The sequence below is a fragment of the Nonomuraea sp. NPDC003804 genome (assembly GCF_040610675.1).
In the GTDB taxonomy this organism is placed as follows: domain Bacteria; phylum Actinomycetota; class Actinomycetes; order Streptosporangiales; family Streptosporangiaceae; genus Nonomuraea.
On record NZ_JBEXMT010000016.1, the window covers coordinates 56,635 to 111,607 of the forward strand.

The 54,973-nt window shown below is 71.3% G+C and carries 57 protein-coding genes and 1 tRNA gene (2 of these 58 running past the window's edge); 22 read left to right on the forward strand and 36 right to left on the reverse strand.

The features are described from left to right. The 13 genes from ruvB to pgsA form a co-directional block, all read right to left on the reverse strand. Positions 1–627, reverse strand: the 5' portion of a protein-coding gene (gene ruvB, locus ABZX22_RS22395; RefSeq protein WP_354912142.1) for a Holliday junction branch migration DNA helicase RuvB. Its footprint begins 390 nt before the window's first position; the window shows 627 of its 1,017 coding nt (coding positions 1–627); it begins with the start codon at positions 625–627; its stop codon lies off the left edge, out of view. A gap of 46 nt (positions 628–673) precedes the next feature. Continuing rightward, positions 674–1,294, reverse strand: a complete 621-nt coding sequence (gene ruvA / locus ABZX22_RS22400) for a Holliday junction branch migration protein RuvA (RefSeq protein ID WP_354912145.1) — start codon at positions 1,292–1,294, stop codon at positions 674–676. After that, positions 1,291–1,818 carry a crossover junction endodeoxyribonuclease RuvC gene (gene ruvC, locus ABZX22_RS22405; RefSeq protein ID WP_354912148.1) on the reverse strand — a complete coding sequence of 176 codons (528 nt, stop codon included), beginning with the start codon at positions 1,816–1,818 and terminating at the stop codon, positions 1,291–1,293. Before ruvC ends, ruvA begins: the two co-directional genes overlap by 4 nt. Positions 1,819–1,948: 130 nt before the next feature. Beyond that, complete coding sequence (locus ABZX22_RS22410; protein ID WP_354912151.1) at positions 1,949–3,097, reverse strand: GNAT family N-acetyltransferase; 1,149 nt, start codon at positions 3,095–3,097, stop codon at positions 1,949–1,951. Between the two features lie 45 nt (positions 3,098–3,142). Beyond that, on the reverse strand, positions 3,143–3,895 hold the full coding sequence (locus ABZX22_RS22415) for a YebC/PmpR family DNA-binding transcriptional regulator (RefSeq protein ID WP_354912154.1): 753 nt from the start codon (positions 3,893–3,895) through the stop codon (positions 3,143–3,145). A 3-nt stretch (positions 3,896–3,898) separates the two neighbouring features. Next, positions 3,899–4,477, reverse strand: a complete 579-nt coding sequence (gene pdxT, locus ABZX22_RS22420; protein WP_354912157.1) for a pyridoxal 5'-phosphate synthase glutaminase subunit PdxT — start codon at positions 4,475–4,477, stop codon at positions 3,899–3,901. Positions 4,478–4,681: 204 nt separating this feature from the next. Next, a complete protein-coding gene (locus ABZX22_RS22425; RefSeq protein ID WP_354912159.1) occupies positions 4,682–6,388 on the reverse strand; it encodes an alkaline phosphatase D family protein in 1,707 nt (568 codons plus the stop codon). Positions 6,389–7,234: 846 nt separating this feature from the next. Further along, positions 7,235–8,128, reverse strand: a complete 894-nt coding sequence (gene pdxS / locus ABZX22_RS22430) for a pyridoxal 5'-phosphate synthase lyase subunit PdxS (protein WP_354912162.1) — start codon at positions 8,126–8,128, stop codon at positions 7,235–7,237. A gap of 108 nt (positions 8,129–8,236) precedes the next feature. Next, positions 8,237–9,244 (reverse strand): DUF3048 domain-containing protein, encoded by a 1,008-nt coding sequence (locus ABZX22_RS22435; protein ID WP_354912165.1) that lies wholly within the window; start codon positions 9,242–9,244, stop codon positions 8,237–8,239. Between the two features lie 64 nt (positions 9,245–9,308). Then, a complete protein-coding gene (locus tag ABZX22_RS22440; RefSeq protein WP_354912168.1) occupies positions 9,309–9,851 on the reverse strand; it encodes a hypothetical protein in 543 nt (180 codons plus the stop codon). Continuing rightward, entirely contained in the window at positions 9,848–10,954 is a 1,107-nt protein-coding gene (locus ABZX22_RS22445; protein WP_354912171.1) for a glycosyltransferase family 4 protein, read from the reverse strand. The genes ABZX22_RS22440 and ABZX22_RS22445 overlap by 4 nt, the downstream gene beginning before the upstream one ends. After that, a complete protein-coding gene (locus tag ABZX22_RS22450) occupies positions 10,951–11,847 on the reverse strand; it encodes a phosphatidylinositol mannoside acyltransferase (protein WP_354912174.1) in 897 nt (298 codons plus the stop codon). Before ABZX22_RS22450 ends, ABZX22_RS22445 begins: the two co-directional genes overlap by 4 nt. Further along, positions 11,844–12,467: a phosphatidylinositol phosphate synthase gene (pgsA, locus tag ABZX22_RS22455; RefSeq protein WP_354912176.1), complete on the reverse strand. Its 624-nt coding sequence runs from the start codon at positions 12,465–12,467 to the stop codon at positions 11,844–11,846. The genes ABZX22_RS22450 and pgsA overlap by 4 nt, the downstream gene beginning before the upstream one ends. Positions 12,468–12,670: 203 nt before the next feature. Between pgsA and ABZX22_RS22460 the strand changes: the two genes are divergently transcribed. From ABZX22_RS22460 to ABZX22_RS22470, 3 genes are all read left to right on the forward strand, one after another. Further along, a complete protein-coding gene (locus ABZX22_RS22460; RefSeq protein WP_354912502.1) occupies positions 12,671–14,782 on the forward strand; it encodes an elongation factor G-like protein EF-G2 in 2,112 nt (703 codons plus the stop codon). A 111-nt stretch (positions 14,783–14,893) separates the two neighbouring features. Next, positions 14,894–16,447, forward strand: coding sequence for a family 10 glycosylhydrolase (locus ABZX22_RS22465; RefSeq protein WP_354912179.1), 1,554 nt, complete (start codon positions 14,894–14,896; stop codon positions 16,445–16,447). Positions 16,448–16,699: 252 nt separating this feature from the next. After that, positions 16,700–18,766 (forward strand): hypothetical protein, encoded by a 2,067-nt coding sequence (locus ABZX22_RS22470; protein WP_354912181.1) that lies wholly within the window; start codon positions 16,700–16,702, stop codon positions 18,764–18,766. Positions 18,767–18,817: 51 nt separating this feature from the next. Here the strand turns inward: ABZX22_RS22470 and ABZX22_RS22475 are convergent, their stop codons facing one another. After that, the gene (locus ABZX22_RS22475; protein WP_354912184.1) at positions 18,818–19,372 is read right to left on the reverse strand and encodes an HIT domain-containing protein; all 555 of its coding nucleotides are present in this window, start codon (positions 19,370–19,372) and stop codon (positions 18,818–18,820) included. A gap of 121 nt (positions 19,373–19,493) precedes the next feature. On the opposite strand from ABZX22_RS22475, the gene ABZX22_RS22480 reads away from it, so the two are divergent. Then, positions 19,494–20,216, forward strand: a complete 723-nt coding sequence (locus ABZX22_RS22480; RefSeq protein ID WP_354912186.1) for a PIG-L deacetylase family protein — start codon at positions 19,494–19,496, stop codon at positions 20,214–20,216. A gap of 60 nt (positions 20,217–20,276) precedes the next feature. Here the strand turns inward: ABZX22_RS22480 and ABZX22_RS22485 are convergent, their stop codons facing one another. The 3 genes from ABZX22_RS22485 to ABZX22_RS22495 form a co-directional block, all read right to left on the reverse strand. Next, entirely contained in the window at positions 20,277–20,666 is a 390-nt protein-coding gene (locus ABZX22_RS22485) for a peptidase inhibitor family I36 protein (protein WP_354912189.1), read from the reverse strand. Between the two features lie 91 nt (positions 20,667–20,757). Further along, entirely contained in the window at positions 20,758–22,728 is a 1,971-nt protein-coding gene (gene thrS / locus ABZX22_RS22490; protein WP_354912192.1) for a threonine--tRNA ligase, read from the reverse strand. A gap of 43 nt (positions 22,729–22,771) precedes the next feature. Beyond that, on the reverse strand, positions 22,772–23,368 hold the full coding sequence (locus tag ABZX22_RS22495) for a glycoside hydrolase family 25 protein (protein WP_354912195.1): 597 nt from the start codon (positions 23,366–23,368) through the stop codon (positions 22,772–22,774). Between the two features lie 267 nt (positions 23,369–23,635). Here ABZX22_RS22495 and ABZX22_RS22500 point away from each other — a divergent pair, with 267 nt between their 5' ends. The 6 genes from ABZX22_RS22500 (at position 23,636) to ABZX22_RS22525 (ending at position 27,878) form a co-directional block, all read left to right on the forward strand. Further along, complete coding sequence (locus tag ABZX22_RS22500) at positions 23,636–24,388, forward strand: CoA transferase subunit A (protein ID WP_354912198.1); 753 nt, start codon at positions 23,636–23,638, stop codon at positions 24,386–24,388. Continuing rightward, positions 24,388–25,023 (forward strand): 3-oxoacid CoA-transferase subunit B, encoded by a 636-nt coding sequence (locus ABZX22_RS22505; RefSeq protein WP_354912201.1) that lies wholly within the window; start codon positions 24,388–24,390, stop codon positions 25,021–25,023. Before ABZX22_RS22500 ends, ABZX22_RS22505 begins: the two co-directional genes overlap by 1 nt. Positions 25,024–25,032: 9 nt before the next feature. Next, on the forward strand, positions 25,033–25,773 hold the full coding sequence (locus tag ABZX22_RS22510; RefSeq protein WP_354912204.1) for an IclR family transcriptional regulator: 741 nt from the start codon (positions 25,033–25,035) through the stop codon (positions 25,771–25,773). 79 nt (positions 25,774–25,852) lie between these two features. Next, positions 25,853–27,004 carry a 4-hydroxybenzoate 3-monooxygenase gene (locus tag ABZX22_RS22515; RefSeq protein ID WP_354912207.1) on the forward strand — a complete coding sequence of 384 codons (1,152 nt, stop codon included), beginning with the start codon at positions 25,853–25,855 and terminating at the stop codon, positions 27,002–27,004. Continuing rightward, positions 27,001–27,474, forward strand: coding sequence for a helix-turn-helix transcriptional regulator (locus ABZX22_RS22520; protein WP_354912210.1), 474 nt, complete (start codon positions 27,001–27,003; stop codon positions 27,472–27,474). Before ABZX22_RS22515 ends, ABZX22_RS22520 begins: the two co-directional genes overlap by 4 nt. Next, positions 27,471–27,878: a VOC family protein gene (locus ABZX22_RS22525; RefSeq protein WP_354912213.1), complete on the forward strand. Its 408-nt coding sequence runs from the start codon at positions 27,471–27,473 to the stop codon at positions 27,876–27,878. The genes ABZX22_RS22520 and ABZX22_RS22525 overlap by 4 nt, the downstream gene beginning before the upstream one ends. Positions 27,879–27,981: 103 nt before the next feature. Here the strand turns inward: ABZX22_RS22525 and ABZX22_RS22530 are convergent, their stop codons facing one another. Genes ABZX22_RS22530 through ABZX22_RS22565 form a run of 8 tightly spaced genes read right to left on the reverse strand, consistent with a single transcriptional unit; the run spans position 27,982 to position 35,102 of the window. Further along, the gene (locus ABZX22_RS22530; protein ID WP_354912215.1) at positions 27,982–28,875 is read right to left on the reverse strand and encodes a TIGR03564 family F420-dependent LLM class oxidoreductase; all 894 of its coding nucleotides are present in this window, start codon (positions 28,873–28,875) and stop codon (positions 27,982–27,984) included. Between the two features lie 45 nt (positions 28,876–28,920). Then, positions 28,921–29,799 (reverse strand): ABC transporter substrate-binding protein, encoded by an 879-nt coding sequence (locus tag ABZX22_RS22535; protein WP_354912218.1) that lies wholly within the window; start codon positions 29,797–29,799, stop codon positions 28,921–28,923. Continuing rightward, the gene (locus ABZX22_RS22540) at positions 29,799–30,899 is read right to left on the reverse strand and encodes an LLM class flavin-dependent oxidoreductase (RefSeq protein ID WP_354912221.1); all 1,101 of its coding nucleotides are present in this window, start codon (positions 30,897–30,899) and stop codon (positions 29,799–29,801) included. Before ABZX22_RS22540 ends, ABZX22_RS22535 begins: the two co-directional genes overlap by 1 nt. Then, positions 30,889–31,719 (reverse strand): LLM class flavin-dependent oxidoreductase, encoded by an 831-nt coding sequence (locus ABZX22_RS22545; protein ID WP_354912224.1) that lies wholly within the window; start codon positions 31,717–31,719, stop codon positions 30,889–30,891. The genes ABZX22_RS22540 and ABZX22_RS22545 overlap by 11 nt, the downstream gene beginning before the upstream one ends. Beyond that, complete coding sequence (locus tag ABZX22_RS22550; protein ID WP_354912227.1) at positions 31,719–32,708, reverse strand: ABC transporter substrate-binding protein; 990 nt, start codon at positions 32,706–32,708, stop codon at positions 31,719–31,721. Before ABZX22_RS22550 ends, ABZX22_RS22545 begins: the two co-directional genes overlap by 1 nt. Continuing rightward, complete coding sequence (locus tag ABZX22_RS22555; RefSeq protein ID WP_354912230.1) at positions 32,705–33,394, reverse strand: ABC transporter ATP-binding protein; 690 nt, start codon at positions 33,392–33,394, stop codon at positions 32,705–32,707. The genes ABZX22_RS22550 and ABZX22_RS22555 overlap by 4 nt, the downstream gene beginning before the upstream one ends. Next, a complete protein-coding gene (locus tag ABZX22_RS22560; RefSeq protein WP_354912233.1) occupies positions 33,382–34,206 on the reverse strand; it encodes an ABC transporter permease in 825 nt (274 codons plus the stop codon). Before ABZX22_RS22560 ends, ABZX22_RS22555 begins: the two co-directional genes overlap by 13 nt. Continuing rightward, a complete protein-coding gene (locus ABZX22_RS22565; protein ID WP_354912236.1) occupies positions 34,203–35,102 on the reverse strand; it encodes an NrtA/SsuA/CpmA family ABC transporter substrate-binding protein in 900 nt (299 codons plus the stop codon). Before ABZX22_RS22565 ends, ABZX22_RS22560 begins: the two co-directional genes overlap by 4 nt. 149 nt (positions 35,103–35,251) lie before the next feature. Between ABZX22_RS22565 and pgm the strand changes: the two genes are divergently transcribed. Continuing rightward, a complete protein-coding gene (gene pgm / locus ABZX22_RS22570; protein ID WP_354912239.1) occupies positions 35,252–36,859 on the forward strand; it encodes a phosphoglucomutase (alpha-D-glucose-1,6-bisphosphate-dependent) in 1,608 nt (535 codons plus the stop codon). Positions 36,860–36,963: 104 nt separating this feature from the next. On the opposite strand, the gene ABZX22_RS22575 is transcribed toward pgm, so the two are convergent. Together ABZX22_RS22575 and ABZX22_RS22580 are read right to left on the reverse strand one after the other, a co-directional pair. Continuing rightward, positions 36,964–37,668: a DUF2786 domain-containing protein gene (locus tag ABZX22_RS22575; protein WP_354912241.1), complete on the reverse strand. Its 705-nt coding sequence runs from the start codon at positions 37,666–37,668 to the stop codon at positions 36,964–36,966. Further along, positions 37,665–38,900, reverse strand: a complete 1,236-nt coding sequence (locus tag ABZX22_RS22580; protein WP_354912244.1) for a hypothetical protein — start codon at positions 38,898–38,900, stop codon at positions 37,665–37,667. The genes ABZX22_RS22575 and ABZX22_RS22580 overlap by 4 nt, the downstream gene beginning before the upstream one ends. A 158-nt stretch (positions 38,901–39,058) precedes the next feature. On the opposite strand from ABZX22_RS22580, the gene ABZX22_RS22585 reads away from it, so the two are divergent. Continuing rightward, complete coding sequence (locus ABZX22_RS22585) at positions 39,059–39,217, forward strand: hypothetical protein (RefSeq protein ID WP_354912246.1); 159 nt, start codon at positions 39,059–39,061, stop codon at positions 39,215–39,217. Between the two features lie 59 nt (positions 39,218–39,276). Further along, the gene (locus ABZX22_RS22590; protein WP_354912249.1) at positions 39,277–40,452 is read left to right on the forward strand and encodes a cytochrome P450; all 1,176 of its coding nucleotides are present in this window, start codon (positions 39,277–39,279) and stop codon (positions 40,450–40,452) included. A 205-nt stretch (positions 40,453–40,657) separates the two neighbouring features. Here the strand turns inward: ABZX22_RS22590 and ABZX22_RS22595 are convergent, their stop codons facing one another. After that, complete coding sequence (locus ABZX22_RS22595; RefSeq protein ID WP_354912251.1) at positions 40,658–40,783, reverse strand: hypothetical protein; 126 nt, start codon at positions 40,781–40,783, stop codon at positions 40,658–40,660. Between the two features lie 52 nt (positions 40,784–40,835). Here ABZX22_RS22595 and ABZX22_RS22600 point away from each other — a divergent pair, with 52 nt between their 5' ends. The 3 genes from ABZX22_RS22600 to ABZX22_RS22610 all read left to right on the forward strand — a co-directional run bounded on the left by ABZX22_RS22600 (position 40,836) and on the right by ABZX22_RS22610 (position 42,035). Next, positions 40,836–41,522, forward strand: coding sequence for an HAD-IA family hydrolase (locus ABZX22_RS22600; RefSeq protein ID WP_354912254.1), 687 nt, complete (start codon positions 40,836–40,838; stop codon positions 41,520–41,522). A gap of 9 nt (positions 41,523–41,531) precedes the next feature. Continuing rightward, positions 41,532–41,762, forward strand: a complete 231-nt coding sequence (locus ABZX22_RS22605; RefSeq protein WP_354912257.1) for a hypothetical protein — start codon at positions 41,532–41,534, stop codon at positions 41,760–41,762. Positions 41,763–41,879: 117 nt separating this feature from the next. Beyond that, positions 41,880–42,035: a hypothetical protein gene (locus tag ABZX22_RS22610; protein ID WP_354912260.1), complete on the forward strand. Its 156-nt coding sequence runs from the start codon at positions 41,880–41,882 to the stop codon at positions 42,033–42,035. Positions 42,036–42,284: 249 nt separating this feature from the next. Here the strand turns inward: ABZX22_RS22610 and ABZX22_RS22615 are convergent, their stop codons facing one another. Further along, positions 42,285–42,650 (reverse strand): hypothetical protein, encoded by a 366-nt coding sequence (locus tag ABZX22_RS22615; RefSeq protein WP_354912263.1) that lies wholly within the window; start codon positions 42,648–42,650, stop codon positions 42,285–42,287. Between the two features lie 321 nt (positions 42,651–42,971). Next, a complete protein-coding gene (locus ABZX22_RS22620) occupies positions 42,972–43,358 on the reverse strand; it encodes a RidA family protein (protein ID WP_354912266.1) in 387 nt (128 codons plus the stop codon). Positions 43,359–43,585: 227 nt separating this feature from the next. Between ABZX22_RS22620 and ABZX22_RS22625 the strand changes: the two genes are divergently transcribed. Both ABZX22_RS22625 and ABZX22_RS22630 read left to right on the forward strand, forming a co-directional pair. Then, positions 43,586–45,067, forward strand: a complete 1,482-nt coding sequence (locus tag ABZX22_RS22625; protein ID WP_354912268.1) for an AMP-binding protein — start codon at positions 43,586–43,588, stop codon at positions 45,065–45,067. A 19-nt stretch (positions 45,068–45,086) separates the two neighbouring features. Beyond that, the gene (locus ABZX22_RS22630; RefSeq protein WP_354912271.1) at positions 45,087–46,097 is read left to right on the forward strand and encodes an FkbO/Hyg5 family chorismatase; all 1,011 of its coding nucleotides are present in this window, start codon (positions 45,087–45,089) and stop codon (positions 46,095–46,097) included. 283 nt (positions 46,098–46,380) lie between these two features. On the opposite strand, the gene ABZX22_RS22635 is transcribed toward ABZX22_RS22630, so the two are convergent. Beyond that, a complete protein-coding gene (locus ABZX22_RS22635) occupies positions 46,381–46,932 on the reverse strand; it encodes a helix-turn-helix domain-containing protein (protein WP_354912274.1) in 552 nt (183 codons plus the stop codon). A gap of 136 nt (positions 46,933–47,068) precedes the next feature. Between ABZX22_RS22635 and ABZX22_RS22640 the strand changes: the two genes are divergently transcribed. Further along, on the forward strand, positions 47,069–48,292 hold the full coding sequence (locus ABZX22_RS22640) for an MFS transporter (RefSeq protein ID WP_354912276.1): 1,224 nt from the start codon (positions 47,069–47,071) through the stop codon (positions 48,290–48,292). A 274-nt stretch (positions 48,293–48,566) separates the two neighbouring features. Here ABZX22_RS22640 and ABZX22_RS22645 read toward each other — a convergent pair. Beyond that, positions 48,567–48,638 (reverse strand) — tRNA-Val (locus ABZX22_RS22645). A 416-nt stretch (positions 48,639–49,054) separates the two neighbouring features. Here ABZX22_RS22645 and ABZX22_RS22650 point away from each other — a divergent pair. Continuing rightward, positions 49,055–49,471: an SsgA family sporulation/cell division regulator gene (locus tag ABZX22_RS22650; protein WP_354912278.1), complete on the forward strand. Its 417-nt coding sequence runs from the start codon at positions 49,055–49,057 to the stop codon at positions 49,469–49,471. Positions 49,472–49,575: 104 nt separating this feature from the next. Here the strand turns inward: ABZX22_RS22650 and ABZX22_RS22655 are convergent, their stop codons facing one another. After that, positions 49,576–50,178, reverse strand: coding sequence for a DUF305 domain-containing protein (locus ABZX22_RS22655; RefSeq protein WP_354912283.1), 603 nt, complete (start codon positions 50,176–50,178; stop codon positions 49,576–49,578). Positions 50,179–50,261: 83 nt separating this feature from the next. Here ABZX22_RS22655 and ABZX22_RS22660 point away from each other — a divergent pair, with 83 nt between their 5' ends. Continuing rightward, entirely contained in the window at positions 50,262–51,677 is a 1,416-nt protein-coding gene (locus tag ABZX22_RS22660; protein ID WP_354912286.1) for a hypothetical protein, read from the forward strand. 72 nt (positions 51,678–51,749) lie between these two features. Here ABZX22_RS22660 and ABZX22_RS22665 read toward each other — a convergent pair whose 3' ends face one another. From ABZX22_RS22665 to ABZX22_RS22675, 3 genes are read right to left on the reverse strand one after another with little or no spacing between them, the layout of a single operon-like run. Beyond that, on the reverse strand, positions 51,750–52,583 hold the full coding sequence (locus ABZX22_RS22665) for an aminotransferase class IV (RefSeq protein ID WP_354912289.1): 834 nt from the start codon (positions 52,581–52,583) through the stop codon (positions 51,750–51,752). After that, on the reverse strand, positions 52,580–53,581 hold the full coding sequence (locus ABZX22_RS22670; protein ID WP_354912291.1) for a chorismate-binding protein: 1,002 nt from the start codon (positions 53,579–53,581) through the stop codon (positions 52,580–52,582). The genes ABZX22_RS22665 and ABZX22_RS22670 overlap by 4 nt, the downstream gene beginning before the upstream one ends. A gap of 4 nt (positions 53,582–53,585) precedes the next feature. Beyond that, positions 53,586–54,455: a LysR family transcriptional regulator gene (locus tag ABZX22_RS22675; protein WP_354912294.1), complete on the reverse strand. Its 870-nt coding sequence runs from the start codon at positions 54,453–54,455 to the stop codon at positions 53,586–53,588. A 57-nt stretch (positions 54,456–54,512) separates the two neighbouring features. On the opposite strand from ABZX22_RS22675, the gene ABZX22_RS22680 reads away from it, so the two are divergent. Beyond that, positions 54,513–54,973: the start of a Rid family hydrolase gene (locus ABZX22_RS22680; protein WP_354912297.1), read on the forward strand. Its footprint extends 697 nt past the window's final position; only the first 461 of its 1,158 coding nucleotides appear in the window; it begins with the start codon at positions 54,513–54,515; the stop codon falls past the right edge of the window.

The window sequence follows — 54,973 nt, forward strand, 5'->3', positions numbered from 1 at the left end:
GGCGCCCTCCTCGGGCAGCGTCACGCCGAGCAGCCCGGCCGAGCGGCGCAGCACCTGCTCGAGCTCGGCGACCTCGTAGAAGTCCATGTGGGCGGTGAAACCGAACCGGTCGCGCAGCGGCGCCGGCAGCAGGCCCGCTCTGGTCGTGGCGCCGACGAGGGTGAAGGGCGCGATCTCCAGCGGGATGGCGGTGGCGCCGGGGCCCTTGCCGACGATGATGTCGACCCTGAAGTCCTCCATCGCGAGGTAGAGCATCTCCTCGGCGGGGCGGGCCATCCGATGGATCTCGTCGATGAACAGCACCTCGCCCTCGGTCAGCGTCGACAGGATCGCCGCCAGGTCGCCGGCGCGCTCCAGGGCCGGGCCCGAGGTGATCCGCAGCGGGGCGCCGAGCTCGGCTGCGATGATCATGGCCAAGGTGGTCTTGCCCAGCCCCGGCGAGCCGCTCATCAGCACGTGGTCGGGCGGCCGGTTCCGTTTGAGCGCGCTCTCCAGCACCAGCGAGAGCTGCTCGCGCACGCGCGCCTGGCCGATGAAGTCGGCCAGGCGCTTGGGCCGCAGCGCCGCCTCGATCTGCAGCTCGTCGCCCTCGGCGTCGGGCGAGACCAGGTCACGTTCGATGCTCATGCCCTCTCCCCGCCGCCGGGGCGCCCGCTTCCCGCCACCGCCTGCCTCATCGGACGCTCAGCGCCCTGAGCGCCGCCTTGAGCAGCACCGCCACCTGCGGCTGCCGGCCCGCGGCCACCTCGGCGTCGGCCTGCGGACCCACCAGCGCGATCGCCTCGTCGGCGTCCCTGGTGGAGTAGCCGAGGCCGACCAGACCCGAGTGGACCTGCTCGCGCCACAACGGCAGGGCGGCGTCGCCGTTGAGCGCGGCGTTGACCGCCTCCTCGGGCGTGCCGAGCTTGTCCTTCAACTCCAGCACGATGCGCTGGGCGCCCTTCTGGCCGATGCCGGGGATCCGGGTCAGCGCCTTGAGGTCGGCCGAGGCGACCGCGACGCGCAGCGAGTTGGGCGTGTGGACGGCCAGCATGGCCAGGGCCAGCTTCGGGCCCACGCCACTGGCCGTCTGGACGAGCTCGAAGACCGTGCGCTCGTCGTCGGTGGCGAAGCCGTACAGGGTGAGCGACTCCTCCCTGACGACCAGCGAGGTGGCCAGCCGGCCGGGCTCGCCGACCCGCAGGGTGGCCAGCGTGCCGGGTGTGCAGTGCACCAGCACACCCACCCCGCCGACCTCGATCACCGCCGAGTCGGGCGCGACGGCCGCCACGACCCCGGAAACCGACGCGATCACAGCGCACGTCCTCTCGATGCCTTGGCCAGCGCCTCGGCCAGTCTGTTCTGGGTGCCGCCGCGCCACACGTGGCAGATGGCCAGGGCGAGGGCGTCGGCCGCGTCGGCGGGCTTGGGCATCTCCGCCAGCCGCAGCAGCCTGGTGACCATGGTGCCGATCTGCTTCTTGTCGGCGGTGCCGCTGCCGGTGATGGCGGCCTTGACCTCCGAGGGCGTGTGCAGCGCCACCGGCAGGCCGCGCCTGGCGGCGCACAGTACGGCGATGCCCGCCGCCTGCGCGGTGCCCATCACGGTGCGGACGTTGTGCTGGGCGAAGACGCGCTCGACGGCCACCGCGTCGGGCCGCACGTCGTCGAGCCACTGCTCGATGCCGCGCTCGATGCCGACGAGCCTGGCGCCGAGCTCGTCGTCGGCGGAGCTGCGCACCACGCCGACGGCGACGAGCTTGAGCTGCGCGCCCGGGCGGCCCTCGACGGCCCCGAGGCCGCATCTGGTCAGCCCTGGGTCGACGCCCATCACCCGCACGGCCCGCCCTCCATTCGCTGCCGAACATCTGTTCGGCAGCGAACTCTACCCTGGTTGGGCGGGCGGCGCACGGCGAACACGCCTCGCTCCACGGCGCCGCCCCCGGCGGGCGCGGGCCTGCGCCGGACGATCAGAAGTAGTCGATCATGTACGGCGTGCCGGCGAACGCCGCGTCCAGCGCCTCGTCGAACTCCTCCGGGCCGGACAGCAGGCCGGCCGGGCGCAGCGTCGAGGTCGGGATCCCGGCGTACAGCGCCGACAGGCCGTTGACGGTGAAGCGCGGCCCCCGCCCCGTGGCGGTGCCGGCCGTACCGGAGCCGCCGGAGATCTCCAGCCGCCACGTGCCGCTGTTGGCGGGGCGCTCGGGGTCGTCGACCGTGATCACGGCGTGCGCCGAGACCACCGACGGGAAGCCGCGCCTGGCGATCGCCTCGGCCACGTCCACGACGCGGAACATCCACCTCGTCTGCTTGACCTGCTCCTTGGCCCGCTCGCGCACCAGCCACAGCACGGGGTCGTTCGGCGCGACCACGGCGGTGACCTTCTTGGCGATCGAGGAGGAGGTGCCGACCATGGCCCACAGCGCGCGGGCGGTCGCCTCCGAGCCGGCGACGAGGTTGTCGACGGCGATGTCGCCCCCGTCCCATCGGTAGGCGACGAACCCGTCGTCGGCCAGGTAGCGGAAGTCGTCATCCTCGTCGAGGTAGCGCCGCCAGGCGGCCTCGTCCCAGCAGATGGGCCCGCTGGCGCGGTTGGCGGCGTGGACGCGGCCGAGGATGGCGATCACCTCGGCGACGTCGTCGGGCCCCATCCTGCGCAGCTTGACCTGCTCGGCCGGGCCGATGGTGCGCAGCGCCTCGGGAGCGAGGGTCACCGCGTTCTCGGCGCCCGCGTGCTCCCAGCCGAGCGAGCGGTAGATCGGCGTGGTGGCCGGGTAGAGGGCCGAGACGGCCTCGCCCAGCTCGGCCGCCCTGCCGAGGACGGCCCGCATGAGCCGCCTGCCCACGCCGCGTCCGCGGTCCTCGGGGTTGACGACCACGCCCGCCACCCCGGCCATCGGCTGCGGCCTGCCGTGCCACCACTGGGTGAAACCGGGCAGGCGCGCGGCGGCGGCGACCCTGGAGCCGTCGAAGACGCCGAGGAAGCGTCCCTGCTCCAGGGTGGCCAGCGCCAGTGCGCGCCAGTTGTCGGCGAGGTCGGCGGGCAACGGGCCGAAGGAGCGCTTGCGGGTGTCGAGGACGGCGTCGAGGTCGTCCGGGCTCAGATCACGAATTTCCACAGCAGGTCAACCTACGCACTGCGGAACATCCGCCGCGAGCCGTTTTCAGGCGTCGAGCTTCTCCATGATGTCGTCGCTGACGTCGAAGTTCGCGTAGACGTTCTGGACGTCGTCGCTGTCCTCGAGCGCGTCGATGAGGCGGAAGACCTTGCGCGCGCCGTCCTCGTCGAGCGGGACGTTGAGCGTCGGCAGGAAGCTCGACTCGGCCGAGTCGTAGTCGATGCCGGCCTCCTGCAGCGCCTTGCGCACCGGCACCAGGTCACCGGCCTCGGAGACGACCTCGAACGACTCGCCCAGGTCGTTGACCTCCTCGGCGCCCGCCTCGAGCACCGCGGTCAGCACGTCGTCCTCGGACAGCCCGTCCTTGGGGACGATCACGACACCCTTGCGGTTGAACATGTAGGCCACCGAACCGGGGTCGGCCAGCGAGCCGCCGTTGCGGGTGAGCGCGACGCGGACCTCGGAGGCGGCGCGGTTGCGGTTGTCGGTCAGGCACTCGATGAGGACCGCGACACCGCCGGGGGCGTAGCCCTCGTACATGATGGTCTGCCAGTCGGCGCCGCCCGCCTCGAGGCCGCCGCCACGCTTGCGGGCGCGCTCGATGTTGTCGTTGGGCACCGAGTTCTTCTTCGCCTTGAAGATGGCGTCGAAGAGGGTGGGGTTGGCATCCGGGTCAGGGCCACCGGTCCTGGCCGCCACCTCGATGTTCTTGATGAGCTTCGCGAACAGCTTGCCGCGCTTGGCGTCGAGCGCGGCCTTCTTGTGCTTCGTCGTAGCCCATTTGGAGTGGCCGGACATGACCTAGAGCTCCCTCACCATGTTGACGAAATATTCATGCACGCGAGCGTCTCCGGTCAGCTCCGGATGGAACGATGTCGCGAGCAGCGGTCCCTGTCGGACCGCGACGATCCTATCCCCAGGGGGCGCGGTCGCCAGCACCTCGACGTCGGAACCCACCGATTCCACCCATGGGGCGCGGATGAAGACAGCGTGTACAGGGCCGCCCGCGAAGGACAGATCGGCCTCGAAGGAGTCGACCTGGCGGCCGAAGGCGTTACGCCTGACCACCATGTCGATGCCGCCGATCGTCTGCTGGCCCTCGATGCCGTCCTGGATGCGGTCGGCCAGCATGATCATGCCGGCGCACGAGCCGTAGGCGGGCATGCCCTCCTTGACGCGCAGGCGCAGCGGTTCCAGCAGCTCGAAGATCTCGGCGAGCTTCCACATCGTGGTGGACTCCCCGCCGGGGATGACCAGCCCGTCGACGGCCTCGAGCTCGGCGATCCTGCGCACGGCCGTCGCCTCCGCCCCCGCCTCCTCCAGCATGCGGACGTGTTCGCGCACGTCTCCCTGGAGTGCGAGTACACCGATCTTGGGCACGGTCGTCCTTCCTTCGTGGTCCGGGTTCCCCTGATTCAACACCACGACGGGCCGTGCTCTTCCTACCGGGCGGCCTCCGCGGGGGTCGTCCTGGAGGAGGGGCACGGCCCGGTCGCCGCGGCGGGGAACCACGCAAGAACCCCCGCCACCGGGCCCGAGGGCAGGCGGCAGGGGTTCCGGACGTCGCGGCCGTCCCCGCGTGGTCTACGGGCGCTCGGTCTCGAGGCGGACCGTCTCCTCGATCGTCATCTCGGACGCCGCGCGCAGCGACGGGTCCATCGGGCGCAGGTACGTCTGCTGCACGCCGGGCACCCGGTCCTCCACCACGAACGTCGCCCTGGTGTAGACCTCCGACCCGGGCGTCCGCACCTGGGGCACGACCTTGAAGTCGGCCGACATCTGCTCCCGCTCGATCTTCGTCAGCACGTATCCGCGCTGGTTGTTGTAGAACTTGAGGTGCGGGTTGATCTTCAGGAACGGCTGCGTGGCCGGGTCGGAGTCCTTCCCGTCACCGCCGGTGCTGATGGAGGTGGCCACCAGCTCCGCGCCCACGGACGGCCCCGTCGGGTCGTCGTAGTCCAGCTTCAGGTCGCTGGCCCAGTGAGCGTGGACGTCACCGGTGAGCACGACCGGGTTGCGCACCTTCGCGTCGATCCAGCCCTGGGTGATGCGCCGCCGGGAGGCCACGTAGCCGTCCCACGCGTCCTGGCTGGTGACCTTCGCCGGTCCCGCGTTGTTGTCGCGCTGGGCGAAGAAGACCTGCTGGCCGATGATGTCCCACTGGGCGCGCGAGTGGTGGAAGCCGTTGATCAGCCACTCCTCCTGCGCCGCGCCGGTGATGGACCGGGCCGGGTCCACCGCCGCCGGGCAGTCCCGGTAGCCGTCGCCGCACCCCTGGTCGTCGCGGTACTGCCGGGTGTCGAGCATGTGGAAGGTGGCCATCTGTCCCCACCGGATCCGCCGGTAGAGCTGCATGTCGATGCCCTGCGGGATGGAGGTACGGCGCAGCGGCATGTTCTCGTAGTAGGCGCGGAAGGCCGCCTCGCGGCGCTGCAGGAAGTTCGGCTGCGGCACCTCGGGCTTCTCCGCCACCTCGTCGGCCCAGTTGTTGTCGAGCTCGTGGTCGTCCCACACGACCAGCCACGGCGCGGCGGCGTGGGCGGCCTGCAGGTCGGGGTCGGCCTTGTACTGCGCGTGGCGCTGCCGGTAGTTGGCGAGCGTCTCGGTCTCGGGACCCTCGTGGTGGCGGACGTTGCCGCCGGGGATGGTGTAGGTGTTCTTGGTGTACTCGTACTGGTAGTCGCCCAGGTGCAGGATCAGGTCGGGGTGCTCCTCGGCCAGGCGGCGGTAGCTGGTGAAGTAGCCGTGCTCGTACTGCGCGCAGGAGACGAACGCCATGGACAGCGCTCCGCCGTACGCCAGGGGGTGCGGGGCGGTGAGGGCGCGGCCGACGGGCGAGACGTAGGGGCCCACGCGGAAGCGGTACCAGTACTCCCGCCCCGACGACAGGCCGTCCACCTCGACGTGGACGCTGTGGCCCCACTCGGGAGCGGCCGTCGCGACACCGGCGCGGACGACGCGGCGGCAGCGCTCGTCGGCGTAGACCTGCCACAGGACGAGGAAGGGACGCTGGGGCATGCCGCCCATGCCGTCCTCGGCGAGCGGCTGCTGGGCCAGGCGGGTCCAGATGACGAAGCCGCTGTGGTCGGGGTCGCCTGAGGCGACGCCCAGCGTGAAGGGGTCCGACCTGAGACCGCGCGAGGCCAGGGTGGCGGCGCTCTCGGCGGCGGGGTCGGCGGCTGGGGCGGGGGCCGGGTCGGCCGGAGTGGCGGAGGCGGCGGCGGGGAGCGCGGCGGTGGCGCCCGCAGCTAACCCGGTGACGAGGAAGGAGCGGCGGTTGAGCTTGGACACGGGTGCTCCCGAGGCGATCTAGGGTGGGACGCCCGTAGCCTGGCCCAAGATCATGACCCCCTGGTTAACGCCATCTGTCACACAAAAGGCGCTTTTTACCAACGGTCTCGCGATTCACGGAAATTTCCTCCGTCCGCCCCTGTCGCACCGGTGGCGCGCGACCGATGGACCGGCTCCCGCACGGCGGCGCCCCTGGCGCCCGCCAAGCGGACTCTGGCCCACGCCCCGCGCCCAAGGCCAGGCCAGGGTCCGGGGCCGGTTCCAGGACCGGGACCGGGACCGGGACCGGGCCGGCAGCAAGGGACACGAGCCGGGGGACGAAGCAAGGGCCGCAGGGCGGGAGTCGGGGGCCGAGGCCGGGGTCGGAGACCGGAGGCGGAGGCCGAGGGCGGGGCAGGGAAGGCCGAGGGCGGAGACCGGGGGCCGGGAGCTTGGAGCGGGGGTCTGGGATGGGCCGGGCCCTTGCTGGTCCTTTCAGCGAGGCGCATGACCAGCCACCAGCCAGTACGCGGAAAGGGCCGGCCGTCACCGGGCCTTGAGTGGGGCGTGGAGGGCCCGGGACGGGCACCGAGGATCCGCTGTGCCGGGCGGCGGGTCGCGCGAGAAGCGGCACGAAGAGGCCGCACCACGAAGAGGCCGCACCACGACCAGGAAGAGGGCGCGACGCGAACCCGCAGAGGGGGCGGAGCGAAGAGAGGGCGGCACGAAGGAGGCGCGACGGGAAAAGGGCGCGGGGCAAGGAGAGGGCGACACGAAGGAGGCGCGACGGGAAAAGGGCGCGACGAGGAGGCGGCACGAAAAAGCGGCACCCCCGAGGGGATGCCGCTCAGTCGCGGGAGGGCGGGCCTACCAGCCGCGCTCGGCCAGGCGGTGCGGCTGCGGGATCTCGTCGACGTTGATGCCGACCATCGCCTCGCCGAGGCCGCGCGACACCTTGGCGACGACGTCGGGGTCGTCGTGGAAGGTGGTGGCCTTGACGATCGCCGCCGCCCGCTTGGCGGGGTCGCCCGACTTGAAGATGCCGGAGCCGACGAACACGCCCTCGGCGCCCAGCTGCATCATCATCGCGGCGTCGGCGGGCGTGGCGATGCCGCCGGCGGTGAACAGCACCACGGGCAGCTTGCCGGTCTTGGCCACCTCGACGACGAGGTCGTACGGCGCCTGCAGTTCCTTGGCCGCCACGTACAGCTCGTCCTCGGGCAGCGAGGTGAGGCGCTTGATCTCGCCCCTGATGGTGCGCATGTGGGTGACGGCGTTGGAGACGTCGCCCGTGCCCGCCTCGCCCTTGGAGCGGATCATGGCGGCGCCCTCGGTGATGCGGCGCAGCGCCTCGCCCAGGTTCGTCGCGCCGCACACGAACGGCACGGTGAACTGGTACTTGTCGATGTGGTTGGCGTAGTCGGCGGGGGTCAGCACCTCCGACTCGTCGATGTAGTCGACGCCCAGCGACTGCAGGATCTGCGCCTCGACGAAGTGGCCGATGCGGGCCTTGGCCATGACGGGGATGGAGACGGCGTTGATGATGCCGTCGATCATGTCGGGGTCGCTCATCCTGGAGACGCCGCCCTGCGCGCGGATGTCGGCGGGCACGCGCTCCAGAGCCATGACGGCGACCGCCCCGGCGTCCTCGGCGATCTTCGCCTGCTCGGGGGTGACGACGTCCATGATGACGCCGCCCTTGAGCATCTCGGCCATGCCGCGCTTGACGCGCGCGGTTCCGGTGACGGGGCTGGTAGACACGGTCTTCCTCACAACGGCAGGTCGGTAAGTTCTCAAGCCCATCGTAGGTCCTTAACACCCCACGACCGGACACACCACCATGTCAGGGTCGAGGCGGGATTTTGTACGTTAAGGAATGACGGGCTTGCGGCTGGCGAGAGCGATCCACACCTGGCCAGGCGCGAAGTTCATCGGCTCACCGCTCTCAGTGGTGAACGTCGTCCCCTCTTCCTCCGATTCCCGCGACCACTTGGCCTTGTAGGCCTTGCCGTCGCGGAGCACGATGGCCGATCCCTTGCCGACGGAGTGGACCAGCGGGGTGTAGCTCTGGTTCTTGTCGTGGAACTGCGAGCGCTCGGTCTTGGTGTACTGCACGACGATCGTGGGGGCGCCGAGCTGGCCGCCCTCGGCCGCCATGTCCTTCTTGCCGTCCTGCCAGACGAGCCACTGCTTCTTGGCCTCCGACCAGGCGAAGGTGAAGCGGGCGGCGGGCCATCTGACCGTCCACGACTTCTTCGGCACGCCGCCCTCGGCGGGGGCGTCGCCGAAGGTGAAGCCGATGTCCTTGGCCTGGCTGGCCTTGGGCGCCTTGGCCAGCAGCTGCTTGGTGTTGGCGAACAGGTTGTAGGGGGCGAAGCGGCCCGGCTGGCGGAAGAACGCGCCGGGGTTGCGGGTGTCGCCGACGTCGAACAGCGACGCCTCCGCCATGAACGGCAGCATCTTGGACTGGACGCCGGAGTAGGCGAAGGCGGGCTTGCCGAACTGCGGCGTGATGTGCAGGTCGGAGATGCGGGCGCTGCGGACCGGGCCGACCTTGGGCGGCAGCTTGGAGGAGAAGACCGCCATCAGCCGGGTGAGGCCGGCCTCGACCTGCTCGACGTAGACGATGTCCGCGCTCTTCAGCCCCATCTGGGGCTTGCCCGCGGCGGTGTTCTCGATCTTCACCGCCAGGACCGGTTCGAGCTCCTCGTACGGCAGGCCCGTGAAGGGGTGCTTGCTCACCTCGGGCGTCGGCGTGGCGGAGACGGGGGCCGCCTGCGGAGCCTTCGACGGCGAGGCCGCTCCGCCCCCGCTCGAGCAGGCCGCGACAGGAGCGAGCACCGCCAGCGTCACCGCGATCGTTCGGGCTACCCGCACCTGCTCAACTCCTCCGCTCGGCCACGAAAACGGAAGGAAGCTTACCGGGCTCCCCTAAAACGGGTCATTCGGTTGCCATGGTCTCGGGCGGATTGTCATCGATCTCAAAGAATTCGGGATACTCGGTGCGTCCGGCCAGGCGCAGGCTGCGCGCGAGCCAGCGGCGCTGGGCGGTGCGGGTCACGGCGACCGCGTTGTTGTAGAAGCGGCGGGCGTAGACGACCTTGGCGACGGCGGCGTCGAGCTCCTCCAGCAGCGACAGGCCGCCCGGCGACTCGCTGATGCGTTCCCTGAACCTGTCCTGGTCGACGGCCGCGCGCAGCGCCCTGGACAGGTCGCTCTCGGCGTGCTCGCGCTCCTCGGGGCCGGCCGTACGGGCCTCGTGGGCGGCCGCGGCCAGGACCAGGGAGGTGGCGGGGTCGAGCAGGCGGGATCCGGCCAGTTCGAGCACGACGGCGGCGCGCCGGACCAGCGCGACGTCGAGCGCCTCGCGGGCCAGTTCCAGCCTGATGTGCAGCCGGTCGAGACGCCCGGCCCGCCAGGAGACGTAGACGGCGGTGAGCACCATGAGGATGCCCACGAGCAGGACGATGATCGTGGTGCTCATGCGACGGTGTCTTCCTCCACTCGTCCCGCCGCGGCCGTGACGGTCTCGTAGACGCGCACGACATCGCGGGCGACCGTGGACCAGTCGTACTTGCGCACGGCGAGCAGCGCCTCGTCGGCCAGCTTGGCCCTGCGCTCGGGATCGTCGAGGAGGGCGCGCGCCTCGCGGGCCAGGGCGGCCGCGTCGCCGTTGGGGAACAGCGCGCCCGCCTGCCCGTCGCCCAGCACCCGGCGGAAGGCCGGGATGTCGCTGGCCAGCACGGTGGCTCCGGCCGACATGGCCTCGGCCAGCACGATGCCGAAGCTCTCGCCGCCGGTGTTGGGCGCGACGAAGACGTCGACGGAGTGGTAGGCGCGGATCTTGTCCTGCTCGCTGACCATGCCGAGCAGCGTGACGCGGTCGCGGATCGACCTGGGGATCTTCACCTCGCCCGGACCTGCGACGAGCAGCCTCGCGTCGGGCACCTGCTCCAGCGCCTCGAGCAGGACGGGCAGGCCCTTGCGCGGCTCGTCCATCCTGCCGAGGAAGCCGAGCGTGCGCCCGTCGGGGCCCCAGCCGGGCAGCGGCTCGGCCTGGGTGTAGCGGCTGACGGTCACGCCGTTGGGGATCAGCACGCTGTCGCCGCCGAACTGCTCGACCAGGCTCTTGCGGGCGGCGTCGGAGACGGCGATGCGGCCGCTGAGCTTCTCCAGCGCGCTGCGCAGCATCGGCTCGGCGATCGCGATGGCCCGCGAGCGGTTGAAGGAGGCGTGGAAGGTGGCCACGATCGGCCCCTTGGCCGCCCAGCAGGCCAGCACGCCCAGGCTGGGCACCAGCGGCTCGTGGATGTGGAGCACGTCGAAGTCGTTCTCGCGGATCCAGCGCCGCACCCTGGCCGCCGACAGGAAGCCGAACGACATCCGCGCCACCGAGCCGTTGTACGGCACCGGCACCGCCCTGCCGGTACCGGTCACGTACGGCGGCAGCTCGGCGTCCTCCTCGGCCGGGGCGATCACCGAGACCTGGTGCCCCTGGGCCATCAGCGCCTGCGCCAGGTCGTCGATGTGCTGTTTGACACCGCCCGGCACGTCCCAGGAGTAAGGGCAGACGATGCCGACGTTCACTTCAGGTCCTCCAGCCACAGACGCTGCAGCATGTGCCAGTCTTCGGGGTGTTCGGCGATGCCCTTCTCGAACACCGTCACCAGGCTCTGCGCCACGGCGGCCGTGCGCTCCTGGAGGGTGCCGGAGGCGGGTACCTCGACCTCCTCGTGGATGCGCAGACCCCAGTCGGGGCCCTCGAACCACATGGTCGCCGGCAGCAGCGCGGCGCCCGTCTTGACGGCCAGCAGCGCGGGGCCCACCGGCACCTTGGTGGTGGCGCCGAAGAACTCCACCTCGACGCCACCCTTGGTCAGGTCGCGCTCGGCGGGCAGGCAGACGATGCCGCCCTTGCGCACCCGCTGCGCGAGGACGCCGAAGGTGTGCCCGTCGCCGCCGGTCAGCGGCAGCACCTCCATCCCGAGGCCCTCGCGGAAGGCGACGTAGCGGCGGAACAGCGACTCGGGCTTGAGCCGCTCGGCCACCGTGGTGAAGGGGTGCCCGCAGCCGACCAGCCATGCGCCCGACTGGTCCCAGTTGCCCATGTGCGGCAGCGCGAGCACCACGCCGCGCCCCTCGGCCACGGTGTTCCAGATGTGCTCGTCGCCGGTGACGTGGGTGCGCCGCACGACCTCGTCGACGGGCATCTTCGGCAGCCTGAAGACCTCGTGGAAGTAGCGCAGGTAGGAACGCATGCCCGCGCGGCTGAGCGCCCGCAGTTCGGGGCTGTCCTCGGCCAGCCCGGTCACCCTGGCCAGGTTGTGCTCGAGGCGGCGCACGCTCTTGCCCCGCCGGCGCCAGGCCCGGTCGGCCACGAGGGTGAAGGCGGCCGCGGTCAGCCGCTCCGGCAGGTACGGCAGCAGCGTCCAGCCCGCCGCGAAGCCCGCGGCCACCGCACGGTCCTGGAGGGAGGTCATCGGGCTCCAATCTGGCGACGGACGTGGACGATCCGCTGGACGACGGTGACGGCGCTGGCCGCCGCCAGCAGCCACATGCCGAAGGCCAGGATGTACGGCACGCCGAGGCCGGACAGGCCCGCGGACACGAGCCCCACGACCAGCCGCTCGGGCCGCTCGGCCAGGCCCACGTCGCAGCCGACTCCCAGCCCCTCTGCCCTGGCCTTGACGTAGGACACCAGCGCGCCGGCGACCAGGCAGAACAGCGTGACCCCCGTCATGAGCAGGTCGCGCTGGAGGAAGAAGTGGATGATCAGGCCGGAGAAGACGGCCGCGTCGGCCACCCGGTCGAGCGTGGAGTCGAGGAAGGCGCCCCACGTGCTGCCGCCGCCCCCGCCCATCCGCGCCACGACGCCGTCGAGCAGGTCGAACAGCACGAACACGGTGATCGCCAGCGAGCCCCACCACAGCTGGCCCATGGGGTAGAGGACCAGGGCGCACACCACGGTGCCGGTGGTGCCGATCGCGGTGACGGCGTTCGGGCCTATCCCGCGGCGGACGAGTGCCCTGCCCAGCGGGGTGAGTATCCGGGTCATGGCCGGGCGCAGGAGTTTGAGCATCGCGCTCCGATCGTAGGCCATGTGGGCCGCCACCACTTCTTTGCCTCGCCCCCCTTGTGATATTCGCCACACGGGTATTTGGTGAACTAACCGCGTCCTTTGCGGTAATTCCGCTGGGCGGCGGCACTGGATCGAACGACGATTTGGGCGGCGCGCGCCGTACCCTGCGGGCTCCGTCCCACGGAAGCGGAGGCGATGTGGCTGACAAGCACCACGGCGCGGCCATGGGAGCCGCGGGCAGGGCACCAGCGGCCGAGAGGGCGGACGGGATACGCAACGTCGTCCTGGTCGGCCATTCGGGAGCGGGCAAGACCACCCTGGTCGAGCAGTTGCTCGCGGCCACGGGCACCATCCCGCGGATGGGCCGTGTGGAGGACGGCAGCACGGTCAGCGACTTCGACGAGGTGGAGGTGCGCCAGCAGCGCTCGGTGAACCTGTCCGTCGCGCCGATCGTCCACAACGGGATCAAGATCAATCTTCTGGACACGCCGGGCTACGCCGACTTCGTGGGCGACCTGCGGGCCGGGCTGCGCGCCGCGGACGCCGCGCTGTTCGTGGTCGCGGCGACCGACGGCATCGACGGGCTGACGCAGATGCTGTGGGAGGAGTGCGCGCAGGTCGGCATGCCCAGGGCCGTGGTGATCACCAAGATCGACCACCACCGCGCCGACTTCGACCAGGTCCTGGGCGAGTGTCAGGAGATCTTCGGTGACGGGGTCGCGCCGCTTTACCTGCCCGTGGTGACCAACGGGAAGGTGGCGGGGCTGATCGGGCTGCTGTCGCAGAAGTTCTACAACTACGTCACCGGCGAGCGGGCCGAGAAGGAGCCGGGCGCGGAGTACGAGGCGCGGATCGAGGAGTACCGCGGGAGCCTGATCGAGGGGATCATCCAGGAGAGCGAGGACGAGTCGCTCATGGAGAGGTACCTGTCGGGCGAGGCCATCGACCCCAAGGTGCTCATCGACGACCTGGAGAAGGCGGTCGCCCGCGGCACGTTTTATCCTGTGCTCGCCAGCGGCGCCGGCATCGGCGCGCAGGAACTGCTCGAGGTGATCACCCAGGGCTTCCCCTCGCCGCTCGAGCACCCGCTTCCCGAGATCACCACCCCGGACGGCAAGCCCGTCCAGGTCAGGGCGTGCGACCCGGACGGGCCGCTGGTGGCCGAGGTGGTCAAGACGACCAGCGACCCCTACGTGGGACGCATCAGCCTGGTGCGCGTCTTCTCGGGGACGCTGCGCCCCGACATGACCGTGCACGTCTCCGGGCACGGCCTGGCTGACAGGGGGCACGAGGACCACGACGTCGACGAGCGCATCGGCACGCTGACGGGCCCCCTGGGCAAGCAGCAGCGCACCATCGCCAAGGGCATGGCGGGCGACATCGTCGCGGTGGCCAAGCTGTCGCGGGCCGAGACCGGCGACACGCTGTCGGAACCGGAGCGGCCGCTGCTCATGACGGCGTGGAGCATGCCCGACCCGCTGCTACCGGTGGCGATCAGGGCCAGGTCGAAGGCCGACGAGGACAAGCTGTCGCAGGGCCTGGCCCGGCTGGTGGCCGAGGACCCGACGTTGCGGCTGGAGAACAACGCCGAGACCCGGCAGCTGGTGCTGTGGTGCATGGGCGAGGCGCACGCCGACGTCCTGCTCGACCGGCTCGCCAAGCGCCACGGCGTCGAGGTCGAACGGGTCGACCTGCGGGTGCCGCTGCGCGAGACGTTCGGCGGCAGGTGCCAGGCCATGGGCCGCAACGTCAAGCAGACCGGCGGCCACGGCCAGTACGCGATCTGCCACCTCGAGGTCGAGCCCCTGCCCTCCGGCGGGGGTTTCGAGTTCGTGGACAAGATCGTCGGCGGCGTGGTCCCCCGCCAGTTCATCCCGTCGGTGGAGAAGGGCGTGCGCACGCAGATGGAGCGGGGGGTGCTGGCCGGGTATCCGATGGTGGATCTGCGGGTCACGCTCTACGACGGCAAGGCGCACTCGGTCGACTCCTCCGACATGGCCTTCCAGATCGCCGGCTCGCTGGCGCTGAAGGAGGCCGCCGCCAAGGTGCCGACGCTGCTGCTCGAACCGGTCGACGAGCTCGCGGTGCTGGTGGCCGACGAGCACGTCGGCTCGGTGATGTCCGATCTGTCCTCGCGGCGTGGCCGGGTGCTGGGCACCGAGCCCGTGGGCACGGGCCGGACGCTGGTGAAGGCCGAAGTGCCGCAACTGGAGATCACCCGCTACGCGATCGACCTGCGGTCCATGTCGCACGGGACGGGCACCTTCCAGCGCACGTTCCTGCGCTACGAGCCCCTGCCCTCGCATCTGACCGAGAAGGTGACGGCTCAGGACTGACGCCCCTCGACGGGGGGAGGGTAACGCCCTCCCCCTGAGTCACACTAGGATCACAAATCCATTGCGATTTTTGGTCGAAGCATCCCGGTGGCGATGTCACACTGGGGGACTATGCGTACCGGACGACCTCTTCTCGCCGCCGCCGCTGTCGCGATCGCCGCCACCGCCGCCGCCTACTCCTTCGGCGGACCAGGAGCCGAGGCCGCTGCTCCACAGACGAAGGCCAAGCCCGCCACCAAGGCGGTCAAGAAGTGCGTCGCCGACGTCAGATACCCCAAGCGCCAGCTGCGCGGCGTCTGGATCGCCACGGTCAAGAACATCGACTGGCCCTCCGCGACCGGCCTCAGCCCCGCCCGGCAGCAGGCCGAGTACGTCAAGATCCTCGACAACGCGGTCAAGCGCAACCTCAACGCGGTGTTCGTGCAGGTGCGGCCCGCCTCCGACGCGCTGTACCAGTCGCCGCACGAGCCGTGGTCGCAGTACCTCACCGGCACGCCGGGCAAGAACCCCGGCTGGGACCCGCTGCCGTTCCTGACCGCCGAGGCGCACAAGCGCGGCCTGGAGTTCCACGCCTGGTTCAACCCGTACCGCGCCGCCTACGACGCCAACCTGGGCCGGCTGCCCGCCGCCCACCCCGCCCGGCAGCACCCCGACTGGCTGGTGAAGTACGGCGAGCAGTACTACTACAACCCGGGCCTGCCCCAGGTCCGCGAGCACGTCGTCAAGGTCGTCACGGACGTGGTCAAGCGCTACGACGTCGACGGCGTCCACTTCGACGACTACTTCTACCCCTACCCGGGCGCGGCCCCCATGTTCAACGACACCGCCGCGTTCCGGAAGTACGGCAAGGGCGCCAAGCTCGCCGACTGGCGCCGCGACAACGTCAACACGCTCGTCGCCCAGGTGCACAAGGCCGTCCACGACACCAAGAAGGACGTGAAGTTCGGCATCAGCCCGTTCGGCATCTGGCGCAACAAGGCGCAGGACCCGACGGGCTCGGCCACCTCCGGCATGTCCGCCTACGACTCGATCTACGCCGACGCCAGGGCGTGGATCAAGTCCGGCACCGTCGACTACGTCATGCCGCAGCTCTACTGGCCGCGCGGGTTCAAGGCGGCCGACTACAACGTGCTGGCCGCCTGGTGGGCCAACGAGGTCAAGGGCACCGACGTGCGCCTGTACATCGGCCAGGGCCTCTACCGGGTCGGCGCGCGAGACGTCGCTACCTGGACCAAGCCGGGTGAGATGCCCGCGCACCTGGCGTTCAACCGCAAGTACCCCGAGATCGACGGCGACGTCTACTTCAGCGCCACGAACGTCCTGGCCAACCCGCTGAAGGCCATGGACCGCCTGTCCAAGGAGCACTACGCCCGTCCGGCCCTGCTGCCGGCGCCCAAGGGCGGTGACGCGCCGGCCAAGCCGTCGGGGCTGAAGGCGTCGGGTGCGGCGCTGACCTGGAGCCCGGTGGAGGGCGCCCGTTCCTACGCCGTCTACCGGGTGCCCGCCTCGGGGCAGAGCTGCCAGTCGACCGACTCGCGCAACCTGGTCGCCATCGTCACCGGCACCTCATACACGGCCCAGAAGCCCGGCACCTACCAGGTCACGGCCCTGGACCCGCTGACCCGTGAGAGCAAGCCCGCCGAGGCGGCGGTCTCCCCGGCCTGATCCGTCCCCTGATCCGCCGGTACGGCTGGCAGGCCGCGCCACGCGCCCGCGTGGCGCGGGAACCCCGCCACGGGAGGCTCCCCGGGCGCGCGGGCCGGCCCCGCGCGGCCCGGCGCCCGAGCCGTGCGCGGGGGCGACACCCCGGTGCGCGTGCGCGCCCGCATAGGGTGGCGGTGTGCCGAGCTCGTCACCTGACAGCGACGAGCCGGTGTAGCGTGCCCTCCGACGAAGTCGAGTCTCGGGAGGTCGTGCGTGAGGCGGACCCTGCTGATGCTGGCCGTGCTGGTCAGCCAGATGCTGCTGGGGTGGGCCCCCGCGCACGCGTCGGACCGCGCGCAGGCTCCGGACGGCGAGCGGGTCGCCCTCATCGGCGTGTCCGGCCTGCACTGGAACGACCTGTCCCAGGCCGACACACCCAACCTGTGGGAGCTGGCCCGCGGCAGCGCCATCGGCTCGATGTCGGTGCGCACGGTCGGCAACATCACCTGCCCCTACGACGGCTGGCTGACGGTGTCGGCGGGCATCCGCTCGGCCTCCGGCTACCGGTGCGGACCGCCGCCCATGCCCGAGCAGCAGGGCAGCGGCGCGGTCATCCCCGACTACGACTACCTGCACGAGGTGGCCGGGCAGCGCTACGCGGGACTGCTGGGCGACACGCTGGCCAAGGCGGGCCGGTGCGCGATCGCCGTCGGTCCCGGCGCGGCCCTGGGGCTGGCCGACGGCAAGGGCGCCGTGGCCACCTACTACGCCTCGCCCCTCGCGGTGAAGGCGGCCGATCTGGAGCGCTGCCGCCTGGTCGCCATGGACGTCGACGACCTCATCAGGCCCTACATCTCCGACGACGGCAAGCTGCCGACCGTCCCGGACAAGCTGTCGGCCCAGGAGCGGCGCGCGGCGCTGCGCCTGGCCGACGCCAAGGCGGGCGCGCTGCTGGCCGTCCTGCCCCAGGACACCACGATCCTGCTGGTGGGGATGTCCGACCACGGCTCCGTGCCGCACCTGCGGGTCGCCGCCCTCCGGCAGCCGGGCGCGCAGGGGCACGCGCTCGGCGCGGCCTCGACCCGGCGCGAGGACATCTCGATCCTGCCCGACCTGACCACCACCGTGCTGACCAGGCTGGGCGTCCCCGTGCCCGACAGCGTCGTCGGCCAGGTCATGCGGGTCAACGGGCCGGGCGCCACGTTCGAGCGGATGGCCGAGTCCGACCAGACGGCCCAGACGATGCGCTCGGTGAAGGGCTACTACTTCATCGCCCTCGCGGTGCTGCAGGTGCTGTTCTACGCGGTGGCGTTCGTGCTGCTGCGCCGCCGTAAGGGCCTGTCCTGGGTACGGCTGGCGGCGGTGACGCTGGCGGCGATCCCCATCACCTCGATCCTGGTCAACCTGCTGCCGTGGTCGACCCATCTGGAGCTGTTCGGCGGCATGCTGGCCTGGCTGGTGGTGATCACGGTCGCGGCCTTCGCCGGGCCGTGGCGGCGCAGCCCGCTCGGCCCGCTGGCGGTGGTCGCGGGCGTCACGGCGGTCACGCTGGCCGGGGACCTGCTGACCGGCACCACCCTGCAGCTCAACAGCTTCATGGGCTTCAGCGCCGAGCAGGGCGCCCGCTACTACGGCCTGGGCAACATCCCCTTCGCGCTGCTGGCCACCGGCACGTTGCTGACCTCCACGGTGATCGCGCACCGGCTGTCACGGCCGTGGGGGGCGGCGGTGGTGGCGGTCCTCGGCACGTTCGCGATGGTGCTGGGCGGCTCGGGCATGGGCAGCGACTTCGGCGGGGTGATCGCGTTCGTGCCCGGCATCGCGGTGACCGCGCTGCTGATCCTCGGCAAGCGGATCTCGCTGTGGAAGCTGGGCGCGTTCTGCGTGGCGGGCGGCGTGACCGTGATGGGTTTCGCGGTCGCCAACTACCTGCGCCCGGCGGCCGAACAGTCGCATCTGGGCAGGTTCGTCGGGCAGGTGATCAGCGGCGAGGCGCTCGACGTGATCGTCCGCAAGCTGATGGCGATGCTCGGCACGCTGCTCAGCCCCACCCTGATGCCGGTGGTGATCGCCGCGGTCGCCTTCCTCGTCTACGCGATCATGCGGCCTGACCAGGCCACCGCGGGCGTGCTCCCGGCGGCCTTCGACTACTCCCCCGCGCTCAAGGCCGGGCTGATCGGCACGCTCATCAGCGGCGTGGTCGGCACCCTGGTCAACGACTCGGGCGCGGCGGTGCTGTCCATGGCGCTGGCGCTGGCGATCCCGCTGGTGCTGTCCGCGGGCATCGCGGCGCTGCCGGGGGCGGCGGCCGCCGAGGAGCGCCCGCTCGCCAAGGTGTAGGCGGGCACGCGCTCCCCGGGCACCGCCCGGGGAGCGCGTGGCCATCCCGGCTCAGGCGGGGGCCTGCCAGGCGTCGGCGAGCATCGTGCGGGTGTCGCGCAGCAGTTGCGGCAGCACCTTGGTCCTGGCGACCACGGGCATGAAGTTGGTGTCGCCGCCCCACCGGGGCACGACGTGCTGGTGCAGGTGGGCGGCGATGCCCGCACCCGCGACGTGGCCGAGGTTCATGCCGACGTTGAAACCCTGGGCGCCGCCGGCCCTGCGCAACGCGCGCAGCGCCCGCCTGGTGAAGTCGCCCAGCTCGGTCATCTCCTCGTCCTTCAGCTCGTCGTAGTCGGAGACGTGCCGGTAGGGGCAGACCATCAGGTGGCCGGAGTTGTAGGGGTAGAGGTTGAGCACCGCGAACACCGTCTCGCCCCTGGCGACGACCAGGCCGTCCTCGTCGCTCATCTTGGGGATCTCGCAGAACGGGCAGCCGTCGCCCGCCCCCTCGCCGCTCGGCTTGTTCTCCCCCTTGATGTAGGCCATCCGGTGCGGTGTCCACAGCCGCTGGAAGTTGTCCGGCGACCCCGCCCCAGCCTGCTCCATCGGTTCGCTCTCCTGCATGTTCTGCAGCATATGACCATGGCGGGCAGGGTCGGCGGGGAGCACCGTCCTCCTGCGGTGCGGAGGACCTGGTCGGGATCGTTACGCTTGCCGTACCCCGAGAACAATCATGGAGGAGCCGATGGCCGAGCAGCTGGCACCCATGCCCCAGGACTGGCGACGCGCGCTGGCGATCGTCGCGCATCCCGACGACCTGGAGTACGGCTGCGCCTCGGCCGTCGCCTCGTGGACCGCCGAGGGGCGGGAGGTGGCCTACCTGCTCGTGACGCGCGGCGAGGCGGGCATCGACACCGTCGACCCGGCCAAGGCGGGTCCGCTGCGCGAGCGGGAGCAGCGCGCGTCGGCGGCCGTCGTCGGGGTGGAGCAGGTGGAGTTCCTCGACCATCCGGACGGTGTCATCGAGTACGGCCTGCCGTTGCGCCGTGACCTGGCCGCCGCCATCCGCAGGCACCGGCCCGAGCTGCTGATCACCCTGAACTTCGGCGACACGTGGGGCGGGAGGTACTGGAACACCCCCGACCACCGGGCGGTGGGCAGGGCGGTGCTCGACGCCGCGGGCGACGCCGGCAACCGGTGGATCTTCCCTGACGCCGGCCCCGAGCCGTGGGACGGCGTGCGCTGGGTGGCCGTGGCGGGTGCCGACGAGCCCACCCACGCGGTGGACGTCACCGACACGCTGGAGGTGGGCGTGCGCTCGCTGCTGGAGCACCGCGCCTACATCGAGGCCCTGACCGACGAGAACCCCGAGGCGTACTGCAGGGCCTTCCTGGAAGGCGTCGCCCGCCAGGCCGCCGAGCGGTTCGGCGGCCGGCCCGCCGTCACCTTCCAGCTGTTCGCCCGCTGAGCGGTCGCCGGCACGGGACCGCCCCTGCCGCGGGTGGCGGCAGGGGCGGTCTTGGACGCGTCAGTCGCACGGGATGTAGACGAGCGCGGTCGCGTTGTCCTCGTCGTCCTCGAGGTTGACCCGGTCACTGTCGTCGACGGAGACGATCTCCTCGGCGAGCGTGTTCGGTGCGCCGTTGGGCTGGAAGACCGAGAAGAGCGTCACGGTCGAGCCGGTCCTGTTCCTGACCGAGCTGGCCCTGCCGAGATAGCCGGTGCCCAGGCCGTGGACGCCGCACTCGCTCTCCTGCCAGAACAGCGTCGCCCCGTTGGCCTTGTCGTACAGGCAGACGTTGCCGTTCGAGCACTTCCACTTGGGTGCCGCCGTGCTCGACGCCTGCGCGGCGCCGGTCACCGCCGTGAGGACGGCGAGGCCGAGCCCGCCCGCCACCAGGATGCGCGTGAGTCGCATGGATGTTCCCTCCCCAGGAATCGCTTCCCGAGGAGGGTCCCCCGGCGCGGGCGGCCGTGCATGAGTAGACCCCTACTCAGACCTGGACGGCTCAGACCTGGACGCGGCGCTCCACGGCGTTGACGATCTCGGCGACGGCCTCGTCGATCGGGACGCCGTTCTTCTGCTCGCCGTTGCGGTAGCGGAAGGACACCGCGCCGTTGGCGATGTCGTCGTCGCCGGCCAGCAGCATGAAGGGCACCTTCGCCTTCTGCGCGTTGCGGATCTTCTTCTGCATGCGGTCGTCGGCGGTGTCGACCTCCACCCTGATCCCCCGCTCGCGCAGCCTCTTGGCGACGTCGAGCAGGTAGGGGGCGTGGGCGTCGGCGATCGGGATGCCGACCACCTGCACCGGGGCCATCCAGGGCGGGAAGGCGCCGGCGTAGTGCTCGACCAGCACGCCGAAGAAGCGCTCGATGGAGCCGAACAGCGCCCGGTGGATCATGACGGGCCGCTGGCGGCTGCCGTCGGCCGCCTGGTACTCCAGCTGGAAGCGCTCGGGCAGGTTGAAGTCGAGCTGGATGGTCGACATCTGCCACGAGCGGCCGATCGCGTCACGGGCCTGCACGGAGATCTTCGGGCCGTAGAAGGCGGCGCCGCCGGGGTCGAGCACCAGCTCGAGCTTCTCGCCCTCGGCGACCTCGCGCAGCGTGCGGGTCGCCTCCTCCCACACCTCGTCGGAGCCGACGAACTTGTCCGGGTCCTTGGTCGACAGCTCGAGGTAGAAGTCCTCGAGGCCGTAGTCGCGCAGCAGGCTCAGCGTGAAGCGCAGCGCCGAGGCCAGCTCGTCCTTCATCTGCTCGCGGGTGCAGTAGATGTGGGCGTCGTCCTGGGTGAGGCCGCGCACCCTGGTCAGGCCGTGGACCACGCCCGACTTCTCGTAGCGGTAGACGGTGCCGAACTCGAACAGCCGCAGCGGCAGCTCGCGGTAGGACCTGCCGCGCGCCCCGAAGATCAGGTTGTGCATGGGGCAGTTCATCGGCTTGAGGTAGTAGTCGGCGCCCTCGACCTCCATGGGCGGGAACATGCCGTCGCGGTACCAGTCGAGGTGACCGGAGACCTCGTACAGGTGGCCCTTGGTGATGTGCGGGGAGTTGACGAAGGAGTAGCCCGCCTCCTCGTGCCTGCGCCTGGAGTAGGTCTCCATCTCCCTGCGGATGATGCCGCCCTTGGGGTGGAAGACCGGCAGGCCCGAGCCGAGCTCTTCGGGGAAGGAGAACAGGTCGAGCTCGGCGCCCAGCTTGCGGTGGTCGCGCTTCTCGGCCTCCTCCAGCAGGTGGAGGTACTCCTCCTGCTTCTCGCGGCTCTCCCACGCGGTGCCGTAGATGCGCTGCAGCTGCGGGTTCTTCTCGCTGCCCCGCCAGTAGGCGCCGCCCGAGCGCATCAGCTTGAAGGCCGGGATGACCCTGGTCGAGGGCAGGTGCGGACCCCTGCACAGGTCCTTCCAGCACAGCTCGCCGGTCTTGGGGTCGAGGTTGTCGTAGATGCTCAGCTGGCCCTCGCCGACCTCGACGCCGGCGCCGTCCTCGGCGGCCGCGGCGCCGCCCTTGAGCCCGATCAGCTCCAGCTTGTACGGCTCGGCCGCCAGCTCGGCGCGCGCGGCGTCGTCGGACACCTCGCGCCGCGCGAACAACTGCCCCTGCTTGACGATCTCGCGCATCCGCTTCTCGATGCGCTTGAGGTCGTCGGGGTGGAAGGCCTGCTCGACGTCGAAGTCGTAGTAGAAGCCGTTCTCGACCGGCGGGCCGATGCCCAGCCTGGCCTCGGGGAACAGCTCCTGCACCGCCTGCGCCATGACGTGGGCGGTGGAGTGGCGCAGGATGGCGCGGCCGTCGTCGCTGCCGATCTGGACCGGCTCGATCACGTCGCCGTCACGGACGGGTGCGGCCAGGTCGCGAAGCTCGCCGCCGACGCGGGCGGCGATGACGGTGCGGCCGTCGGCCTCGAGCGCCTCGCCGTACGTCGTGCCGGCCGCGACCACACGCTCGGCTCCGGCGAGGGTGATATGCAGCTCGGCTGACACGGTGACTCCTTGAATAGCACGGTTTCGACGGTGAACACCGATGCTATCGCGGGTGATACCCCAGCCTGGTCAGGTCCTGGCGGCTGCCGTGGAAGACGTCGCGGTCCACGGGGACGTTGGCGTACTGGTGGATGGCCCACTCACGCCACGGCCGGGGCACGACGGGCTCCCCCATCGCCTTCCCCGGCGCGGCGATCCAGAGGGGATGGTCGCCCAGGCCGGCGCAGTTGCCCTGGTCGGCGAACCACTGGAAGGTGTGGATGAGGGGCCGCAGGCCCACCTGCTTGTCGATCTGGCGGCACCAGCGCCGGGCGAACCTGGCCACCCGCTCGGGCGGCAGCCCGTCGGCCGACTCCAGGTCGAGGGCCAGCAGGTCGCCCTCGTGCAGCCCGCCGGCCCGCTCGACGGTGCGCAGGAAGTGGCCGGCCTGCTCGACCGGGTCGTCCTGGGGCCTGGCCACGTGGTAGGCGCCGCACACCAGCCGGTGCTCGCGCATGAGCCGCCAGTTGCGGTCGAACGACGTGTCGAGCCCGGTGGCACCCTCGCTCGCCCTGGCGAAGGCGAAGGCGACGCCGCTGCCGGCGTGAGCGGCCCAGTCGACCGTTTCCTGCCAGTCGGACACGTCTATGCCGTGCAGCACGCGCTTCACCCTGCCGGAGTCTACGAAGGCGGGCCGGGGCCGGCTTCCCACCGCGCCGCCTGCAGGTCATTGAACAGTTCCAGCCCCATGGGGGCAACCGCTTCGGTCGAACGGGCCCGCACGGTCCGTCACACCCCTCCGGGTTTCGCTCACTGCGCGTGACCGTTCCGTTTGAACGGACGCCAACCGGCGAAGCCGGGGAGTTCCGCTTCCGCTCTGCGGAAGGACACTGTGGTGTCGTCGGTGCCGGCTGGAACGGTGAGCGCTATGAGTGTCGGGAAGGTGGTCGGGTCGGCGGCCGAGGCGGTCGCCGGCATCGGTGACGGCGCGTCGCTGGCCGTGGGCGGGTTCGGGCTGTGCGGCGTGCCGGCGGTGCTGATCGCGGCGCTGCACGAGCAGGGCGCGAGCGGGCTGCACGTGGTGTCGAACAACTGCGGCCTCGACGGGCGCGGGCTCGGGGTGCTGCTGGCGGCGGGCCGGATCGCGCGGGCGACGGGCTCCTACATCGGCGAGAACAGGGAGCTGGCCAGGCGCTATCTGGGCGGCGAGATCGAGGTGGAGCTCGTGCCGCAGGGCACGCTGGCCGAGCGGCTCAGGGCGGGCGGCAGCGGGATCCCCGCCTTCTACACGCCCGCGGGGGTCGGCACGCTGGTGGCCGAGGGCGGGCTGCCGTGGCGCTACGCCGCCGACGGGAGCGTGGCCGTGACCTCGCCGGCCAAGGAGGTGCGGGAGTTCGGCGGCGTGCCGTACGTGCTGGAGGAGTCGATCAGGACGGATTTCGCGCTGGTCAGGGCGGCGAAGGGGGATGTGCACGGCAATCTGGTCTTCGACAAGAGCGCGCGCAACTTCAACCCGCTGGCGGCGATGGCGGGCCGGGTGACGATCGCGGAGGTGGAGGAGCTGTGCGAGCTCGACCCCGACGAGGTGCACCTGCCGGGGGTGTTCGTGCAGAAGGTGGTCGTGCTGACGCCCGAGCAGGCGGCGGTCAAGCACGTGGAGAAGAGGACGGTGCGCGGCTGATGGCCTGGTCAAGGGAGCAGATCGCGGCCAGAGCGGCGGCCGAGCTCGCCGACGGCACCTACGTCAACCTCGGCATCGGGCTGCCGACGATGATCCCCGCCTTCATCCCGCCCGGCGTGAACGTCGTGGTCCACTCGGAGAACGGCGTGCTGGGCGTGGGGCCCTACCCGCTCGAGGACGAGGTGGACCCCGACCTGATCAACGCCGGCAAGGAGACGGTCACCGTGCTGCCGGGGGCGGCGTTCTTCGACTCCGCCCTGTCGTTCGGGATGATCCGCGGCGGTCACATCGACGTGGCGGTGCTCGGCGCCATGCAGGTGTCGGCCCGGGGCGACCTGGCCAACTGGTCGGTGCCGGGCAAGATGATCAAGGGGATGGGCGGCGCGATGGACCTGGTCCACGGCGCGCGCAGGGTGATCGTCGTCATGGAGCACCTGACCCGCGACGGCGTCCCGAAGATCGTCAAGGAGTGCTCGCTGCCGCTCACGGGGGCGGCGTGCGTCGACCGGATCATCACCGACCTGGCCGTGCTCGACGTGACGCCCGAGGGGCTCAGGCTGGTCGAGACCGCGCCGGGGGTGAGCGTCGAGCAGGTACGGGCGGCCACCGAGCCCGAGGTTGTGACGGAGCGTTAATATCCGGTCATGCCGCCCGTTAGCGTCGCCGGAAAAGTGATGGCGATCCTCGACGCCTTCGCCCACGGCGACGTACGGCTGACGCTGACCGAGATCTGCCGCAGGGCGGGCCTGCCGCTGACCACCGGGCACCGGCTGGTGGGCGAGCTGGCCAGGGGCGGCTTCGTCGAGCGGCTGCCCGACGGCGCCTACCGGGTGGGCATCAGGCTGTGGCGGATCGGCGCCCAGGCGGCGGCCGCGGCCGACCTGCGGGAGCTGGCGCTGCCGTACATGGAGGACCTGTACGAGATCACGCACGCCAACGTGCAGCTGGCCGTGCGGCGCGGGCTGAAGGCGCTGTATCTCGAACGGCTGCGCGGCCCCGCCTCGGTCCCGACCGTCAGCAGGGTCGGCGGCGAGCTGCCGCTGCATGCCACGGGGGTGGGCAGGGTGCTGCTGGCGTTCGCGCCCGACCAGGTGACCGAGGCGGTCGTCGCCGCCGGCCTACCCGCGCTGACCAGGCACACGGTGACCGATCCCGACCGGCTGCGCGCCGCCCTGGCCGAGGTGCGCAGGATCGGCGTGGCGGTGACGCGCGAGGAGATGACCCTGGGCACCTGCTCGGTGGCGGCTCCGGTGCGCGGGGCGGACGGTGAGGTGGTCGCGGCCCTGTCGATCGTCACCCGGCCGCGCGCCGACCTGCGCGCGGTCGTGCCCACGCTGGTCACCAGCGCCAAGGCGCTGTCGCGCGACGTCAGCGGCCACTACTGACACGGGCGGCGGTGAGGGAGGTTCCGCTGACCGGAAGAGCGGCGGACGAGCACGGGGGGCCGACCATGAGGATCAGGGCATGCGTACCCAGGTAGCGATCATCGGCGCGGGGCCGGCGGGACTGGTGCTGTCCCGCCTGCTCGAACGGAGCGGCATCGACGCGGTGGTGCTCGAGAGCCGCGACCGCGCCTACTGCGAGCACCGGCAGCGGGCCGGGATGCTGGAGCAGGGCACGGTCGACGTGCTGCGGGCCTCGGGGGCGGGCGCCCGGCTGGATCGCGAGGGGCTCACCCACCACGGGCTGGAGCTGCGCTTCGACGGGGCCGGCCACCGGATCCCGCTGAGCGAGCTGACCGGCGGCAAGGCGGTCACGATCTACGCGCAGACCGAGATCGTGAAGGATCTCATCGCGCTGTCGCCCGAGGGCCGGATCAGGTTCGAGGCGGAGGTCGTGGCGGTCGATCCGGCCACGCCGCGCGTCACCTACCGCGAGAACGGCGTGCTCAGGACCCTCGATTGCGACCTGATCGCCGGGTGCGACGGCTTCCACGGGGTCTCGCGCGCCGCCGTGCCTGACGCGCGGGTGTTCGAGCGTGACTACCCGTTCGCCTGGCTGGGCGTGCTGGCCGACGTCGCGCCCTCGACCGAGGAGCTCATCTACTGCCACCACGAGCGCGGTTTCGCCCTGCACAGCCTGCGCTCGCCCCAGGTCAGCCGCCTCTACCTCCAGGTCGCCCCCGACGAGCAGGTGGCCGCCTGGCCGGACGAGCGCGTCTGGAGCGAGCTGCGCACCAGGTTCGCCACCCGTGACGGCTGGACGCTCAAGGACGGCCCGATCAGGGAGAAGGCGATCACGCCGATGCGCAGCTTCGTCACCGAGCCGATGCGGCACGACAAGCTCTTCCTGGCCGGTGACGCCGCGCACATCGTGCCGCCGACCGGCGCCAAGGGGCTCAACCTGGCGGTCTCCGACGTGACGGCGCTGGCCGCGGCGATCGCCGCCCGCTACGAGGAGGGCTCCACCGCGCTGCTCGACGGCTACTCCGCCTCCAGGCTCAGGGGCGTGTGGCGGGCCGAGCACTTCTCGTACTGGATGACCACGCTCCTGCACACCGACCACTCGGCCGACGCCTTCGCCCGGCGGCTGCAACTGTCGCACCTGGAGTACGTGGTCTCCTCCAGGGCGGCGGCCACCACGCTGGCGGAGAACTACGTAGGCTTCCCCCCATGACGGCCCCTGACCTGCTGCCGCATCTGCGGCGCGCGCGTGACCTGGCCGACCGACGCTACGCCGAGCCGCTCGACCTCGACGCGCTGGCCGGCGCCGCGGGCTGCTCCCGCTTCCACTTCGCCCGCTCCTTCAAGCAGGCCTACGGCGAGACGCCGGCACGCTACCTGACCTCGCGGCGCATCGAACGGGCCAAGGACCTGCTGCGCGCCACCAACCTCGACGTCACCGAGATCTGCGTCCTGGTCGGCTTCTCCAGCCTCGGCTCGTTCAGCTCCCGGTTCACGGCCATGGTCGGCCGCTCGCCGAGCGCCTTCAGGGAGGAGTCCGTACGGCAGGGCGGCCCTCCCCCGATCCCCGGCTGCTTCATGCTGATGTGCACCCGCCCGCCGTTCGAGCAATCTGGGAGAAGCGGCCCCCGCGGGACCTCCCCTAGCGTCGGACCGGACCGCCGAGGAGGAGGAACATCATGATCAACGGGCTCTCCCACACCTGTGTCTACGTGCTCGACCAGGACGAGGCGAAGGCCTTCTACACCGAGAAGCTGGGGCTGGTGGTCCGCGAGGACATCACGCTCGGCGACTACCGCTGGCTGACGGTGGGGCCGAAGGACCGGCAGGACATCACGATCGTCCTGTCGGCGATCGGCGCGCCGCACTTCGACGAGGAGACAGCGGCCCAGCTGCGGTCCGTGATCGCCAAGGGGGCGATGGGGCCGGGCGTCTTGACCACCGACGACTGCCACAAGACCTTCGAGGAGCTGTCGGCCAAGGGGGTCGAGTTCGTTCAGGAGCCGGCCGACCGGCCCTACGGGATCGAGGCTCTCTTCCGCGACAACTCGGGCAACTGGTTCAGCCTGACCCAGCGCAGGCGCTGACCCGGGCCGGCCTCTCCGGTGAGGGCGCCGAGCCGGGGTCGCGGCGTGTCGTGGCGGCCGAAGCGGGCCCTGGTCGCCGGGCCGTGCCCGCCAGACCGGCCGGTCAGCGGAGGCTCTTGAGGAGTTCCCTGGTGCGCTCGCGCGCGGAGAACTCGGCGGCCACGAAGTCGGTGACCCCGATCCGGCCGAGCGCCTCGATCTGGGCGCGCACCTCGGCCTCGTCCCCGACGATCGCCACGTCGCCGGGTCCCGCCGCGCCCTCCCTGTCGAGCATCGCCCGGTAGGAGGGCAGCCTGCCGTACACCGAGAAGACCTCGGCGGCACGGGCCTTGGCCGTGGCGGGGTCGTCGGTGACGCAGACCGGCAGCGCGCACACCACGCGGGGCGCGGGCCTGCCGGCGCGCTCGGCGGCCCGCGTGATGGCGGGCACGACGTGCTCCTCGACCGTCCTGGGGCCGGTCATCCAGAGCACGGTGCCGTCGGTCATGGAGCCGGCCAGCTCCAGCATGCGGGGCGCGAGCGCGGCGATCAGCACCGGCAGGCCGGTGCCGGGGGCGCCGAGCCGGATGTTCGCCCGCAGCGTCTCGCCGTTGACCTGTGCCTTCTCGCCGCGCGTCAGCGGCAGCAGGATGTCCAGGTACTCCTTCATGTGCCGCGCGGGCCGCTCGTAGCTGTAGCCGAACATCTCCTCGATGACGATCCTGTGCGACAGGCCGATGCCGAGCGCGAGCCTGCCGCCGAGGGCGGCGTTGGCCGTCAGCGCCTGCTGGGCCAGCGCCGCCGGGTGGCGCGGGTAGGTCGGCACGACCGCGGTGCCGAGCTCGATGCCGGGCACCTGGCTGCCCGCCACGGCCAGCGCGGTGATCGCGTCGAGCCCGAAGATGTTGGACATCCAGGCGGAGGCGAACCCGTCGTCCGCGGCTCGGGCCATCGACTCCCGCAGCTCGGCGATGGGGTCCTGGCCCTGGGGCTCGTTGAGGAACAGTCCGACTCGCATCGCAACCGAACTCCATTCTGTTCTGGATGCGGCGAGTCTAACCCGCTAGATGTCGATCACCGCGTCGGTCACGCGGATCCGCCTGTCGATGAGGCCCGCGGCGTGGAACAGGTCGGCGGCGCGCTGCTGCTCGGCGACGAACTCCGGCGTGACCTTCTCCACCCCGAACGGCCGCCTGCGCAGCGCGTTCTCCCAGTCGTCGACGCTGCCGCCGTCGTCGGCCGCGAACAGTTCGGCGGCGGCGCGGTGGTTGCGGGTGATCCAGTCGTCGGACTCCTGGAGCGCGGCGACGATGGCCTTCATCGCGTCCGGGCGCTCGGTGGCGAAGTCACGGCGGGTGAACCAGAGCGAGCGGTGGCTGAACAGGCCGTCGGTCCGCACGAGCGTCCTGGTCCGGTCCTCGACCCGGCTGAGCGCCGGGTAGGAGCCGACCCAGGCGTCCACCTCGCCGTCGAGCAGCAGCCGGGCGGCGTCGACGCCCGCGTCGACGGGGACGATGTCGTTCCAGGCCAGGCCGGCCTCGTCCAGGGCGAACAGCAGCAGCGTCGTCTGCCACGAGCCGTGCCCGAGCGCCACCTTCCTGCCCTTGAGGTCGGCGACTGAGGTGATGCCGGAGTCGGCCCTGGTCACCAGGCGGCCGTTCTCGTGCCGCGAGCCCGAGATGCCCACGTAGACGATGTCGTGCCCCTTGGCCTGGGCGGTGACCGGCGGCGTCGAGCCGGTGCCGATGAAGTCGTAGCCGCCGTCGAAGAGGTGGTCGCCGTGCAGGGAGGGCAGGCCCTCGGCCGGCGAGGGGCGCTCCCCCGCGGGCAGGTCGCGCAGGTCCACCCACTCGACCTCGGGCAGGGTCCGCTCCAGGATGCCGCGGTGACGCAGCACCCAGAGGGAGTTGTTGGAAGGGAAGTAGCCGACACGGACGGTCATCAGGAGATTCCTTTCACGAGGGGGAGCACGTTCTCGCCGACGCGGTAGGCCTCTTCCAGGTGAGGCACGCCGGCCAGGATGAAGGCGCCGACGCCGAGCGCGATCAGCTCGTCGAGCCGCGCGGCGACCTGCGCGTAGCTGCCGACCAGGCCGAAGGCGGGCCCGCCGCGCAGCAGGTGGAAGCCGCCCCACACGTTGGGCGTGACCTCCAGGTCCCGGTGGCCGCTGACCGGGCCGGTGACGAACGACTGGCTGCGCTGCCAGCCGATCGAGTCGCCGGTGGCGCCGCGCAGCACCGAGGGGTCGATGTTGTCCCAGCCCTGCTCGATCTCCGCCCACGCCTCCCGCTCGCTCTCGCGGGCCAGCACGTCGATCCGCACGGCGAACTTCGGCGGGGTGAGGCTGCGCTCGCGCACCCGGGCGAACTTCTCCTCCAGGGCGTGGAACGGCTCCAGCCACGACAGGTAGTAGTCGGCGTGCCGTCCCGCGGCCTCGATGGCCGCCGGCGAGGAGCCGGAGAAGTAGATCTCGGGGAACGGCTGGCCCCGCAGCGGTTCGGGCAGCCGCGCGCCCTCGACGCGGTAGAACCGCCCGTCGAAGGAGTACGGGGCGCCGCCCCACACGCCGCGCAGGACGTCGAGGAACTCCGAGGTGCGCGCGTAGCGGTCGTCGTGGCCGACCTTGTCGCCCCACCACAGCTGGTCGGGCCCGCCGCCACCGGAGATCACGTTGTAGACGACCCGGCCACCGGTGGCCCGCTGCAGCGTCGCGGTCATCCGCGCCGCCTGCACCGGGTGCAGGAACCCCGGCTGAAAAGCGATCATGAACCGGTAGGTGGAGGTCTCGCGGCCCAGGCTCGCGGCCGTCGCCCACGGATCGTCGGTGTTGGGGAAGGACGGCAGCAGCCCGCCGGCGAAGCCCGCCCCCTCGCCGGCCCGCGCCACGTCGGCCATGTGCTCGAGGTAGCTGTAGTCGTCGCGCACCCCGGGAGCGAGGTTGCCGGGCGCGAGCGGCGCCCAGTCTCCCCTGGTGGGCGTGCGGCGGCGCAGCGAGGGCTGGTCGCCGTGGGTGCCGATGCGCCAGTAGATGTCAACCGGCATGAACGTCCTCCCTGGCCAGCAGCGGCAGCAGGTGCTCGCCCAGACGGTAGGTCTCCTCCAGGTACGGCGTGGCCTCCAGGTAGAAGACCTCGACGCCCTGGTCGATGTAGTCCCGCAGCCGGCGGGCGATGCTCTCGTAGGAGCCGGCGAGGCCGTCGAAGCCGTCGCGCGCGGCCTCCTTCTCGGTCTCCCTCGCGTGGACGGCCAGGCGCAGGCCGTAGGCGAGGCCCGGCAGTTCGGCGGTGAGGGACAGGTCGTCGCCGTGGTCGAACACGTGGACGTCGGCGTGCCGTAGCGACAGGGCCAGGGCCTCGGGCGAGGTGCCCGACAGGTGGACGCGCGGGAAGGCCCGCCCCGACAGCGGCGCCGCGAAGCCGCCGGACAGCACCTGGTAGTGGCGGCCCTCATGGGTGTAGTCGCGCTGATGCCAGACGCCCTTGGCGATGGTCAGGAACTCCTCGGCGCGGGCGTAGCGGTCGGCGCCCTCGGTGAAGTCGCCGTGCGCCCTGGCCACGGCCGGTTCGAGGTCGACGTCGATGCGCCAGTCGAGCCTGTCACCGGAGAATCGCTGCAGGGAGGCGGCGACCTTGGCGGCGTAGACGGGGGTGGCGATGCCTGGATGGAAGCCGGCCAGCAGCCGCAGGTACCTGGTCTGCCTGAGCAGCCCCGCGGCGATGACCAGTGACTCCTCCCCCTCGGGGTCGAAGGGCGCGTAGGCGCCGGTGTAGCCGGCCAGCTCGGCCGCCCTGCCCACCTGCAGCAGGTGGTCGCCGCCGCGCCGCTGGCCCTTGCTGGGCAGCGTGATGAAGAACTCGGCCATCACGCACCCGCCAGGATCTCGTGCGCCGCGGCCAGCGGCTCGTGGGCGGCCCAGGCGTCGATGTCCACGTCGGCGGCCAGGAACCCGTGCAGGCGCAGGAAGTCCTTCTGCACGCCCAGCAGGTCCAGGCGCTCCGGCGACAGGTCGGGGTGCAGCGTGGTGTGGAAGTCGTCGCGGTAGGCGGTGGTCACGCCGCTCGGGCCCGACCGGGTCTCCCTGCCGAGGATGGCGCGCACCTCCTCCAGGCTGGTGGCCGCCCACTCGGCGGCGCGCAGCGTCTGCACCAGGAACCCGGTGACGACCTCGGGGCGCTCGGCCAGCAGGTCCTCGTGCACGGTGATGGGCCTGGGCGTGCCGTTGTTGACGCGGGTGCGCGGATCGGGGTGGGCGTCCAGGTCCACGGCCACGACCGCGCCGATCCCGGCGGCCTGCTCGGCGGCGCGGGCGCCCTTGACGTACACCGCGTCCACCTCGCCCCTGGCCAGCTCCTCGATGCCCGGCCATGACCACGGGCCAGTGCCCGCCCCGCGCCCGACGCCGGGCCCGGCGATCTCCACGTCCACGAACGTCACGTCGTCGAGCGTCAAACCCGCCTGCGACAGGGCGCCCTTGGCGCCGTGCAGCGCCATCGCGCGGGGAAAGCTCTCGGCCCTGGTGGCGGCCCACACGGGCAGCGCGAAGCGGGCGCCGCGCAAGCCGGCCGCGTCCTCGATCCCCGACCCGGGCCGGACCAGGATCGACTGCCACTCCTCGATCCAGGTCAGGCCGATCAGCCGGGTGCGGGCGCCCTCCGCGCGGGCGGCCAGCGCGGGAACGTTCCCGCCCTCGCGGAACAGGCCGAGCAGGTCGTGGTCGAAGTGGTGCCTGGCGATCTCGGGCGGGGCGTCCTGCACAATGCCGATCTCGCCGAGCTCCTGCTCCAGCCAGCCCAGGTTGTGTGCCAGGCCGGAGGCCGTCGGCACCGGGCAGCGGGTGTACCAGATCTTCATGCGTGCACTCCAAGGTGGGAGAGGAACAGGCCGCGATGGGCGAGGAAGCGGGGGTCGTCGCGCTCTCGCGGGTGGGGCAGGTCGATGCGGCGGTCGACGGCCAGCTCGCCGTCGCGCAGGACGGCGACGCGGTCGGCCAGCCGTACCGCCTCGTCCACGTCGTGGGTGACCAGCACGACGGCGGGCCGGTGGCGGGCGCACAGCTCGGCGACGAGGTCCTGCATCTGCAGCCGGGTGAGCGCGTCGAGGGCGGCGAACGGCTCGTCGAGCAGGAGCAGCTCCGGCTCCCTGACCAGGGCTCTGGCCAGGGCGACCCGCTGGGCCTCCCCGCCGGACAGGGTGGCGGGCCACGCGTCGGCGTGCCCGGCCAGGCCCACCTCCGCCAGCGCCGCCAGGCCCGCCTCGCGGGCCGAGCGCGGCAGCCCCAGCGTGACGTTGGCCAGCACCCTGCGCGCCTGCACCAGCCTGGGCTCCTGGTAGACCGTCGTACGGCGGCGCGGCGCCAGCACCGTGCCCGCGTCGGGCCGCTCCAACCCCGCCAGGACGCGCAGGAGCGTCGTCTTGCCCGTGCCGCTCGGGCCGAGCAGGGCGAAGAACTCCCCGCGCGCGAGCTCCAGGCTGACGTCCTTCAGGACGGTCCTGCCGCCGAAGGACTTGCCGAGCTCCTTGACGATCACCGCGGCCACGGCATGCTCACCCTCTCGACGCCGCGGACGGCCAGGTCGATGGCCAGCCCGAGCACCGCGTAGATCACCACGCAGAGGATCATGTAGTCGTTGCGGTAGTACTGCTGGGAGAGCGTGACGAGGTAGCCGATGCCCTCGGTGGCGCCGATCTGCTCGGCCGCGATGAGGCCGGTGAGCGCGACCGACAGCGACACGCGCAGGGCCATGAGGATGTTCGGCAGGGCGGTCGGGACGATCACGCCGAGGGCCAGCGCCGGTCCCTTCAGGCCGAAGCCCCTGGCCGCCTCGACCAGCTTGCGGTCGACGCCGCGCACGCCGAGGTAGGTGTAGGCGTACATGGGGCCGGCCGCCGCCACGGCGATGAGGACGACCTTGAACGTCTCCTCCACCCCGAACCAGGAGATGAACAGCGGCACCAGCGCGAGGAAGGGCACGGCGCGCTTCATCTGCATGGTGGGGTCGACCAGCTCCTCGCCGAGCGCGGACAGTCCCGCGACCACGCCGAGGAGCAGGCCGAGCCCGCCGCCGAGCAGGACCCCGAGACCTGCTCGGCGGGCCGAGGCGAGCAGGTAGTCGCCCAGCTGGCCGGTTCCCGCCAGCTCGCCGAGCGCGCCGGCGACCTGCTCGGGAGCCGCCAGCACGTCGGAGGGGATGGCGCCGCCGGCCGAGCCGTACCACCAGGCGGCCAGCAGGAGCAGCGGCACCGACCCCCTGACGGCCGCGCCGAGGGCAGGCGGGCGCCGCCTCGTGCCGAGGAAGCGCGGCTCCTCCAGCGCCGTGACCGGTTCGGCGCCGGTCAGCGTGGTCGTCATCGGCTCGCCTTCCGCTCGAAGATGACGTCGGCCGGGTTCGGCGCGGCGGGCAGCACGCCGTACTTGTGGAAGACGGCCGCCACGTCCTTGACGTAGGCGCCGTCGGCGGCGGTGGCCGGGCGCGGCGGGAGGGCGTACCTGGCCTTGGCCAGCTCCTCCTGCAGGCGCGCGCCGGACAGGGCGGTGGGGCCCTGGGCGAGGAAGACGTTCTGGAACCTCTCCGGCTCCGTCTGGGCCTGTGTGGTCAGCTCGCGCACCACGTCGAGATAGACCCGCACCGCCTCGGGGTGCCGCTGGAGCAGCTCCACCCGCGCGGCCTGGATGGACAGGTCCTGGTCGGGCAGGTCATCGCTGTGCACCAGCACCTTGGCGCCCTTGGCCACGACCTCCGGGTAGGCGCGCACGATCGCCCACCAGGCGTCGACCTTGCCGGTGGCGAAGGCGGAGGCGGCCTGGTCGGGGTTGAGGTAGACGCGGGTCACCTGCTCGGGGCGCAGGCCCGCCCGCTCCAGCGCGAGCAGCAGCAGGTACTCCCCCCGCCCGCCCTTGTTGACCGCGACCTTCCTGCCGGCGAGCTCCTTGACGTCCTTGACCGGGCTGCCGGCGGGCACCACGAGGCCGTCCGTCTTCGGCGCGGCGGGGTCGGTGACCCGGTCGGTGATCGAGAAGATCTTGATGTCCTTGCCGTTGGCGAGGTAGCCGAGGGCGGGTGAGATCGCGCCTTCCAGGACGTTGACCGAGCCGGAGCGGACGGCGTCGACGGTGGCGGTGAAGGAGGCGTAGGTGCCGCCCCACTCGACCGTGGCGCCGACGGCGGCCAGGCGCTTCTCCAGGATCCCGTGCTTCTTGGCGTAGGCCAGCGGGCCGGCGTTGCCCGGGTCCTTCAGCTTGAGCACGGCTCCCTCCTGCGCTTTCGCGGCGGGGGAGGCACAGGCGGACACAGCGAGGAGCGTCGCGACCGCGAGGCTCGCCAGACGAGGACTCATATTCCCTATAATTCAGGTAGGTTTAGTCTGCGTCAAGCCTGGTCTGTAGGGTGGATCTCATGACGCATGAGCGCGCCGGACAGCCCGCCCGGCCATCCGACCTGGTCGACGTGGCCCGCCTGGTGACCGCGTACTACACGCTGCACCCCGACCCCGCCGAGGTGTCGCAGCGCGTGGCGTTCGGCACCTCGGGTCACCGGGGCTCGTCCCTGGACACCGCCTTCAACGAGGACCACATCCTGGCGACCAGCCAGGCGATCGTGGAGTACCGTGCCGCGCAGGGCATCACCGGGCCGCTGTTCCTCGGCGCCGACACCCACGCGCTGTCGGAGCCGGCCAAGGTCTCGGCGCTGGAGGTGTTCGCCGCCAACGACGTGACCGTGCTCGTCGACAGCCGCGACGGCTACACGCCCACCCCCGCCGTCTCCCACGCGATCCTGACCCATCCGGGCTCCGACGGCGTCGTGGTCACCCCGTCGCACAACCCGCCGCGCGACGGCGGGTTCAAGTACAACCCGCCGAACGGCGGGCCGGCCGACACCGACGCCACCTCCTGGATCCAGGACCGCGCCAACGCGCTCATCGCAGGCGGTCTGAAGGAAGTACGGCGGGTGCCGTACTCCCCCGCGCTCGGCGAGCGCTACGACTTCCTCGGCGCCTACGTCGACGACCTGCCCAGCGTGATCGACGTCGACGCGATCAGGTCGGCCGGCGTGCGCATCGGCGCCGACCCGCTCGGCGGGGCGAGCGTGGCCTACTGGGGCGAGATCGCCGCCAGGCACGGCCTCGACCTCACGGTCGTCAACCCGCTCACCGACCCGACGTGGCGGTTCATGACGCTCGACTGGGACGGCAAGATCCGCATGGACTGCTCCTCCCCGCACGCCATGGCGTCGCTGATCGCCAACCGCTCCACCTACGACATCGCCACGGGCAACGACGCCGACGCCGACCGGCACGGCGTCGTCACCCCCGACGCCGGCCTGCTCAACCCCAACCACTACCTGGCCGTGGCCATCTCCTACCTGTACGGTCACCGTCCCTCGTGGCCGGGCGACGCGGGCGTCGGCAAGACCCTCGTCAGCAGCAGCATGATCGACAGGGTGGCGGCGTCCGTCGGGCGCAAGCTGTACGAGGTGCCGGTCGGGTTCAAGTGGTTCGTCGCCGGACTGCTGGACGGCTCGCTCGGGTTCGGCGGCGAGGAGAGCGCCGGGGCCTCGTTCCTGCGGCGCGACGGGTCGCCGTGGAGCACCGACAAGGACGGGATCATCCTGGCGCTGCTGGCCTCGGAGATCCTCGCGGTGACCGGGTCGTCGCCGAGCGAGCACTACTCCTCGCTGACGTCGCGGTTCGGCTCGCCCGCCTACGCGCGGGTGGACGCCCCGGCGACCCGCGAGGAGAAGGCGGTGCTGGCCAAGCTGTCGGCGTCGCAGATCACCGCCGGCACGCTGGCCGGCGAGCCGATCACCGGGGTGCTGACCAACGCGCCGGGCAACGGGGCGCCGCTGGGCGGGGTGAAGGTGACCACCGAGAACGCCTGGTTCGCGGCCAGGCCCTCGGGCACCGAGGACGTCTACAAGATCTACGCGGAGTCGTTCAAGGGACCCGAGCACCTGGCCCGGGTGCAGGAGGAGGCCCGCGCGGTCGTCTCGGCCGCGCTCGGCTGACCGCCGGCCGCGTCGGCGCGCCGGCCGGCCCGCCCGCCCCGCGCCTCACGCCGGCTCCGGTCACCGGTCACCGGTCACCGGTCCAGCGGGACCGCCGACTCCCGTCACCGGTCCAGCGGGACCGCCGGCTCCGGCTGTACGGCGGTGCGGGCCAGGTCGGCGCGACGCCCCGCGGCCACCCCGTCGCGGTAGCCGGTACCGCTCATCCGCGGCACGCTGCGCCTGATGCGCGGGTACACCTCCGCCACCGCCCGCTCCACCTCGGCCCCGCGATCGGCCAGCACCAGCTCGGTGCCCGGCGCGCCGGACGCGGCCGCCCGCGACTCGGCCGCCACCAGCAGCCGGTACACCTCGTCGGTGAACCCCAGCATCCACGAGCGCCGGTAGGCCCGCACCCGGTCGGCCGGCACCGGCACCCTGGCCAGCCCCGAGGCCATCTGCAGCAGCAACGAAGTGGCCAGCAGGTCGGCCCGCTCCAGGTCCGACGCGAACCCGAACACGTGCACCCGCTGCCCGCCGTCCCCCTTGCCGATCAGCACCGGACGGCAGCGCACCGCCTCCGACACCAGGTACACCAGCCTGGCCTTCTCCCGCGCCCACGGGTCGCCGAGCGTGACGACCCGGCCGGCGGGCACGCCGCGGGCCGACGAGGGCGCCGACGGGGCCGCCCGCTCGATGCCGTACTTGGCCATCAACGCCGTCGCCGCGGCCATGAACGTCTCGCGCTCGTGCTCGTTGTCGGTGCCCTCGGCCTTGGCCAGCAGCTTCCGCACCCGGTCGAGGGTACGGCTCATCGCGGGATCGCTCACCCGGCGAGGATACGGTCCTCCTGCGCGATGACGGGGAAGGTGCCGGTGTCCACGATGCCGTGCTCGTGGTAGAGGGCCTCGATCAGCGCGTGCGCCTGCGGTTCGAGCTTCCACAGCGCCCGGTACTCCCTGGCGGTCGCCAGCGAGATGCCGATCTCCTGGGCGATGTCGACCGTGCGCGGCACGATCCGCTTGGCGATCTGCCGGTCCCAGTACTCGCGGGCGGCCCGCATCAGGGCGGCGCGCTGGGCGGTGTCCATGACCTGCGGGGTGGTGTCGAGGACCGCGACGTCCTCGTCCTCGTCCTCCACCAGGCGGGCCAGCGCCGGGGGCAGCGCGGGCCTGGCGGGCACCGGCTGGTGGTCGGTCTCGGCGGCCCACGGCACGCGGGGGTCGGCGTCGATGAGCTTGGCGGTGTTGTAGAGGGCGGCGATCTGCTGCAGCAGCGCCTCCTGGCGGGCCGGGTCGACGGCCAGCCCGGTGTGCTCGACCGCCTGGTCCATCGCCCGGTCGAGGCGGGCCATCGCCACGCGCAGCTTGCGCTCGGAGGCGCCCTGCTCGCGCAGGCTGCGGGCCTTCTTGGCGGCCAGCGCGACGCGGGTGAGCCTGCGGTGGGCGTCGACCTCGCTGGCCGTACGGTCGGACACCTCGGCCAGCCCCATGCGCACCAGCACCCGCTCCGGCGTGAAGCGCCAGTTGATGCGGCCGGTGCCGCGGATGCGGTGCCGTTCGATGGCCATGCCGCGCTCCCACAGCCACGCGGCCACCAGCGGCGCGGCCAGGCGGAAGACCGCCTCGGCAAGGCTGCGCGCGTCCATGCTGGACAGCACCGCGGTCAGGCAGGTCAGCGCCCACACGGCGATGCCGTCGATGCCCGCCGAGAAGTTCTCCCTCATGTTGCGCCGGGCGCGCACCGCCGAGGTGACGATCGCCACCTCGATGAAGGCGAACAGCAGCAGCCTGAGCGGCCCGTCGAGGCCGAGCACATCACCGGAGAAGCGCCACATGCCCTGGGCGGACACGCCCGTGGCGATGGAGGCGGCGACGACGGTGAGGATGTCCTCGATCGGGCGGGGAGCTATCACCTGAAGGTAGAAGCGCGCCCCCACCCGGAGGACGACGCGAAGGGCCAGGAAGGCGAGCGCCAGGGCGATCAGGGCCAGCAGGCAGACCAGCGCCGCGCTGACCGGGTGCTCCGACGCGAAAGTGGCGGCTTGCTCGATGAGAGGCATCAGTCACTTTCCGTCAGTCTCGATGTCCGACTGTATATCGACGAGATCATCGCAGAATGTCGGCTTCTTGTATGCGAAACCGAGGTGTTGGGGTGTGCGGCCGGCGGTTTCACCACCACGCCGGGACTTCCGCCCTCGCCCGGGGGTAGGGAGCGGGCATGTCGAACCTCGAACCAGAAGACGAGCCGGACTTCGCCGACGAGCACAGCCCCTCGCCCAGCGACCCGGCCAACCAGCCGGAGCAGGACCCGGACCAGGAGGTGTACGGCGGGGACGAGGGCTACGAGCGGCCGACCGATCTTCCGCCCCCGGGATGAGCCGCAATTCCTACCAGGGGATCACATAACCGACGACCTGCCCCCCTACGCTGTCACACGTGTCTGATAATGAGTTCCCGCTCGTGCAGTTCATGCGCGAAGGTTTCGATCCGGTCGCCGAGCTGGCCCGCATCCGCACGGAGCAAGCCGCCTACCCCATGCGGATCCCCGGCGGGCAGACCGTGTGGCTGGTCACCCGCTACGAGGACGTGAAGGCCGTCCTGGGCGACGCGGGAAAGTTCAGCAACGACTTCGGCAACGTGATCGGCATGGGGGCCACCCAGGAGGACCCCGGCGGTCTCGGCTTCCGCGACCCGCCCGAGCACACCAGGCTGCGCCGCTACCTGACGCCCGAATTCACGATGCGCCGCCTGCGCCGCCTGGAGCCGCGGATCGAGGAGATCGTGACCGGCTGCCTCGACACCATGGAACGCAAGGGCTCGCCCGTGGACCTGGTGGAGGAGTTCGCGCTGCCGATCCCGTCGCTGGTGGTGTGCGAGCTGCTCGGCGTGCCGTACGAGGAGCGGTCCGACTTCCTGCGCCTGAGCACGGACCGGTTCGACTTCTCCGCGGGCCCGGAGGCCTCGCTCGCGGCGGTCAACGAGTCGGTGGCCTTCCTCACCGAGCTGGCCAAGAGGGAACGCAAGAACCCCGGTGACGGGCTGCTCGGGCAGCTGGTGCGCGACCACGGCGACGAGATCTCCGACAGGGAGCTGGCGGGGTTCGCCGACGGCCTGCTGACCGGCGGGCACGACACCAGCACCAGCATGCTCGCGCTGGGCACGCTGTGGCTGCTGCAGAACCCCGACGAGCTGGCCAGGGTGCGCGAGGGCGGCGAGCACGTCACCAGGGTGGTGGAGGAGCTGCTGCGGTACATGAGCGTGGTCCAGGTCGCCTTCCCCCGCTTCGCCCGCGAGGACCTGGAGCTGGCCGGGCAGCCGATCGCCAAGGGCGAGATGGTGCTGTGCTCGCTGGCCGCGGCCAACCGCGACCCGGCGCTCGGCGCCGACATCGACACCGTCAAGCCGATGCGGGAGGCGCCCTCCCACCTGGCCTTCGGGCACGGCATCCACCGCTGCATCGGCGCCCCGCTGGCGCAGATGGAGATGCGCATCGCCTACCCGGCGCTGCTGCGTCGCTTCCCTGAGCTGCGGCTCGCGGTGCCGTACGACGACGTGCCCTTCAGGGAAATGGCCATCGTCTACGGGCTGAAGCGGCTGCCCGTCGCCTTCTGAGCGCGGCCGGTCTCCGGCCGGTGTGGTCGCCGCGCCCGACCGCACCGGCCAGTTCCTCGTCAGGCGCTCCTCCGCGGGCTCCTCGTCCTGGCGACTCACGAGCCCGCTCCTCGTCCCGGCGACTCACGGGCCGGTTCCTCCTCCGGGCGGCTCACCGGCTGCTCCTCCTCCGGGCGGCGCACGGGCCGCTCCTCCTCCGGGCGGCTCACCGGCCGGCTCCTCCTCCGGGTGGCCGGAAGTCGGGTGGCTGGAAGAGGATCAGGAGCGAGACGACGGCGGCGGCGAGCACGCCGAGCGTCATCACCACGACCGCGATCAGCAACACGCGCACCTACCAGAGATGGCTCTCCCCTGGGAGCGTGTCAAGGCGTAGCGTCACAGATGTGGCAGCGATCGATCTGAGCGGTATCAGGGCCGTGGTGTTCGACACCGACGGGGTGGTCACCGACACGGCCCGGGTGCACGCCGCGGCGTGGAAGAGCGTCTTCGACCCCTACCTGCGCGCCCTCTCGTCGACGCCGTTCGACGTGCGCGAGGACTACCTCTGTCACGTCGACGGGCGCACCCGTCTCGACGGGGTCCGCACCTTCCTCGCCTCGCGCGGGATCAGGCCGGGCGAGGAGGAGGTGGCCGCGCTCGGAAGCGCCAAGGACCGGATCTTCGTCGAACAGATCGAGCGGTACGGCGTGGCGGCCTTCCCGTCGGCCGTCGGCCTGCTGCACGAGCTGCGCCACCGCGGCTGCCGTACGGCCGGCGTCTCGGCGAGCGCGCACTGCCGCAAGGTGATCACGGCGGCGGGGCTCATGCACCTGTTCGACGTCGTCATCGACGGCCGGCACGACCAGCCGGGCCCCGCCTCCTTCGAGGAGGCCGCCAGGCTGCTGGACGTCCCGCCGGAGCGGGCCGCCGTGGTCGGCGACACGCTGCCGGGGATCGAGGCGGCGGCCCGCGCCGGTTTCGGGCAGGTCGTGGCGATCGACCGGGCCGGGCTGGCCCTCAAGGAACTTGGCGCCCACGTGGTCATCACGGATCTCGCGGAGCTGGACGTCACCGGCCGTGTTCCTCTATAACGTGCGGTTATGACGGACAACCTCGACCTCGCCGCGCGCGCCCAGGAGCTCGCCGACCGCGCGCCCGCCGGGTCGCTCAGCCGTACCGCCGCCCACTCCGTCGCCATCACGCTGGCGACCACCAGGGACGCCGAGCACGCCAGGAACGTGCTCGACGGCCTCGATCCCGTCGACGTCCGGCAGGCCGCCCTGGAGCTCTTCGGCGAGCTCACGGCGGGCGAGCCGGACATCGCGCGCTAGCGGCGGCGGCTCCGGCCGTCCGGAAGCCGCGTTACGGACCGGGCGGGGGGAGGCACCGACGGGCAGGCGTCATATCCTGGATGAACCCTTGTCCGCCGACCCCAAACGGTGATCTGTATGTTCGAGGTCTTCTCGGCCCTCGCGCCGCCCGCGATCGTGGCCACCGCCTTCCTGCTCGGCGTCCGCGCCCTGCTCAAGCACGAAAAGGCGGCCAGGGCGCAGGAGCGCCGCGAGGCGATGGCCGAGAGGCGGGCCGCCGCGGGCGGGCAGTAGCGGGTCAGGCGGCCTTCTCCTGCGGTTCGATGCCCGCCGGCAGAGTCGCACCGCCACCTCGATCAGCGCCACCTCGATCAGCGCCACCTCGATCAGCGCCCCCTCGCGTGCGCTCACGGCTGGGGTGGGGCGCGCTGGGGCGGGCGCGCTGGGGGTGGGCGCGCCTGCGGCTGGGATGGGTGGGCTCGCGACCGAGGGCGCCGATGGGTCCTGCCGGCCCCGTCCGCGAGGGCCTCTTGCTCTCCGCCGTCACAGGCCGGTCGCGGGGATGTTGCCCTCACGCGGCCGCGGCGCGGATGATCTGCCCGTGGACCGGAAACAGCGGATGCCGAGACCCGTGGACATCGCCTGCCTGCTTCTGACGATCCAGTCGGCGCTGGCCGCCGTAGGCGCGGTGTTCATGGGTGGGCTGCTCGTGGGGACGTCCGACGCGCCGTGGATCGCCTGGGCGCTGGTGTCCCTGGCACTGGCGGCGGGGGTCTGCGGCTGGCTCCTGGCCGACCGGATCTCCTCCCGCAGGCGGCGTGTCCTTCTCGCGGTCGTGGCGCTGGAGGCCGCGGTCTTCGCCGCGGGGCTGGCCAAGACGCTCGCGGAGTCCGGCCTCGAGGTGTTCACGCTTGTCAACCCGCGCTGGTCGTGCCCGTCGTGGTGGTCGGCCTCCTGCTGGGCCCGCCGTCGGGAAGGGCCTGGTTCGACCGCTGAGGGCCCACCGACTCCCCCACTTCCGGCCTGCCGTACCCGCCCTTCCCGCTCCCCGCACCCGGGCCCTGCCGTACCCGGGCCCTGCCCTTCCCGGGCCTGCCGTACCCGTCGCTTCCCCTTACCCCCGGCCTGCCGTACCCGGGCCTGCCTTATCCGGCGCTTCTCTCACCCCCGGCCTGCCGTACCGGCTGCTTCCCGCTCCTCCGCTCAGGCCGCGGTGCCCGCTCCCCCCGCTCAGGCAGCGGCGATGATCTCGATCTCGACCAGCCACTCGGTGACGAGGGTCTGCGCCACGATCGCGGTCGTCGGCACGGGACGGCCGCCGAGCGCCGCCACCCTGGCCTTGGCGTTGGCCTCGGCATAGGAGGAGTCGCGCAGGTAGCTGGTGAGCCGCACGATGTTGTCGACGGTCATCCCGGCGGAGGCGAGGATGGCGCGGATGTTGGACCAGATGAGCTCCAGCTGGTCCTCCAGGGTGGCGCCGGGGACGCCCTGAGGGTCAAGGCCCATCGTGCCCGCGACGAACAGCAGCCGTTGGGCGCCGCTGACCTCGATGGCGTGCACGTAGTCGGCGGTGGCGGGGTAGACGCCTTCGGTCGGGTTGCGCGGGGTGATGTCCATAGCGCCGCAATGTATCCGACGCGTCCTGACGGGGGCTCGCCATTTTCGCCCTGCCCGGCACCGATCGTCCCACCCGGGGCGCCCCCGGCCGGCACGTGCCGTCGCCGTCCCGTTACCGTCGACTCCACGCCCTTGACGCTGCCGAGTCAGGCGATGTAGAAAGCTCGCGAAGATCACAAACAGGGGTGGGACAGCGAACGTGTTCTGACGATCACAGGAGATGTCTGATGACGGACGACCGCAATCTCACCGAACATCTCGCGCGAACCGCTCATGATCAGGGATGGCTCGACCGCCCGGCATATCTCACCGCAAGCACCGTCCACCGGTACGCCGACGTCTTCGCCGGGGCCGAGCGGGTGGCCGGGTTCCTGTCCGCCTCGGGCGTCCGCAGGGGAGACCGGGTGCTGGCGTCGCTGCCCGACGGCATCGACCTGATCTGGACCATCCTCGGCACGCTCCGTATCGGCGCGATCGTCGCGCTGGTCAACGCCGACCTCCATCCCGACGAGCTACGGCAGACGGCCGAGCTCGCGCGGCCGAAGCTCACCATCGCCGACCCGCGCATCGCCGACGTCTTCGACGGCGCCACGGTCACACCGGCCCTGATCCCGGCCGAGCCCGGACAGGTTCCGGCGCCCCCCGCGGCCGCATGCGGCCCTGACACCCCCGGCATCGCCCTCCTCACCTCGGGAACGACCACCGGACGCCCCCGTCTGTGCTTCCACACGCACGGTGACCCCCACGTCTTCGCTTCCGCGTTCGGCAGGGTCCTGGACCTGCGGCCCGACGACGTGAGCCTGTCCGTGTCCCGCATGTACTTCTCGTACGGGCTCGGAAACACGCTCCTCTACCCGCTGCTCAGCGGGAGCGCCGCCGTACTCGCGGCGGAACGGCCCGCTCCCGCCGCCGCGCTCGCCGCGATGCGCGACCTCGGCGTCACCGTGTTCTACGCCCAGCCGAGCTTCTACGCCAGGCTGCTCGCCGAGCCGGACCTGTCGCCGCTGGCCGGCCTCCGGCTGGCCGTCACCGCCGGCGAGGTGCTCGCCCCGGGCCTGGCGGCCGGCCTGCGGGAGGTGCTGGGGGGACGGCTGCTCAACGTCCTCGGCACCACGGAGGTGGGGCAGGTGTTCGCCGCGAACAGCCTCGCGGAGGCCAGGGAAGGCACGGTCGGCCGCTGCCTGCCCCCGTTCCGGGTACGGCTGGTCGACGACGCGGGCGAACCCGTGCCCGCCGGGGCGGAAGGCAACCTGGAGGTCGCCGGGCCCACCATCGCTCCCGGCATCGGCTCCCCGTCGGACGTGCCCCGGCACGGCGAGGGCACGTGGTGGCCCACGGGTGACACGGCGACCATGGACGACGACGGCTACATCCGGATCCACGGCAGAGCCGACGACATCGAGATCGTCGGCGGACAGAACGTGCACCCCGCGGAGATCGAGGACGTCCTGGCGCAGCATCCGCTGGTGATCGAGGCGGCGGTCTGCTCGACACGGACCGAGGACGGCACGTCGAGGCTGCTGGCCTACGTCATCGCCAAGGGCGACGAGAGCGATCACGCCGCGATACGCAGCGACTTGTCCGACTCGGCCAAGGAGCGGCTGACCTGGTACAAGGTGCCATCGGAGATCGTCTTCGTGACCGAGCTGCCGCGAACCTCCACGGGCAAGCTCAGCCGGCGGCGACTACGGGCTCAGGCGGCGCGCTGACCGGCGGGAGGCGGCGCACATGACGACACACCCGAACGGACTCCACTGCCGATTACTCCCTTCCGGCGAACCGGCGCCCTCCGGACGTCACGTCCTCGGCCGGATCGCGTTCATGGACCACCACCGTGCTCCCGCGATCCGCGCAGGCGTGGCCGACATGGGTGTCCACCTGGCCAAGGACGGGAACAGCCGCGTCACCGAGGTGTGGGAGACGGATGCTCCCGTCACGTCAGGCATGTACCAGGACCTGGTCTACGCCCACGACGGCGAGTACCTCTTCTGCGCCGGCCAGGTCCCGGCCAACAGGTCGTACCGGGAGCCGGTCCGCGACGCCTACCGGACGGCCTTCGATCTGCTCGCCAAACTCGACTACCCCACCGTCATGCGGATCTGGCAGTTCATCACCGACATCAACCGCGCCAACCCGGACGGCCTGGAGGTCTACCGGGACTTCTGCCTCGGCCGGGCGGAGGCGGTGGATCGCCTTCTCGGGCGAGCCGACGACATGCCGGCCGCGACCGGGGTCGGCGCGCTGGGCGGCGGCATCAGCTGGTACCTGTTGGCGTCGCGGAGCGGGCGGGCGCGCAACATCGAAAACCCGCTGCAGGTGCCCGCCCCGTCCTATCCGCACCGGTACGGTCCACGCCCGCCGAAGTTCGCCCGCGCCACCTGCTTCACTCCGAGCGGCCTCGAGGGCGCCGGTGACCTCTTCGTCGCCGGTACGGCCGGCATCCTCGGCCACCGGACGGTCCACGCGGGCGACGTCGAGAAGCAGTGCGACGTGACCCTCGGCAACATCGCGACGGTCATCGGCCGGGAGAACCTGCTGGCCCACGGGATCGATGACGGCCGGACCCTGAAGGACCTCCGCTTCGTCAAGGTCTACGTCCGTCACGAGGAGGACGTCCCGCTTGTCGCCGCCAAGTGCGAGCAGGCCTTCTCCGACAGGGCGGAGATCGCCTACTTCACCGTCGACATCTGCCGGTCGGACCTGCTGGTGGAGATCGAAGGCATCGCCCCGCGCCCCTGACACGCCTCCGGCGCCCGGGCTGCGGGTGACCCGCCGGTGCTCGGCCGCTTGTCCGGGGTCGCGCGGTCGTCCGGTCAGGGCGCCGGTCTCGGCCCGGGTCTGCTCGACCTGGCGGATCTGCGCCACCGCACCGCGCACGACAGCGCGGCGTCGCCGTCGCTCAGGCGATGATCTTTCGCCCGTTTTCAGGAGCGAGTGGTACGACAAGACCGCAGGTGCATGAGAGTCCGCCTGGGCGACCGAAACAGGCGGACGGATGACCTTGGACTTGGTGAAGTAGGCCTCACTTGCTCTCATGTAGGGCGCAGAACAGGCCGACTGGCCGACCTGCAGGGTCGTCTGCGTCGCTGAATTCCGTGATCATGGCTCGAAGTGCTCGCTGGAATTCGACGTACCGCTCAGGCGTCAATCTGACCTCGATGGACGCCAACAGCGGCTCGGTGTCGGTGGAGTCTGCGGCTGCGGCTGCGGCTGCGGCTGCGGCTGCGGCTGCGGCAAGGTAGCTGTCGCGGGCGCGGTCGAAGCTTGCGGCGTCCAGTGCTCTGGACTGCCGTCTGCCTTGCGGGCTCAGCAAGCTCGCGTCCAGGTACAACAAGACCTGGCATGCTCGGTAGCTTCGCTCGGCAATCCCCGAGACCAATCGGGACGCGGCGACTTCGATCAGCCCGCGCGATTCCAGCATGTTGATGTGGCGGTACAGCTTGGTGACCGGCTGTCCCAGCTCGGCAGACAACTCCTTGACCGTTCGCACTGGCATCTCGTCGCCGGCGCCTGGCGTCAGCACCCTCAGGATCGCGAGGCGCGTGGGGTGGGACAACGCCTTGAGCGTCTCCACGTCGCTGACGGGGTTTGCGGGTGAGTCCATCACACATCCTGAGGCAGCTTGTCGGATAGGCCTTGCCACCCATTCACGGACCTGACAGCATTCACCATAACGTGAATAGCTCCGTCAACACTCGACGATGAGGACCATGAGCATGGACATCACAGGGTCACGTACGGTTCCGCTGAGGCGCAACTGGCGCTTCCAAGCGTTATGGATCGGCTCCACCACCGGCTTCCTCGGCATGGAGGCCGCCGATGTCGGCTACCCTCTCGTCATCCTGGCGATCACCGGGTCGCCGGCCCACGCCAGCCTGTTCGGGTTCGTCCAGCTCTCGGCCTTGATAATGCTCGGCCTGCCGGCTGGCCGAATCATCGACCGACGAGATCGGCGTCGTGTCCTACTCCTGGTCGAAGGCGTCCGGTTCCTTGCGGTAACCAGCGCTGCCGTCGCGCTTGCCATGCAGGAGCTGACGCTGGCGCACCTTCTCATCGTCGCCGCAATCCTCGGCGGCGGCGGAGCGTTGAGCGGCCCGGCACGCATGTTGATCGTGCGGGAGATCGTACCGCCGGAGCAGCTCACAGCGGCACTCACTCAGGAGGAGGTACGCGACAACCTGGCGACTCTCCTTGGGGCGCCGTTGGGCGGGTTCTTGTTCGGTGTCCGGCAGTTCCTCCCGTTCGCACTGTCGGCTGTGACCTTCGCTGTTTCGTGGATTGCGGTATTGATCGTGCGGGTTCCGGCCAAGGGTGCGGCTGAGGAGAGTGCTCCCAGTGGCTGGCTCGACGGGGTCCGAATGCTCTTTCGGGATCCGGTCCTGCGTGCTGCAACGCTGGTGGTCGCCGCGCTGAACACGGTGGGTGCGCCGCTCATGCTGATCACGATCGTGGTGCTCCGCGATCAGCAGATCCCGCCGTGGCAGACCGGGTTGGCGCTGAGTGGACTCGCTGTTGGCGGACTGCTTGGTGCGCCTCTTGTGCGGCCGCTCCATGGGCTTCGGCCGGGCATCGTGCTCTTAGGTGTGCTGCTGAGCCAGGTGCCGGTGTTCGCGCTGCTTGCGGTGCCGTTGGGACCATGGTGGGTGTTCGCCCTGCTGTTGTGGGCAATGCTTGGGCTTCCCGCGTTGGGCGTGCTCATCGACGTGCTCATCTTCCGCCAGGTACCGGACGACCGCCGGGGCAGCGTGATCGCCGCGACCACGACGATCGCCGGAATCGGCGCACCTGTCGGCAGCGCGGCCGCTGGTCTCCTCCTGCAGTTTCTGGCCCCGAGTATCGCTCTGCTGCTCGTGGCGGTGGTGCTCGCGCTCGCCGGAGCGTACCTCGCGAGCAACCCGGGGCTGCGGCAGGCTCGATGGCCGGAACAACGATGAACAATCAGGGCTCCGGCTCAGGGAAGGCCGTGCCATCGAGACCATCGCCGATCTCGTCGGGCACGCGGGCACCAGCGTCACGGAGACCGTGTACCGACACCAGCTCAGGCCGGTGATCACCAAGGGCGCTCAGACGATGAACATCATCTTCGCGACAGCCGACACGGGTAGAGAGTCCGAGTGAGATGGCTCCCGATGGGCTCCCATCGGCCCCCAGACAGCGAGAAGGGGCCCCGGATCTCCTCCGGAACCCCTTGCCACCTGGAACTTCGTGTGGGCGATACTGGGATCGAACCAGTGACCTCTTCGGTGTGAACGAAGCGCTCTCCCGCTGAGCTAATCGCCCGCCCTGTCCGGCCCCTCGCGGCGCCGACGTGGAAAACCATACCGCACTTCCCGACCACGCGCGAAGCGGCGCCGATCGGCAGGGGATTCGGGCCAAACGCGGCGGTTGCCCATCAGCATGGTGGCTCTGTGGCATACCATCGAGCTGTTCCGGAAGGCCCTGATCGCCCGAAAGGTCGCGCGGGGCGCGCCGGATCGACGCCGGCAACCGCAAAACCCTCGCAAACATCATCCAAGTTAATGATGTTTAGCCAGGTAGATGCCCAAATGTCCAGCTGTGAGTTGCGTTACAGAAGGGCCTGGAGGCGGAATCTTTCCTACAGGTTTCTTCGTTCGGCGTCATAGCTCAGGACGAAGTCCGTCAGAGCAGTGAAAGCCCCGAAGAGGGGACCGTACGACGAAAAGGTTTGGCTGACGATGAACAGCACCACCGTCTCCGCCGAGCTTGGCCTTCGGCTTGTGGTCCCCGACCGTACCACCGTCCCCCTGCTCGCCGGGCTGAGCTATACAGCCGACGACCCGTATGCCATCCGCATGGCCTTCCACGTAGGGAACGACGAACCGGTCGAGTGGATCTTCGCCCGTGAACTGCTGACTGTAGGCATCGTGAGACGTGTCGGCGACGGCGACGTGCAGGTATGGCCCGCACGCGCCGACGGCGAGCGCACGCTTCACATCAGCCTGACGTCGCCGTTCGGACAGGCGCTCTTCGAAGTCCCCCTGGCACCCCTGACCGAGTTCCTGCACCGCACGTACGAGCTCGTACCCGCGGGCAGGGAGACCGATTTCATGGACCTGGACTCCGAGCTGACCAACATGCTCTGGCCGTCCTGACCTGTCCCTCCTCCCCCGCCGGCCACCTCGTCGTCGGACGACCCGTCGGCGCGCCTCCCGCGGCGCTCGGCCCGCACCGTTCCTGGTGCGGGCCGTTTCGCGTCTCAGAGCCTGGCGAGGGCCTCCTTCATCCGTGCCACCTCGATGCCCTGGCCCGAGTAGACGTCCTTGGCCATCAGCCGCATGCGCTGGTCCTGGCCGCCGGACAGCTCCTCGCCCGCCATCCGCATCGCGCCCTCGTGATGCCTGATCATCAGCTCGAGGAACAGCCGGTCGAAGGCCGGGCCGCGCGCGGCCCGCAGCCTGTTCATCTCCTCCAGCGACGCCATCCCGTAGGCGCCGGGGGCGTGCGAGCCGTGATCGGGTACGGCCCTGCCGAGCGCGCGCAGCCAGTCGCGCATGACGTCGATCTCCGGCTGCTGGGTGAGCGCGATCTGCCGCGCCATGCCGAGCACGCCCGCGGTCGTCGTGCGCGACCCGGCCAGGTCGGCCATCTCGAGCGCCTGCCGGTGGTGCGGGATCATGCCTTCGGCGAACCGCACGTCCGCCGCCACGGCCGACCAGTCGCGGGAGGGGAGCAACTCCCCTGGCGCGGCCGTACGGCCGGCCCCGCCCGGCGTGTCAGGCACGATCACCGGAGCGCCTGAACCGACCGCCGAGGGCCCGTCGTGCTCCGCCGCGGCGCAACCCGTCAGCGCCGAAGTCACCAATACCGTGACGATAAGTCCGCACGTTCGGAACCTGGCTGGCATAGCTTCCATACTGGGCCACGATTCCGAAGGGGGCGCGTGTGAAGGTGACCAGGCTGGGCGCTGTGGTGACGATGATGCTGGTGGTGTCGGCGTGCGCGTCGGCGCCGCCGCCCGTGCAACCCCCACGCGCCGCCTCCTCGTCGTCGGCTCCGGCCTCCGCCCCTGCGGCCTCCACCCAGGGCTCCGGCGGCGACGAGGTGACGACGAGCGCCAACGTCAGGCTGGTCGCCAACGTGCCGCGCGAGGCCCCGCTCAACGGCAGCACGACCTGGAACTCCGACCTGGCCTTCCAGGGCGACTACGCCTTCGTCGGCAACTTCGGCGGCTTCACGATCTACGACATCAGCGACCCCACCAAGCCGAAGACGGTCAGCAAGGTCGCCTGCGAGTCGCAGCAGAACGACGTGTCCGTCCACGGGAACCTGCTGTTCCTGTCGGTGGACGAGGTCCGCTCCGACCCGACGTGCGCCTCGAAGCCGGCCGGCCTGGGCTCCTCGGACGGCGGCACGCCGTGGGAGGGCATCCGGATCTTCGACATCACCGACAAGACGGCGCCCAAGTACGTGAGCTCGGTGGCGACCGACTGCGGCTCGCACACGCACACCATGGTGCCCGGCAAGGACCCCGACACCCTCTACATCTACGTCTCCTCGCCGGGACCCGAGCCCAGCTCCAAGACCTGCCCCGCGCCGCACGAGCTGATCCAGATCGTCGAGGTGCCGGTGAAGAACCCGAAGCAGGCCAAGGTGGTCGCCTCGCCCAACATCTTCCCCGAGGGGCAGGGCAGCGACTCGTTCATGGCGGGCTGCCACGACATCACCGCCTACCCCGAGAAGAACCTGGCCGCCGCCGCCTGCTTCGGCGACGGGGTGCTCCTCGACATCACCGACCGGGTGAAGCCGAAGGTGCTGCAGCAGATCAAGGACAAGGAGAACTTCCAGATCTGGCACTCGGCGACCTTCAACAACGACGCCACGAAGGTGGTCTTCGGCGACGAGCTCGGCGGCGGCGGGATGGCGACCTGCGACTCCAGGACGCCCAGGACCAAGGGCGCGAACGCGATCTACGACATCGTGAACGGCAAGCTGGAGCGGCGCGGCTACTTCAAGATGCCGCGCGAGCAGGCCCCCAAGGAGAACTGCGTCGCGCACAACGGGTCGCTGATCCCGGTCAAGGGCAAGGACATCATGGTCCAGGGCTGGTACCAGGGCGGGGTGTCCATCTGGGAGTTCACCGACTCGAACGCGCCGAAGGAGATCGGTTTCCTCGACCGGCCGGCCGAGCACTCGCAGATGATCGCGGGATCGTGGTCGGCGTACTACTACAACGGCTACATCTACTCCAGCGACATACTGCGCGGCCTGGACGTCATCGCGATCGACGACCCGCTGACCGATCCCGCCAAGTCGGTGAAGATGGCCGACTTCAACGTGCAGACCCAGAAGACCTACTGAGTCCTGGTCGGCGGCGGGGGCGAGCCGGGCCCCCGCCGGGTCACATGGCGGCGGGGACCGGAGCCCGAGAGGTCAGCGCGGGTCGGTGTCGGACGCCGAGCGGACCGCGAAGACCTCCTGGGCCTTGGCCGTGACCGGCCCCGGCGCGGACGGCAGGACGGTGCCGTCGACCAGCCTGATCGGCTGGATGTCACGCGTCGTCGAGGTCAGGAACGCCTCCTCCGCCTCGTAGAGCGCCGAGAGCGGCACGTCGGCCTCCTCCCCGCCGCACCACTCCAGGGTCAGCGCGCGGGTGACGCCCGCCAGGCAGCCGGAGGCGAGCGTGGGAGTGATGAGGCGGCCGTCCTGGACCAGGAAGATGTTGGATCCGGTGCCCTCGCACAGGTTGCCGGCCAGGTTGCCGAAGATGGCCTCGCCGCCGCCGCGGGCCTTGGCGTAGGCCAGCGCCTTGGCGTTGTCGCCGTAGGAGGTCGACTTCACCCCGGCCAGGGCGCCGCGCTCGTTGCGCGGCCACGGGACCACGGTCACGTCGGCGGTGAGCGGGAAGGCGGCCTGCTCGCCCACGATGACGATCGCGGTCGTGCCCTGGTCGCCGCGGTCGGAGCCGAGGGGGCCAGGCCCGCTGGTGTAGGTGATGCGGATGCGGCCGAGCGGCCAGGCGGGCGCCTCGGCCAGGCAGCGCCGTACGCCGTCGGCGATCGCCTCGAGGTCCGGGTCGGGCAGGTCCATGCGCTGGGCCGACAGCTTCAGCCGGTCGAGGTGCCTGGTGAGCGCGAAGGACTCCCCGTTGACGCACTTGACGGTCTCGAACACGCCGTCGCCCACCATCAGCCCGTGGTCGAACACCGAGACGCTGGCCTGCGCCGGATCCAGCAGTTCCCCGTTGACCCAGACGGGAACGTTCATCGATTTCCTCCTGAGGACGCCAGTTGGATGAGCCTCGACGCCTTGAGCTCGGTCTCGCGCCATTCCCCGCGGGGGTCGCTCCCCCAGGTGATGCCTGCCCCCGTGCCGAAGCGGATCTCCCCTTCGGTGATCCAGAACGTGCGGATGCCGACGGCCAGCGCGGCCGTGCGCCGGTCGGCGTCGACCCAGCCCACCGCCCCACAGTACGGCCCGCGAGGCTCGGTTTCGAGCTCATTGATGATGCGCAGGGCCGAAGATTTCGGCGCTCCGGTGACCGAGCCGGGCGGGAAGGTGGCGGCGAACAGCTCGGCCCATCCGGCGCCCTCGGCCAGCGTGGCGCGCACGGTCGACACCAGGTGGACCAGTCCGGGGTGCTCCTCGACCGCGCACAGCGCCGGCACGCTCACCGAGCCGACCTCGGCCACCCTGCCGAGGTCGTTGCGGACCAGGTCGACGATCATGACGTTCTCGGCGTAGTCCTTGTCGAGCAGGTCGGCGGCGGTGACGCCGGTGCCCTTGATGGGCCTGGACTCGATGGTGGAGCCGGCTCGGGAGAGGTACAGCTCGGGCGAGGCCGACACCACGCTCAGTCCCGGCACGCTGACCACGGCGGCGTAGGGCGCGGGGTTGCCCTCCTGGAGGCGGGCGGCAAGGGCGAGGGGGTCGGCCGCGGGGTCGAGCGGCGCGGACAGGACGCGGCACAGGTTGGCCTGGTAGACCTCGCCCTGCTCGATGTAGTCACGGATGCGCTGCACACCGCGTTCGTAGGCGGCCTGGTCGAGCGAGCTGCGCCATTCCTCGGGCGCGGGGCCGTGCCATGCTCCGGCGGCGGGCAGCGGGGCCGGCCGTACGTCGTCGAAGCCGGCGCAGGTGACCTTGCCCTCGTAGTCGACCACGACCGCCCACCAGCCCGCGCTGTCGAGCGCGGCCAGGTCGGTGGTGAGGTCCCTGAGCCTGGTCGCCAGGAGGCCGCCGACATGGGCGAAACTGTCTTGCACGCCCCTATTGTCCCAGTATTCCGACGAGCGCCAGCGCGGACGGCAGCGGCACGTCCGGCAGCGCCGCGTAAACCTTCCTGCGCGGCCCCTCCTCGGAGATCGGCCGCACCACCAGACCGTCGGGTACGGCCCGCGCCGCCAGCTCCGGCACCAGCGTGACGCCGAGGCCCGCCGCGACGTAGCCGAACTTGCCCGTCCATTCGGCCACCCGCAGCCCGCCCCGCGGCGTGAACCCCGCCCGGGCGCAGGCCGCGGCCAGGATCGTCGGCCGGCCCGGCGGCGCCGCCTCGATCCAGGTCTCCTCGGCCAGGTCGCGCAGGTCGACCACCTCACGATCGGCCAGCCGGTGATGCGCGGGCAGCGCCACGAGCAGCCGCTCCTCCAGCAGCAGCACGGTCTCTGCGGCCGCGGGCAGGCCGGCCGGGTAGTCGCTGACCACGGCCACGTCGAGGGCGCCACCGTTGAGCTGGTCGAGCAGCAGCCCGGTCAGCCCCTCGGTCAGGCGCACCTCGACGCCGGGGAAGCGCTCGCCGAAGGTCTTGAGCGCCTGCGGGACCAGCCACACGTTCGCGGTGGCGAAGGCGCCGACGCGCAGCGTGCCGCCCTCGCCCCGGTGGATCGCGGCCAGCTCCTCCCCGGCCCGTTCCAGACGGTCGAGGACGGCCACGGCGTGCCGCTGCAGCGCGACGCCCGCCGGGGTGAGCCGGACACCCCTGGCCAGGCGGACGAACAGCGGGCCGCCCGCCGCGCGCTCCAGCGCGGCGATGCGGCGCGAGACCGCCGACTGGGTGTAGCCGAGCAGCTCGGCCGCGCCGGTGAAGGAGCCCTCGCGGGCGACCTCGGCGAACAGCCGCAAGTCATTCGTTTCAAGCATGGCTGGCATGCAGACTAGTCGGTGGTGGAATGGCTCGCATCACTATTGAATGCGGACGTGATTGCCTTTCTCGGACAGGGACGCATGGGCGTCCCCATGGCCCGGCGGCTGCAGGCGGCCGGGCACCAGGTGACGGTGTGGAAGCGCGGGCTCGGCCCGGTGGCGGCGGCGGTGGAGGGCGCCGACCTGGTCATCACCATGCTGCGCGACGGCCCCGCCGTCGAGGAGGTGCTGACCGGCGCCCTCGAAGGGCTGCGGCCGGGGACGACGGTGGTGGAGATGTCCACGATCGGCCCCGATGCGGTGCGGCGGCTGCGCGACCTGCTGCCCCCGTCGGTGGCGCTCGTGGACGCGCCCGTCCTGGGCAGCGTCGGCCCCGCCGCGGACGGCACGCTGACGGTGCTGGCCGGCGGTGACGTGTCGGCCTGCAGGACGGTGCTGGCGGAGTTCGGGACCGTGCTCGAACTCGGCCCGCTCGGCGCGGGCGCGGCGATGAAGGTGGCCGTGATGGGCGCGCT

What these genes read in the sequence shown, in the direction of transcription:
- ABZX22_RS22605 (WP_354912257.1), top strand. Translation starts at nt 41,532, where the DNA reads ATGACGGACAACCTCGACCTCGCCGCGCGCGCCCAGGAGCTCGCCGAC.
- ABZX22_RS22535 (WP_354912218.1), bottom strand. Translation starts at nt 29,799, where the DNA reads ATGACCGTCCGTGTCGGCTACTTCCCTTCCAACAACTCCCTCTGGGTG.
- ABZX22_RS22550 (WP_354912227.1), bottom strand. Translation starts at nt 32,708, where the DNA reads ATGAAGATCTGGTACACCCGCTGCCCGGTGCCGACGGCCTCCGGCCTG.
- ABZX22_RS22630 (WP_354912271.1), top strand. Translation starts at nt 45,087, where the DNA reads ATGACGACACACCCGAACGGACTCCACTGCCGATTACTCCCTTCCGGC.
- ABZX22_RS22580 (WP_354912244.1), bottom strand. Translation starts at nt 38,900, where the DNA reads ATGCCTCTCATCGAGCAAGCCGCCACTTTCGCGTCGGAGCACCCGGTC.
- pgm (WP_354912239.1), top strand. Translation starts at nt 35,252, where the DNA reads ATGACGCATGAGCGCGCCGGACAGCCCGCCCGGCCATCCGACCTGGTC.
- ABZX22_RS22525 (WP_354912213.1), top strand. Translation starts at nt 27,471, where the DNA reads ATGATCAACGGGCTCTCCCACACCTGTGTCTACGTGCTCGACCAGGAC.
- ABZX22_RS22650 (WP_354912278.1), top strand. Translation starts at nt 49,055, where the DNA reads ATGAACAGCACCACCGTCTCCGCCGAGCTTGGCCTTCGGCTTGTGGTC.
- ABZX22_RS22515 (WP_354912207.1), top strand. Translation starts at nt 25,853, where the DNA reads ATGCGTACCCAGGTAGCGATCATCGGCGCGGGGCCGGCGGGACTGGTG.
- ABZX22_RS22520 (WP_354912210.1), top strand. Translation starts at nt 27,001, where the DNA reads ATGACGGCCCCTGACCTGCTGCCGCATCTGCGGCGCGCGCGTGACCTG.
- ABZX22_RS22440 (WP_354912168.1), bottom strand. Translation starts at nt 9,851, where the DNA reads ATGAGCACCACGATCATCGTCCTGCTCGTGGGCATCCTCATGGTGCTC.
- ABZX22_RS22640 (WP_354912276.1), top strand. Translation starts at nt 47,069, where the DNA reads ATGAGCATGGACATCACAGGGTCACGTACGGTTCCGCTGAGGCGCAAC.
- ABZX22_RS22585 (WP_354912246.1), top strand. Translation starts at nt 39,059, where the DNA reads ATGTCGAACCTCGAACCAGAAGACGAGCCGGACTTCGCCGACGAGCAC.
- ABZX22_RS22480 (WP_354912186.1), top strand. Translation starts at nt 19,494, where the DNA reads ATGGCCGAGCAGCTGGCACCCATGCCCCAGGACTGGCGACGCGCGCTG.
- ABZX22_RS22625 (WP_354912268.1), top strand. Translation starts at nt 43,586, where the DNA reads ATGACGGACGACCGCAATCTCACCGAACATCTCGCGCGAACCGCTCAT.
- ABZX22_RS22665 (WP_354912289.1), bottom strand. Translation starts at nt 52,583, where the DNA reads ATGAACGTTCCCGTCTGGGTCAACGGGGAACTGCTGGATCCGGCGCAG.
- ABZX22_RS22450 (WP_354912174.1), bottom strand. Translation starts at nt 11,847, where the DNA reads ATGACCTCCCTCCAGGACCGTGCGGTGGCCGCGGGCTTCGCGGCGGGC.
- ABZX22_RS22610 (WP_354912260.1), top strand. Translation starts at nt 41,880, where the DNA reads ATGTTCGAGGTCTTCTCGGCCCTCGCGCCGCCCGCGATCGTGGCCACC.
- ABZX22_RS22485 (WP_354912189.1), bottom strand. Translation starts at nt 20,666, where the DNA reads ATGCGACTCACGCGCATCCTGGTGGCGGGCGGGCTCGGCCTCGCCGTC.
- ABZX22_RS22560 (WP_354912233.1), bottom strand. Translation starts at nt 34,206, where the DNA reads ATGACGACCACGCTGACCGGCGCCGAACCGGTCACGGCGCTGGAGGAG.
- ABZX22_RS22545 (WP_354912224.1), bottom strand. Translation starts at nt 31,719, where the DNA reads ATGGCCGAGTTCTTCATCACGCTGCCCAGCAAGGGCCAGCGGCGCGGC.
- ABZX22_RS22620 (WP_354912266.1), bottom strand. Translation starts at nt 43,358, where the DNA reads ATGGACATCACCCCGCGCAACCCGACCGAAGGCGTCTACCCCGCCACC.
- ABZX22_RS22510 (WP_354912204.1), top strand. Translation starts at nt 25,033, where the DNA reads ATGCCGCCCGTTAGCGTCGCCGGAAAAGTGATGGCGATCCTCGACGCC.
- ABZX22_RS22460 (WP_354912502.1), top strand. Translation starts at nt 12,671, where the DNA reads ATGGGAGCCGCGGGCAGGGCACCAGCGGCCGAGAGGGCGGACGGGATA.
- ABZX22_RS22465 (WP_354912179.1), top strand. Translation starts at nt 14,894, where the DNA reads ATGCGTACCGGACGACCTCTTCTCGCCGCCGCCGCTGTCGCGATCGCC.
- ABZX22_RS22500 (WP_354912198.1), top strand. Translation starts at nt 23,636, where the DNA reads ATGAGTGTCGGGAAGGTGGTCGGGTCGGCGGCCGAGGCGGTCGCCGGC.
- ABZX22_RS22675 (WP_354912294.1), bottom strand. Translation starts at nt 54,455, where the DNA reads ATGCTTGAAACGAATGACTTGCGGCTGTTCGCCGAGGTCGCCCGCGAG.
- ABZX22_RS22540 (WP_354912221.1), bottom strand. Translation starts at nt 30,899, where the DNA reads ATGCCGGTTGACATCTACTGGCGCATCGGCACCCACGGCGACCAGCCC.
- ABZX22_RS22530 (WP_354912215.1), bottom strand. Translation starts at nt 28,875, where the DNA reads ATGCGAGTCGGACTGTTCCTCAACGAGCCCCAGGGCCAGGACCCCATC.
- ABZX22_RS22415 (WP_354912154.1), bottom strand. Translation starts at nt 3,895, where the DNA reads ATGTCCGGCCACTCCAAATGGGCTACGACGAAGCACAAGAAGGCCGCG.
- pgsA (WP_354912176.1), bottom strand. Translation starts at nt 12,467, where the DNA reads ATGGCCTACGATCGGAGCGCGATGCTCAAACTCCTGCGCCCGGCCATG.
- ABZX22_RS22505 (WP_354912201.1), top strand. Translation starts at nt 24,388, where the DNA reads ATGGCCTGGTCAAGGGAGCAGATCGCGGCCAGAGCGGCGGCCGAGCTC.
- ABZX22_RS22475 (WP_354912184.1), bottom strand. Translation starts at nt 19,372, where the DNA reads ATGCAGGAGAGCGAACCGATGGAGCAGGCTGGGGCGGGGTCGCCGGAC.